Annotated in this window: 54 protein-coding genes and 2 pseudogenes (2 of these 56 running past the window's edge); 25 read left to right on the forward strand and 31 right to left on the reverse strand. The window is 65.9% G+C overall.

The window, feature by feature from the left end:
• The 4 genes from gatB to gatC all read right to left on the reverse strand — a co-directional run.
• Nucleotides 1–1391 carry the 5' portion of an Asp-tRNA(Asn)/Glu-tRNA(Gln) amidotransferase subunit GatB gene (gene gatB, locus ACM608_RS08735; RefSeq protein WP_419682835.1) on the reverse strand. 100 nt of this gene lie to the left of the window's left edge, so the window shows 1391 of its 1491 coding nt (coding positions 1–1391); its start codon is at nt 1389–1391; its stop codon lies beyond the left edge, outside the window.
• Between the two features lie 40 nt (nt 1392–1431).
• Nucleotides 1432–2268, reverse strand: a complete 837-nt coding sequence (locus ACM608_RS08740) for a 2OG-Fe(II) oxygenase (RefSeq protein WP_419682836.1) — start codon at nt 2266–2268, stop codon at nt 1432–1434.
• Nucleotides 2269–2353: 85 nt separating this feature from the next.
• Complete coding sequence (gatA, locus tag ACM608_RS08745; RefSeq protein WP_419682837.1) at nt 2354–3835, reverse strand: Asp-tRNA(Asn)/Glu-tRNA(Gln) amidotransferase subunit GatA; 1482 nt, start codon at nt 3833–3835, stop codon at nt 2354–2356.
• The gene (gene gatC, locus ACM608_RS08750) at nt 3832–4119 is read right to left on the reverse strand and encodes an Asp-tRNA(Asn)/Glu-tRNA(Gln) amidotransferase subunit GatC (protein WP_419682838.1); all 288 of its coding nucleotides are present in this window, start codon (nt 4117–4119) and stop codon (nt 3832–3834) included. The genes gatA and gatC overlap by 4 nt, the downstream gene beginning before the upstream one ends.
• An 81-nt stretch (nt 4120–4200) precedes the next feature.
• Here gatC and ACM608_RS08755 point away from each other — a divergent pair, with 81 nt between their 5' ends.
• From ACM608_RS08755 to ACM608_RS08775, 5 genes are read left to right on the forward strand one after another with little or no spacing between them, the layout of a single operon-like run.
• Complete coding sequence (locus ACM608_RS08755; RefSeq protein WP_419682839.1) at nt 4201–5310, forward strand: DUF3089 domain-containing protein; 1110 nt, start codon at nt 4201–4203, stop codon at nt 5308–5310.
• A complete protein-coding gene (gene ruvX, locus ACM608_RS08760; RefSeq protein WP_419682840.1) occupies nt 5307–5765 on the forward strand; it encodes a Holliday junction resolvase RuvX in 459 nt (152 codons plus the stop codon). The genes ACM608_RS08755 and ruvX overlap by 4 nt, the downstream gene beginning before the upstream one ends.
• 47 nt (nt 5766–5812) lie before the next feature.
• Nucleotides 5813–6796 (forward strand): aspartate carbamoyltransferase catalytic subunit, encoded by a 984-nt coding sequence (locus ACM608_RS08765; RefSeq protein ID WP_419682841.1) that lies wholly within the window; start codon nt 5813–5815, stop codon nt 6794–6796.
• Nucleotides 6793–8010: a dihydroorotase gene (locus ACM608_RS08770; RefSeq protein ID WP_419682842.1), complete on the forward strand. Its 1218-nt coding sequence runs from the start codon at nt 6793–6795 to the stop codon at nt 8008–8010. Before ACM608_RS08765 ends, ACM608_RS08770 begins: the two co-directional genes overlap by 4 nt.
• An 11-nt stretch (nt 8011–8021) precedes the next feature.
• Nucleotides 8022–8879: an SPOR domain-containing protein gene (locus ACM608_RS08775; RefSeq protein WP_419682843.1), complete on the forward strand. Its 858-nt coding sequence runs from the start codon at nt 8022–8024 to the stop codon at nt 8877–8879.
• Between the two features lie 3 nt (nt 8880–8882).
• Here ACM608_RS08775 and ACM608_RS08780 read toward each other — a convergent pair whose 3' ends face one another.
• The 4 genes from ACM608_RS08780 to eno form a co-directional block, all read right to left on the reverse strand.
• Nucleotides 8883–10340: a pyruvate dehydrogenase complex E1 component subunit beta gene (locus ACM608_RS08780; RefSeq protein WP_419682844.1), complete on the reverse strand. Its 1458-nt coding sequence runs from the start codon at nt 10338–10340 to the stop codon at nt 8883–8885.
• Between the two features lies 1 nt (nt 10341).
• Entirely contained in the window at nt 10342–11433 is a 1092-nt protein-coding gene (gene pdhA / locus ACM608_RS08785; RefSeq protein ID WP_419682845.1) for a pyruvate dehydrogenase (acetyl-transferring) E1 component subunit alpha, read from the reverse strand.
• 183 nt (nt 11434–11616) lie between these two features.
• Nucleotides 11617–11949 carry an FtsB family cell division protein gene (locus tag ACM608_RS08790; protein ID WP_419682846.1) on the reverse strand — a complete coding sequence of 111 codons (333 nt, stop codon included), beginning with the start codon at nt 11947–11949 and terminating at the stop codon, nt 11617–11619.
• Between the two features lie 91 nt (nt 11950–12040).
• Complete coding sequence (gene eno / locus ACM608_RS08795) at nt 12041–13324, reverse strand: phosphopyruvate hydratase (RefSeq protein WP_419682847.1); 1284 nt, start codon at nt 13322–13324, stop codon at nt 12041–12043.
• A 142-nt stretch (nt 13325–13466) separates the two neighbouring features.
• Here eno and ACM608_RS08800 point away from each other — a divergent pair, with 142 nt between their 5' ends.
• From ACM608_RS08800 to ACM608_RS08825, 6 genes are all read left to right on the forward strand, one after another.
• Nucleotides 13467–13952: a hypothetical protein gene (locus ACM608_RS08800; RefSeq protein WP_419682848.1), complete on the forward strand. Its 486-nt coding sequence runs from the start codon at nt 13467–13469 to the stop codon at nt 13950–13952.
• A 14-nt stretch (nt 13953–13966) separates the two neighbouring features.
• The gene (locus ACM608_RS08805) at nt 13967–14305 is read left to right on the forward strand and encodes a phage holin family protein (RefSeq protein WP_419682849.1); all 339 of its coding nucleotides are present in this window, start codon (nt 13967–13969) and stop codon (nt 14303–14305) included.
• Nucleotides 14306–14310: 5 nt separating this feature from the next.
• Nucleotides 14311–14646, forward strand: a complete 336-nt coding sequence (locus tag ACM608_RS08810; protein ID WP_419682850.1) for a DUF3618 domain-containing protein — start codon at nt 14311–14313, stop codon at nt 14644–14646.
• On the forward strand, nt 14643–15092 hold the full coding sequence (locus tag ACM608_RS08815) for a hypothetical protein (RefSeq protein ID WP_419682851.1): 450 nt from the start codon (nt 14643–14645) through the stop codon (nt 15090–15092). Before ACM608_RS08810 ends, ACM608_RS08815 begins: the two co-directional genes overlap by 4 nt.
• Nucleotides 15093–15187: 95 nt before the next feature.
• A complete protein-coding gene (locus ACM608_RS08820; protein ID WP_419682852.1) occupies nt 15188–15796 on the forward strand; it encodes an MlaC/ttg2D family ABC transporter substrate-binding protein in 609 nt (202 codons plus the stop codon).
• A gap of 56 nt (nt 15797–15852) precedes the next feature.
• The gene (locus tag ACM608_RS08825) at nt 15853–16074 is read left to right on the forward strand and encodes a DUF4170 domain-containing protein (RefSeq protein ID WP_419682853.1); all 222 of its coding nucleotides are present in this window, start codon (nt 15853–15855) and stop codon (nt 16072–16074) included.
• 28 nt (nt 16075–16102) lie between these two features.
• Here ACM608_RS08825 and ACM608_RS08830 read toward each other — a convergent pair whose 3' ends face one another.
• The 5 genes from ACM608_RS08830 to carA form a co-directional block, all read right to left on the reverse strand.
• Nucleotides 16103–16717: a rhomboid family intramembrane serine protease gene (locus tag ACM608_RS08830; protein WP_419682854.1), complete on the reverse strand. Its 615-nt coding sequence runs from the start codon at nt 16715–16717 to the stop codon at nt 16103–16105.
• Between the two features lie 12 nt (nt 16718–16729).
• Nucleotides 16730–17206, reverse strand: coding sequence for a transcription elongation factor GreA (gene greA / locus ACM608_RS08835; protein ID WP_419682855.1), 477 nt, complete (start codon nt 17204–17206; stop codon nt 16730–16732).
• Between the two features lie 80 nt (nt 17207–17286).
• A complete protein-coding gene (carB, locus tag ACM608_RS08840) occupies nt 17287–20622 on the reverse strand; it encodes a carbamoyl-phosphate synthase large subunit (RefSeq protein ID WP_419682856.1) in 3336 nt (1111 codons plus the stop codon).
• Nucleotides 20623–20719: 97 nt separating this feature from the next.
• Nucleotides 20720–20968, reverse strand: a complete 249-nt coding sequence (locus ACM608_RS08845; protein ID WP_419682857.1) for a hypothetical protein — start codon at nt 20966–20968, stop codon at nt 20720–20722.
• 105 nt (nt 20969–21073) lie between these two features.
• Nucleotides 21074–22240: a glutamine-hydrolyzing carbamoyl-phosphate synthase small subunit gene (gene carA, locus ACM608_RS08850; RefSeq protein WP_419682858.1), complete on the reverse strand. Its 1167-nt coding sequence runs from the start codon at nt 22238–22240 to the stop codon at nt 21074–21076.
• 133 nt (nt 22241–22373) lie between these two features.
• Here carA and ACM608_RS08855 point away from each other — a divergent pair, with 133 nt between their 5' ends.
• The 5 genes from ACM608_RS08855 to ACM608_RS08875 all read left to right on the forward strand — a co-directional run bounded on the left by ACM608_RS08855 (nt 22374) and on the right by ACM608_RS08875 (nt 28029).
• Entirely contained in the window at nt 22374–22826 is a 453-nt protein-coding gene (locus ACM608_RS08855) for a GatB/YqeY domain-containing protein (RefSeq protein ID WP_419682859.1), read from the forward strand.
• Between the two features lie 114 nt (nt 22827–22940).
• The gene (locus tag ACM608_RS08860) at nt 22941–23348 is read left to right on the forward strand and encodes a GIY-YIG nuclease family protein (protein ID WP_419682860.1); all 408 of its coding nucleotides are present in this window, start codon (nt 22941–22943) and stop codon (nt 23346–23348) included.
• Nucleotides 23345–25153 carry a DNA primase gene (gene dnaG, locus ACM608_RS08865; protein ID WP_419682861.1) on the forward strand — a complete coding sequence of 603 codons (1809 nt, stop codon included), beginning with the start codon at nt 23345–23347 and terminating at the stop codon, nt 25151–25153. The genes ACM608_RS08860 and dnaG overlap by 4 nt, the downstream gene beginning before the upstream one ends.
• A gap of 18 nt (nt 25154–25171) precedes the next feature.
• Nucleotides 25172–27220, forward strand: coding sequence for an RNA polymerase sigma factor RpoD (rpoD, locus tag ACM608_RS08870; protein ID WP_419682862.1), 2049 nt, complete (start codon nt 25172–25174; stop codon nt 27218–27220).
• 134 nt (nt 27221–27354) lie between these two features.
• On the forward strand, nt 27355–28029 hold the full coding sequence (locus ACM608_RS08875) for a DUF6975 family protein (protein ID WP_419682864.1): 675 nt from the start codon (nt 27355–27357) through the stop codon (nt 28027–28029).
• On the opposite strand, the gene ACM608_RS08880 is transcribed toward ACM608_RS08875, so the two are convergent.
• Complete coding sequence (locus ACM608_RS08880) at nt 28026–29123, reverse strand: anhydro-N-acetylmuramic acid kinase (protein WP_419682866.1); 1098 nt, start codon at nt 29121–29123, stop codon at nt 28026–28028. The genes ACM608_RS08875 and ACM608_RS08880 overlap by 4 nt on opposite strands.
• Before the next feature lie 55 nt (nt 29124–29178).
• On the opposite strand from ACM608_RS08880, the gene tyrS reads away from it, so the two are divergent.
• A complete protein-coding gene (tyrS, locus tag ACM608_RS08885; RefSeq protein ID WP_419682867.1) occupies nt 29179–30408 on the forward strand; it encodes a tyrosine--tRNA ligase in 1230 nt (409 codons plus the stop codon).
• Nucleotides 30409–30519: 111 nt separating this feature from the next.
• On the opposite strand, the gene ACM608_RS08890 is transcribed toward tyrS, so the two are convergent.
• Nucleotides 30520–31941: a glycosyltransferase family 2 protein gene (locus ACM608_RS08890; RefSeq protein ID WP_419685145.1), complete on the reverse strand. Its 1422-nt coding sequence runs from the start codon at nt 31939–31941 to the stop codon at nt 30520–30522.
• Nucleotides 31942–32003: 62 nt separating this feature from the next.
• On the opposite strand from ACM608_RS08890, the gene ACM608_RS08895 reads away from it, so the two are divergent.
• Nucleotides 32004–32567, forward strand: coding sequence for a cytochrome b (locus tag ACM608_RS08895; RefSeq protein WP_419682868.1), 564 nt, complete (start codon nt 32004–32006; stop codon nt 32565–32567).
• A gap of 168 nt (nt 32568–32735) precedes the next feature.
• Here the strand turns inward: ACM608_RS08895 and ACM608_RS08900 are convergent, their stop codons facing one another.
• The 7 genes from ACM608_RS08900 to ACM608_RS08930 form a co-directional block, all read right to left on the reverse strand.
• On the reverse strand, nt 32736–33170 hold the full coding sequence (locus tag ACM608_RS08900) for an Hpt domain-containing protein (protein ID WP_419682870.1): 435 nt from the start codon (nt 33168–33170) through the stop codon (nt 32736–32738).
• A 55-nt stretch (nt 33171–33225) separates the two neighbouring features.
• Nucleotides 33226–33438: a sulfurtransferase TusA family protein gene (locus ACM608_RS08905; protein WP_419685147.1), complete on the reverse strand. Its 213-nt coding sequence runs from the start codon at nt 33436–33438 to the stop codon at nt 33226–33228.
• Entirely contained in the window at nt 33438–34796 is a 1359-nt protein-coding gene (der, locus tag ACM608_RS08910) for a ribosome biogenesis GTPase Der (RefSeq protein ID WP_419682872.1), read from the reverse strand. The genes ACM608_RS08905 and der overlap by 1 nt, the downstream gene beginning before the upstream one ends.
• A 7-nt stretch (nt 34797–34803) precedes the next feature.
• Nucleotides 34804–36141: a PQQ-binding-like beta-propeller repeat protein gene (locus ACM608_RS08915; protein WP_419682873.1), complete on the reverse strand. Its 1338-nt coding sequence runs from the start codon at nt 36139–36141 to the stop codon at nt 34804–34806.
• Complete coding sequence (locus ACM608_RS08920; RefSeq protein WP_419682874.1) at nt 36141–36836, reverse strand: tetratricopeptide repeat protein; 696 nt, start codon at nt 36834–36836, stop codon at nt 36141–36143. Before ACM608_RS08920 ends, ACM608_RS08915 begins: the two co-directional genes overlap by 1 nt.
• A 70-nt stretch (nt 36837–36906) precedes the next feature.
• Nucleotides 36907–37767 (reverse strand): 3-methyl-2-oxobutanoate hydroxymethyltransferase, encoded by an 861-nt coding sequence (gene panB, locus ACM608_RS08925; protein WP_419682876.1) that lies wholly within the window; start codon nt 37765–37767, stop codon nt 36907–36909.
• An 80-nt stretch (nt 37768–37847) separates the two neighbouring features.
• Nucleotides 37848–38732: a quinone oxidoreductase family protein gene (locus ACM608_RS08930; RefSeq protein ID WP_419682878.1), complete on the reverse strand. Its 885-nt coding sequence runs from the start codon at nt 38730–38732 to the stop codon at nt 37848–37850.
• A 213-nt stretch (nt 38733–38945) separates the two neighbouring features.
• Between ACM608_RS08930 and ACM608_RS08935 the strand changes: the two genes are divergently transcribed.
• Nucleotides 38946–39770 carry a ferredoxin--NADP reductase gene (locus ACM608_RS08935; RefSeq protein ID WP_419682879.1) on the forward strand — a complete coding sequence of 275 codons (825 nt, stop codon included), beginning with the start codon at nt 38946–38948 and terminating at the stop codon, nt 39768–39770.
• A 30-nt stretch (nt 39771–39800) separates the two neighbouring features.
• On the opposite strand, the gene ACM608_RS08940 is transcribed toward ACM608_RS08935, so the two are convergent.
• Nucleotides 39801–40145: an ArsC family reductase gene (locus ACM608_RS08940; protein WP_419682881.1), complete on the reverse strand. Its 345-nt coding sequence runs from the start codon at nt 40143–40145 to the stop codon at nt 39801–39803.
• 45 nt (nt 40146–40190) lie between these two features.
• On the opposite strand from ACM608_RS08940, the gene ACM608_RS08945 reads away from it, so the two are divergent.
• From ACM608_RS08945 to paoC, 4 genes and pseudogenes are all read left to right on the forward strand, one after another.
• On the forward strand, nt 40191–40718 hold the full coding sequence (locus ACM608_RS08945) for a methylated-DNA--[protein]-cysteine S-methyltransferase (RefSeq protein WP_419682882.1): 528 nt from the start codon (nt 40191–40193) through the stop codon (nt 40716–40718).
• 38 nt (nt 40719–40756) lie between these two features.
• A complete protein-coding gene (gene paoA, locus ACM608_RS08950) occupies nt 40757–41395 on the forward strand; it encodes an aldehyde dehydrogenase iron-sulfur subunit PaoA (protein ID WP_419682883.1) in 639 nt (212 codons plus the stop codon).
• Nucleotides 41392–42342 carry an FAD binding domain-containing protein gene (locus ACM608_RS08955; protein ID WP_419682884.1) on the forward strand — a complete coding sequence of 317 codons (951 nt, stop codon included), beginning with the start codon at nt 41392–41394 and terminating at the stop codon, nt 42340–42342. The genes paoA and ACM608_RS08955 overlap by 4 nt, the downstream gene beginning before the upstream one ends.
• A 1-nt stretch (nt 42343) precedes the next feature.
• Nucleotides 42344–44549, forward strand: a pseudogene (gene paoC / locus ACM608_RS08960) (aldehyde oxidoreductase molybdenum-binding subunit PaoC).
• A gap of 93 nt (nt 44550–44642) precedes the next feature.
• On the opposite strand, the gene guaA reads toward paoC, so the two are convergent.
• Nucleotides 44643–46214 carry a glutamine-hydrolyzing GMP synthase gene (gene guaA, locus ACM608_RS08965; RefSeq protein WP_419682885.1) on the reverse strand — a complete coding sequence of 524 codons (1572 nt, stop codon included), beginning with the start codon at nt 46212–46214 and terminating at the stop codon, nt 44643–44645.
• A 53-nt stretch (nt 46215–46267) separates the two neighbouring features.
• On the reverse strand, nt 46268–46795 hold the full coding sequence (locus ACM608_RS08970) for a hypothetical protein (RefSeq protein WP_419682886.1): 528 nt from the start codon (nt 46793–46795) through the stop codon (nt 46268–46270).
• A gap of 239 nt (nt 46796–47034) precedes the next feature.
• Between ACM608_RS08970 and ACM608_RS08975 the strand changes: the two are divergent.
• Nucleotides 47035–47163, forward strand: a pseudogene (locus ACM608_RS08975) (methyl-accepting chemotaxis protein); the annotation flags it as partial.
• Nucleotides 47164–48085: 922 nt separating this feature from the next.
• Here ACM608_RS08975 and ACM608_RS08980 read toward each other — a convergent pair.
• The 6 genes from ACM608_RS08980 to ACM608_RS09005 form a co-directional block, all read right to left on the reverse strand.
• Complete coding sequence (locus ACM608_RS08980; RefSeq protein ID WP_419682887.1) at nt 48086–50209, reverse strand: prolyl oligopeptidase family serine peptidase; 2124 nt, start codon at nt 50207–50209, stop codon at nt 48086–48088.
• Between the two features lie 75 nt (nt 50210–50284).
• Nucleotides 50285–50707: a 50S ribosomal protein L17 gene (rplQ, locus tag ACM608_RS08985; protein ID WP_419682888.1), complete on the reverse strand. Its 423-nt coding sequence runs from the start codon at nt 50705–50707 to the stop codon at nt 50285–50287.
• 218 nt (nt 50708–50925) lie between these two features.
• Nucleotides 50926–51987 carry a DNA-directed RNA polymerase subunit alpha gene (locus ACM608_RS08990; protein WP_419682889.1) on the reverse strand — a complete coding sequence of 354 codons (1062 nt, stop codon included), beginning with the start codon at nt 51985–51987 and terminating at the stop codon, nt 50926–50928.
• A gap of 85 nt (nt 51988–52072) precedes the next feature.
• Entirely contained in the window at nt 52073–52462 is a 390-nt protein-coding gene (gene rpsK, locus ACM608_RS08995; RefSeq protein ID WP_136161901.1) for a 30S ribosomal protein S11, read from the reverse strand.
• Nucleotides 52463–52563: 101 nt separating this feature from the next.
• Nucleotides 52564–52932, reverse strand: coding sequence for a 30S ribosomal protein S13 (gene rpsM, locus ACM608_RS09000; protein ID WP_419682890.1), 369 nt, complete (start codon nt 52930–52932; stop codon nt 52564–52566).
• 296 nt (nt 52933–53228) lie between these two features.
• A complete protein-coding gene (locus tag ACM608_RS09005; protein ID WP_419682891.1) occupies nt 53229–54521 on the reverse strand; it encodes a hypothetical protein in 1293 nt (430 codons plus the stop codon).
• A 122-nt stretch (nt 54522–54643) separates the two neighbouring features.
• Between ACM608_RS09005 and ACM608_RS09010 the strand changes: the two genes are divergently transcribed.
• On the forward strand, nt 54644–55389 hold the 5' portion of the coding sequence (locus tag ACM608_RS09010) for an NAD(P)-dependent alcohol dehydrogenase (RefSeq protein ID WP_419682892.1). 313 nt of this gene lie beyond the right edge of the window; the window shows 746 of its 1059 coding nt (coding positions 1–746); its start codon is at nt 54644–54646; its stop codon lies beyond the right edge, outside the window.

Raw genomic sequence — 55389 nt, forward strand, 5'->3', positions numbered from 1 at the left:
TTGTCCTTGCCGCCGCGATACTCGGCCACCTTGTCGGCATTCGCGGCCATGACCTTGGCGATCTCCGCTTCGATCGCGCCGGTGTCGCTGGTCTGCCTGAGGCCGCGATCCTCAACGATCTTCAACGGGTCTTCGCCTGACTCCAGCATGATCTCGAAGACCTGCTTGGACAGCGACCCCGACAGCGTTCCGTCCGCGACGAGCCCAAGCAGTTCAGCACCCTGTCCGGGCGTGATCGGCGAGTCTTCAATCGTCCGCTCGGCGCGGTTCAGGCCCCCGAACAGGTCCGACACCAGCCAGTTCGACGCCGCCTTGGCGACCTCGGCCTCTGTCTTGCCCTGCCGCCTGGCCGCATCCGCCAGCAGCAATTCGAAGTAGCGGGTGTTCGCAACGTCGGCGGTGATGACGCCCGTGTTCCCCTCGGAAATGCCGAGCACGTCGCGATATCGCGCGATCTTCGTGTCGGGCAGTTCGGGCAGGCTCGCCGCGCACTCCGAAAGGAATGCGTCGTCCAGTTCCAACGGCAGCAGGTCCGGGTCAGGGAAGTAGCGGTAATCGTGCGCATCCTCCTTGGACCGCATCGATCGCGTCTCACCCCGATCCGGATCGAATAGGCGGGTCTCCTGCACGATCGTGCCGCCATCCTCGATAACCGCGATCTGCCGACGCGCCTCATGCTCCACGGTCTGCATGATGAAGCGGACGGAGTTGACGTTCTTGGTCTCGGTTCGCGTGCCGAACCCCGCCCCCGGCCGCCGCACCGACACGTTGACGTCGGCGCGCATAGACCCCTGTTCCATATTCCCGTCGCAGGAACCGACATAGCGCAGGATCGCGCGCAGCTTGCGGATATAGGCTCCCGCCTCGGCCGGTGAGCGCAGGTCCGGCTTGGACACGATCTCCATGAGGGCGATGCCGGAACGGTTGAGATCGACATAGGAGCGGGTCGGGTGCTGATCATGCATCAGCTTGCCCGCGTCCTGCTCGACATGGATGCGCTCGATCCCCACCGTCTTGGTGACGCCCTCTTCAGGCTCGATCTCGATCGCGCCTTCGCCCACGATGGGATGGTAGAGCTGGCTGATCTGATAACCCTGCGGCAGATCCGCGTAGAAGTAGTTCTTGCGATCGAAGCGCGAGTGGCGATTGATCTGGGCCTTCAGCGCCATGCCGGTGCGGACCGCCTGGCGGATGCATTCCCGGTTCGGCACGGGCAGCATGCCTGGCATCGCCGCATCCACAAGGCTCACCTGGCTGTTGGGCTCAGCCCCGAAGGCGGTGGAAGAGCCGGAGAAAAGCTTTGCATTGGTGCTGATCTGCGCGTGCACTTCGAGGCCGACGACGACCTCCCACGGCCCCGTTGCGCCCTCGATCGTATAGGTGCTGGTCATGGCGTTTCCTTGGCGCGCGGCGACGCACAAGGCAACGCCGTTATGGCTTGGGCCCGAGCTTGCGCGCAATCCCATGCAGCTTCTTCGGCACCCAGTCGTCGACGAAATGGTGGTATTTCACCACCACGTCGGTCTTGTCGCCTGTGTTCGGGCGGGTCTGGAAGGTCGTGGTCCGCTGCGGTAGGTTCGTCTCGATCGGCAGGGCCGTGTAGTAGTAGGTGGCGATCGAACGCCGCGAGCGATCGGACGGACAGGTCAGCGGATTGGGCTGTCCGTGATAGCTGTCGAGCGAGGTGTTGAACACGACGGCACGCGCCATGACAGGGGCGACCTCGACGGCAGCCTTGCGCATCTTCTTGTCCCAGAGCTCCAGATTGCCGCCGAAGCCCTCGTCCCAGTCCTCATTGAGGTAGACCAGGAGGTTCAGGCGGCGCTCCAGCTGCATGTCGCCATGGACGTTGAAGTCGGCATGGACGCTCAGGTGCCCGCCGGAAAGGGTCTCATGCAGCCCGCCGCCCGCATAGTACGGATCGGAGATCAGACCATCGATGCCGGTCATCGCCGACAGGAACTTCAGGAAAGGCTCGCCATTCAGCTCCGCCAGAAGGTTACGGACGATGCCACTTTCAACCGTATGCGGGTTGAACTGGTACTTGAAACGCTCCTGCGGGCGATCGAAGTAGTGGCGGCCTTCCCTGCTCGGGTATTCCTGGACGACGCGGCGAAGCACATCGACATCGAGGAAGTCCTCCATGACGATATGAGGAAAAGGCTGAGCCGATTGATACTGCGTCGCCCGCTTTTCCCCCTCGGCCGCGCACTGGTCGCCATCGAAGTGGAGGTAGCCGCCCGCATTCCTAAGATCGAGGATCGCCATTTCTCAGCCCCCTTTTCGCGCGGTTACTTACCACGTCTCGCCGCACCCCGACGCAGCCACATGCAGGACGCTTACAGGCGAGCTATTACCACCATCTTTCCGCCCGAGCCGTAAAGCCGGCCCGCTCCTCCACAGCCAGAGACGCGTTCAGCACACCCTGCTCGTCGAAGGGCTTGCCGATGACCTGCAGGCCGAGAGGGAGGCCCTGCTTGTCGAGGCCACCGGGCACCGACATCGCGGGCAGACCCGCGAGGCTTGATGGCACAGTGAAGACGTCGTTCAGGTACATGGCGATCGGGTCGGCGCTCTTCTCGCCGAGCGCGAACGCAGCGGACGGTGCTGTCGGGGTCAGCAGAACGTCGCACTTGTCCCATGCCAGCTCGAAGTCGCGAGCGATCAGCGCGCGGACCTTCTGCGCCTTGGTGTAATAGGCATCGTAGAAGCCGGCCGACAGAACGTAAGTTCCGATCATGATGCGCCGCTTCACCTCCGCGCCGAAGCCGGCGGCGCGGGTTGCCGCGTACATCTCCTGCAGGTTCGCTCCGTCGGGCAGCGCACGCTGGCCGTAGCGAACGCCGTCATAGCGCGCGAGGTTCGAGGAGGCTTCGGCAGGCGCGATGATGTAATAGGTCGGGAGCGCGTACTTGGTGTGCGGCAGGGAGACGTCGACCACCTCCGCCCCCGCGTCCTTCACCATCTCGATCCCGCGCTGCCACAGCGCCTCGATCTCCGGCGGCATGCCGTCGACGCGATACTCCTTGGGGATGCCGACGCGCTTGCCCGTCAGGTCGCCGGAAAGCGCCGCCTCCCAATTTGGAACGGCCATGTCGAGCGAGGTCGCATCCTTCGGGTCGAAGCCGCTCATCGCCTCAAGCATGATCGCGCAGTCCCGCACGTCCCGCGCCATCGGCCCGGCTTGATCGAGCGAGGAGGCGAAGGCGACCACGCCCCAGCGTGAGCAACGACCATAGGTTGGCTTGATCCCGGAGATGCCCGTGAAGGCAGCCGGCTGACGGATCGACCCGCCGGTGTCGGTTCCCGTGGCGCCTGGTACGAGCCGTGCGGCGACAGCAGCGGAGGATCCGCCCGAGGACCCGCCGGGTGAAAGCGCGGCGTTGCCGCCATCCTTCCGCTTCCAAGGGGAGATCACATTGCCGAACGCGCTCGTCTCGTTGGACGAACCCATGGCGAACTGGTCCATGTTCAGCTTGCCGAGCATTCCCGCACCTGCCGCGAACAGTTTGGCGGTGACGGTGGATTCGTATGTCGGCGTGAACCCCTCGAGAATGTGGCTGGCCGCCGTCGTCTGCACACCCGCAGTACAGAACAAGTCCTTGATCCCGAGGGGGACCCCGGCAAGCGGCAGAAAATCGCCCGACGCGCGTGCGCGATCGGCATTCTCGGCGGCGGCGATCGCGTGATCGGGCGTCTCGACCAGAAACGCGTTCAGCGACTTGCCCGCCGCAACTGCGCCATTGAAAGCGTCGGCGACTTCACGCGCGGAGAAATCGCCTGCGAGAAAGCCGTCGCGGATCGCGGCAATGGTGAGGTCGGTCAGAACGGTCACTCGATCACCTTCGGTACTGCGAAGAAGCCATGCTCCCCCTCCGGCGCGTTCTTCAGCACGTCATCGCGGATGCCACCGTCGGTGACAACGTCATCGCGCAGGCGCAGCGTGTTGGGGATTACCGCCGCCAGGGGCTCCACCCCATCGGTGTTCACCTCGCCCAGCTGCTCGACAAAGCCGAGGATGTTGTTGAGGTCGGGCACCAAAGCCTCGATCTCCGCATCGCTCAACGCGATCCGGGCGAGGCTGGCGATCTTGCGGACGGCAGCGTTATCGACGGACATAGCCGTGCCGCTACCAGCCACCCCCCTTGCCATCAAGCGCGGAACACTTTCGGCGATCGTCATGCGCGGCTAACAGGCGCCATGCTCGCGCGCCGCTTCCTGTACATCATCGCCGGTCTGGTCTTCCTGGTGCTCGTATCCGCGATCGTCTGGAGCATGTTCCAGGATCGTATCATCCGATACGCCATGATCCCGAGTGTGCCGTTCGAGGCAAGCGCGGCGGGCCCAGCCCCTGATTACACGCAGGACGCAGCATGGCTGGCCCGTCCAGGGCTCCGCGACAACCCCGCGCTTGTGACGCCGGCGAGTTTCACCGCGAACCCGAATGCGACGGCTGCGGTCTTCTACGTCACGCCCACCACCTACCTTCGCGGCGACCGCTGGAACGCGCCGCTCGATGATGGCGAGGCGCGCAAGTACCTTACCCTCTTCGCGCGTGGGCAGGCGAGTGCGTTCAACAGCGTCGGCCAGATCTGGGCGCCGCGCTACCGGCAGGCGAGCTTCGGCGTCTTCCTGACCGACGAGGCCAATGCGCGACGCGCGCTCGACTTCGCCTATGCCGATATCCTGCGTGCTTGGGAGACGTTCCTCGCCGCTCAGCCGGCCGACCGCCCGATCATTCTCGCCGGCCACAGTCAGGGAACAGTCCACCTGCTCCGGCTGATGAAGGAACGTGTCGCTGGGCAAGCGATCGCCCGGCGCATCGCCGCCGCGTACCTGGTGGGCTGGCCAATTTCGCTGACCGCTGACATCCCTGCTCTCGGGCTGCCCGCCTGCGCGCGGGCCGACCAGGCTAACTGCATCCTGTCCTGGCAGAGCTTCGCCGAACCGGCCGACGCCCACCAGATCGTCCAAATCTACGAAAGTCACAAAGGTGCAACGGGTAAACCGCTGAAGGGTACGGCGATGCTCTGCGTGAACCCGCTGACGGGCGTGCCGGGTACAAGTGCCCCTGCCTCAGCCAATCTCGGCGCGATTGTGCCGGAACGCGACCTTAGCGGCAGTCGTCTGGTGCCTGGCAAGGTCGGGGCGCGGTGCGATGCCTCGGGTTTCCTGCTGATCGGGGAACCACCGGAGGGCTATGACGGCTATGTCATGCCGGGCAACAACTACCACGTCTACGACTACAGCCTGTTCTGGGCGAATATTCGCCGGGATGCGGAACGACGCCTGGCGGCGTTCGTGCGGTGATCACCAGCGCAACCACCGAGTTTCTCGCTGCTCTCCCGACGGGCGGGCGCCTGGCTGGCCTCGACGTCGGCACGCGCACGATCGGTATCGCTTTCTGCGACGCAGGCTGGACTATTGCCAGCCCGGCCGAGCTTATCGAGCGGGTGAAGTTCAAGGTCGACTTCGCCCGCCTGCGGGAGATCGCCGCCAAACAGTCGATCAAGGGTTTTGTCATTGGGCTGCCGCTGAACCTGGACGGCACAGATTCACCGCGCACTCAGGCCATCCGGGCGTTCGCGCGCAACCTGTACCCCCTGGCGCTCCCCATCCTCCTCTGGGACGAGCGCTGGTCGACCGCCGCCGTGACCCGCACCCTTCTCGATGCGGACGCCAGCCGTGCGCGTCGCGCCGAACTCGTCGACAAGATGGCTGCGGCGTACATCCTCCAGGGCGCGATCGACGCGCTAACCCGGTGACGCTCAGACTTGAGTGGCCGTCACCGCCTCGCTACAGCCGGGCTTTGATGAACGCCTCCGCGCACAGCCACTGGCCCTACGGCGTCCACCCCTTCCCGCATCGTCATCTCACCGGAATCGCCGGGCTGAAGGCACATGAGATCACCTTCCTCCTCGACGAGGCGGAGCATTGGGTGGCGATCAATCGCGCGCAGACCAAGCATGACAATCGTCTTGCCAGCCTGACGCAGATCAACGCGTTCTTCGAGAACTCGACCCGTACCCTCCTGTCATTCGAGATCGCCGGCAAGCGGCTCGGCGCGGATGTGGTCAACATGATGGTCGCGCAGTCGAGCGTGAAGAAGGGCGAGACGCTGATCGATACCGCCGTGACTCTCAATGCGATGCGGGCGGACGTGATCGTAATCCGCCATGATGCTTCGGGGGCGGTGGGACTGATCGCCGACAAGGTTGACTGCCCAGTCCTCAACGCGGGCGACGGCCGCCACGAACATCCGACCCAGGCACTCCTCGACGCTCTGACGATCCGCCGCCGCAAGGGCGGGATCGCCGGGTTGAAGGTCGCCATCTGCGGCGATGTGCTACACAGCCGGGTCGCACGCTCCAACATCATATGCCTCGGCACGCTGGGAGCCGAGGTGCGCGTCGTCGCGCCGCCGACGCTCGTACCGCCGGCGATCGACCGGATGGGAGTAGCCTGCTTCACCGACCTCGACGCCGGGCTGGAGGGCGCGGACGTGGTGATGATGCTGCGGCTGCAGCGGGAGCGGATGGCCGGGGGCTTCGTGCCTTCGGAGCGCGAGTACCACGCCTTTTGGGGCCTCACGCATGAACGGCTTGCCCGCGCGCAGCCCGACGCGCTGGTGATGCACCCGGGTCCGATGAATCGCGGCGTGGAGATCACCTCAGCCGTCGCCGACGACATCGACCGCTCTGCGATTACGGAGCAGGTGGAGGTGGGCGTGGCGGTTCGCATGGCCTGCCTGGACGTGCTGACGCGAGCCAGGCGGGGTGTCGAGGGTTGGGCGTGACCTCGCTCGCGATCACGGGTGGTCGTCTCATCCTGGGCGATCGAGTCGAGTCCGCCTCGCTCCTGATCGAGGATGGCCGGATCGCGCGCATCGGGGGCGAAGTGCCGACCGGTGTCCGCATTATCGACGCGCGCGGAAAGCATGTCGCGCCTGGGATCGTCGATCTCGGCGTGTTCGCGATCGACCTTCCCGCCTTCACTGCGGGAGGCATCACCCGCGCCGCACTGATGCCGGATCAGTCGAGGCCTCTGGATGATGTCGGTCTGGTCCAGCGTGCGGCCGCGGCCGGAAAGCCGGCGGTGTGGATACACCCCATGGCGGCCGCGACCCGCAATCTTGAAGGGGCCGAGCTTGCCGAGGTCGCGTTGATGCAGCGGGGTGGAGCCTGCGCTATTGCCACCGGGCGCAGGCGGATTGCGGACTCAGGTGTGATGTACCGCCTCCTCGCCTATGCGGCCGCGTTCGACATGCTGGTGGTCAGCCATGCGGAGGACGAGGGTCTGACCGCCAATGCGGTCGCCACCGACGGCGAGACTGCGACCCGGTTGGGACTTGCTTCCGCACCGGCCTCTGCCGAGGCGATCGCCATCGGCCGTGACATCGCGCTGGCGGAGGAGACCGGCGCCCGTCTTCATTTTCGCCAGGTCACCACCGCCGCCGGCTTCCGCCTGATCCGTGCCGCGAAGAAGCGTGACGTACGCGTCACCTGCGGCGTCACCCCCGCCCATCTCCTCCTCAGCGAAACGGCGATCGGGCCGTTCAAGACCTTCGCCCGGCTCTCGCCACCACTCCGATCCGAGGACGACCGCAAGGCGACGCTTGATGCCGTGGCCGATGGCACCATCGACGTGATCTGCTCGGGACACGACCCGCGTGGGCCGGAGGCGAAGCGCCTGCCCTATGCAGACGCCGAGCCCGGCATGTCGGGTGCCGAAACGCTTGCCGCATTGGCGTTGACCTTGGTGCGCGACGGACTTGTGGACCTGCCCCGCCTCTTCACGCTTTTGTCGGCGAATCCTGCGCGTCTGCTCGGCCTTCCTGGAGGCACGATCGCCGAGGGGGCGGAGGCGGACCTGATCCTGCTCGACCCGGATGCCCCGTGGATCATCGACGGGGAGACGTTCGTATCCACCGCGGGCAATACACCCTTCGACGCTCTTCCCGTGCAGGGACGCGTGCTGACCACCATCAAGGGCGGACAGCCGCTCGGCTGAAGGTTACTCGGATGCGCCGCGCTCTTCTGACCCTCGCCTTCATCGTACCCCTCCCCGCCTCCGCCGACGTTGCTGCTGGAGTGCAGGCGTGGAAAACGGGCGACTTCGAGCGGGCGGTGAAGGAGTGGACCGCTCCAGCCGAGGCAGGTGATCCTGAGGCGCAGGTGCGGCTGGCCGACGCCTATCTTGCGGGCCGCGGTGTCTCCGCAGATCCGGTCAAGGCGCGCGCCTTGCTGGAGAAAGCGGCAACCAAGAACCAGCCGCTCGCTCAAGTTAATCTGGGCCTGCTCCTCTTTCGTGAGGGCGATGCGGCCCGCGCCTTTCCGCTCTTGGAGAAGGCGGCGGCGCGGAAGGAGCCAAGGGCGCAGTATTTGCTCGGCACCGCGCTCTTCAACGGCGACCGCATCAAGCAGGATCGTGTCCGGGGGCAGCAGATGATGGCGCTCGCCGCCGCCTCCGGCCTGCCGCAGGCGAAGACCAGCCTTGCGCGTATGAACACGATCCTTGCCGCCAAGACGCACGCCACGGCGCAAAAGCGCGCCGTGCCTGCGCTCCTGAGCCCTGGCCCGGCACAGCCGTCTACGTCAGCGGTGTCCGTGTCGGCAGCGCGTGAGGTCGCACCGCTTGCTCCACAAGCTAAGGCGGGTTGGCGTGTGCAGCTTGGTGCCTTCGGCTCACAGGCTGCCGCCGCCGCGCATTGGGCGCGTCTCTCGGCCCAACCGTCGCTGATGGCGGCGACACCAATCTACACGCCTGCGCGCAGCCTCTACCGTCTTCAGGCGGGACCATTTGGAACCGCAAGGGAGGCGATTTCCGTTTGCACCGCCCTACGCCGGCTCAGACAGGACTGCCTGCCGATCCGGCCCTGAGCCTCAACTGCGGTACGTGACCTTCTTCACCGCGGCGACGACGCTGTCCGCATGGACCAGCGCGGCTTTTTCAAGGTTAGCAGCATAAGGAAGCGGCACGTCCTCGTTGGTGACGCGCAGCACGGGGGCGTCGAGATCATCGAAACCCTTCTCCATCGCCACCGCCATGATCTCCGAAGAAATCGAGCAGGTCGGCCAGCCCTCTTCGACAACGACCATGCGGTTGGTCTTCTTCAGACTCTCCAGCACCGTCGCGGTGTCAAGCGGGCGGAGGGTGCGGAGATCGATAACCTCGGCCTCGATGCCTTGCTCCGCCAGCTTGTTCGCGGCATCGAGGCTAACGCCGACGCCGATCGAGTAGCTGACGAGGGTCACGTCCTTGCCTGGGCGCACCACTCTGGCCTTGCCGATCGGCAGGACGTAGTCGTCCTTGCACGGCACCTCAAAAGACTGGCCGTAGAGCAGCTCGTTTTCGAGGAACACGACAGGATCGTCGGTGCGGATCGCGGCTTTTAGCAGGCCCTTCGCATCGGCCGCCGAATAGGGCGCGATGACGATCAGGCCGGGAACGCTGGCGTACCAGGGGCCGTAGTTCTGGCTGTGCTGCGCACCGACGCGGGCCGCCGCGCCGTTCGGGCCACGGAACACCACCGGACAGCGCATCTGGCCGCCGGACATGTAGTTGGTCTTGGCGGCCGAGTTGATGATGTGATCGATCGCCTGCATGGCGAAGTTAAACGTCATGAACTCGACGATCGGCTTGAGGCCACCCATCGCCGCGCCCGTACCGATGCCGGCAAAGCCATATTCGGTAATCGGCGTGTCGATGACGCGCTTCTCGCCGAATTCGTCGAGCAAACCTTGGGTCACCTTGTACGCGCCTTGATACTGAGCGACCTCCTCGCCCATCACGAAGACGCGGTCGTCGGCCCGCATCTCCTCGGCCATGGCGTCGCGCAGCGCTTCGCGGACGGTCATCTTGGTCGTCTCGCCCGCGTCCTCCTCAGGCACTTCGGTCGCCGCAACCGAGGCTACGAGATCGCGCGCGCCGGTCTCCATCTGGTGCGGCGTGTCGCCACCCTCGGGAATTGGTGGCTGCCCTTCGTCCTTGCCCGGCTTCGGCTTCGCATTGGCGGCGTCGCCTGCGGTTTCATCCACCTTCGGCTTGGCATCAGACTGCTCGGCAGGCTTCGTCTGCTTGGCAGCACCAGGGTCCTCGCCCTCGGCGGCGATCATCGCGATCACCGCGCCGACCTTAACGCCTTCGCTGCCCTCCGGCACGACGATCTGGGCGATCGTGCCCTCATCGACTGCCTCGAACTCCATCGTCGCCTTGTCGGTCTCGATCTCGGCAAGGACGTCGCCCGATTTGACCACGTCGCCTTCCTTCACCAGCCACTTGGCGAGCGTGCCCTCCTCCATCGTCGGGGAGAGTGCGGGCATCTTCAGTTCAACGGCCATCTCAATACTGCTCCACCAGCACGTCGGTGTAGAGTTCCTTCGCCTCGGGCTCGGGCGACTGCTCGGCGAAGTCGGCGGCCTCGACCACCACCGCCTTGATCTCCTTGTCGATCGCCTTCAGCTCGTCCTCACGGACGCCCATCTCCTCCAGCTCGCGCTTGGCGTGCTCGATCGGGTCGGACTTGTCGCGGACCGCCTGCACTTCGTCTCGCGAGCGGTACTTGGCCGGATCGGACATTGAGTGGCCACGATAGCGGTAGGTCTTCATCTCCAGCAGGATCGGACCCTTGCCGCCCCGCACCCACTCCAGCGCGCGCTCGGTGGCACCCCGCACAGCCAGAACGTCCATGCCATCGACCTGAAGGCCGGGGATGCGGAAGCTCTCGCCACGGCGATAAAGCTGGTCCTCGGCGGAGGAGCGGTTGACGCTGGTCCCCATCGCGTACTGGTTGTTCTCGATCACGAAGATGATCGGGAGCTTCCAGAGCTCGGCCATGTTGAACAATTCGTAGACCTGGCCCTGATTGGCCGCGCCGTCGCCGAAATAGGCGACGCAGACGCCGCCATCGCCAGCATATTTGTGCTTGAAGGCCAGGCCCGTACCGAGGCTGACCTGCGCACCGACGATGCCGTGCCCGCCGTAGAAGCCATGCTCCACGGAGAACATGTGCATCGAACCGCCCTTGCCCTTGGAGATGCCGGCAGCCCGACCGGTCAGCTCGGCCATGATCACCTTGGGGTCGATGCCGTAGGCGAGCATGTGGCCGTGGTCGCGATAGCCGGTGATAACGCTGTCTTTTCCCACCTCAAGCGCGGACTGGATGCCGACGGCGACCGCCTCCTGGCCGATGTAGAGGTGGCAGAATCCGCCGATCAGGCCGAGGCCGTAGAGCTGCCCTGCCCGCTCCTCGAAGCGTCGGATCAGCAGCATCTGCTTGTAGAAGTCGAGCAGCTCCGCCTTCTCGGGCTGGTAGCGCTCGGGCTCGGCCGGACGCTCGCGATTGGGGGTAGCGGTCGCGGGCGGGGCCGCGTCGGCGGGCTTCTTTGTCGTCCGGCGGGTACGCGGCGCGGCGGTGTTCGGCGCTTTGGCCAAGCCAACTGCTCCTATGATACGGTGAGCGTGGAACTGTAAGCGGCCTGACTACAGAGCGGGCGCGCTCAAGACAATGGCGGGAACGCGGGAGACGAGCAGCGGTTCACCCGCAGGGGCTGAGTATGTCGCAACGCTGGCGCTGCACCTTCGACAAGCCACGGGCGAACGGCGGCAGGAGTCGAGCTAGTGAGTCGCGGGATCCTCATCGCCGGTTTCGAGAATTACTTCGTCGGGCCGCACGAGACCCAGTTGCCGGCGGACCATCTCGTCCGCCATATCCGGATCGACACGGCGCGGATCGACCAGCGCAGTGCGCCGGGCGAGATGATCCCGCTCGCTCTGCAACAGGGCGAGTTCGGCCCGCCGCTCCTTCAGCTGACGCTTGTAATCACCCCAGGCGAGCAACCCGTTGGAGCCGACGATCGCGTAACCCGCGAAATTCGCCACGACGAGCACCGCCAGCGCCGGAAAGAGCGCTGAACGGGCGAGCGACAAAGCTGATCGCGGGCGCGGCATATCCCCTTGAATCAATTATCAACGCGGGGATCAAGCGTTTTCGGCCGCGGCGGCTCAGATAACGCCTGAGCCGCACCGCATGTGTAGAGTATTACGCACCCACGTTAAACGCCGCCCGCCCGGCATAGATCGCCGTCGCACCCAGCTCTTCCTCGATACGAATGAGCTGGTTGTACTTGGCAAGCCGATCAGAGCGCGCCAGCGAACCGGTCTTGATCTGGCCGCAGTTGGTAGCAACCGCGAGATCGGCAATTGTCGCATCCTCGGTTTCGCCGGAGCGGTGCGACATCACGGCGGTGTAGCGGTTGCGCTGGGCCAGCGAGACTGCCTCCAACGTCTCCGAGAGCGTGCCGATCTGGTTGACCTTGACCAGCAGCGAATTCGCCAGACCCTTGCCGATCCCCATCGCCAGTCGCTTCGGATTGGTGACGAACAGATCGTCCCCGACCAACTGGACCTTGCCGCCGATCTTGTCGGTCAGGATCTTCCAGCCATCGAAATCGTCCTCGCTCATCCCGTCCTCGATCGAGATGATCGGATAGCGCGCGCAAAGGTCGGCTAGATAGTCCGCCATCTCTGCCGGCGAGCGCTTCACACCTTCGCCGTGGAAGTCGTAGACGCCGTCCTTGAAGAACTCGGTCGCGGCGCAATCGAGGGCCAGCACGACGTCCTCACCCGGCTTGTACCCCGCCGCCTCGATCGAGCCCATGATGAAGTCGAGCGCGTCGGGAGCGGAGGCGAGGTTCGGGGCGAAACCGCCTTCATCACCTACTGCCGTCGCAAGATTTTTGTCGTGCAGCTTCTTCTTCAGCGTGTGGAAGATCTCGGAGCCGCAGCGGACAGCTTCGAACAGGCTGTCCACGCCAACGGGCATGATCATGAATTCCTGAAAGTCGATCGGGTTGTCGGCATGCGCGCCGCCATTAATGATGTTCATCATCGGCACTGGCAGTGTGTTGGCCGACACGCCGCCGACGTAGCGATAGAGCGGCAGGCCGCGTGCATCCGCCGCCGCCTTCGCCACCGCCAGGCTGACGCCAAGAATTGCATTGGCGCCCAGCCGGCCCTTGTTTTCGGTGCCGTCCAGTTCGATCATCGCGGCATCAATGTCGCCCTGATCCTCCGCGTCCAAGCCTGCGACTTCACCGGCGATCTCTCCGTTCACCGCATCGACCGCCTTTTGCACGCTCTTGCCGAGGAATACGGACTTGTCTCCGTCGCGCAGCTCGACAGCCTCATAGGCGCCCGTCGAAGCGCCAGATGGCACGGCGGCACGGCCGAAGCTGCCATCCTCCAGCGTGACATCGACCTCGACAGTGGGGTTGCCCCGGCTGTCGATGATCTGGCGTGCGTGGACGTCGATGATCGCGGTCATGTCTGACTTGCCCCTCTTGCAGCTTTGACGTTGTATGCTGGGACGAGGCTCTAAAGAGGCTTCGTCATGCAGGCAACCGCAGGAACCCGTGACGTTTGCGGCTGTTGTGGCCTCACGAACACGCGACTTGCGGGAGATTGCGATGGTTGACGAGAACGAACTGCCGGAGGGCACCGACACGATCGTCGGGGACGATGCGACGGCAAGCACCGAGGAGACAGCCGGGGCGCAGCCCAAGTCGCAAGACGCGTTTCAGAAGGCGAAGGACGCCTTCAAGTCAGAGGCGGACGGACTGCGCGGCCAAGCCGGCGACACACTTCGGGCTTATGCGACGCAGGGCAAGGACAAGACGACCGAGGCGCTGGATAACATCGTCAAGATGGTCAGCGATGCCGCTGATAGCGTTGAGGAAAAGTTGGGAGGGCAGTACGCCGGCTTTGCGCGCAATGCCGCCAGCTCGATCTCCGGTGTTGCGGACACCCTGCGCGACAAGGAAGTCGATGACCTTGTCGAAGACGCACGCGCCTTCGTGGCGGCCAGTCCGGCGATCGCGATCGGTGCCGCCGCCGCTATCGGTTTTGTGCTGGCGCGTGTCCTCAAGGCTGCCCCGGAGCGTGAAGAGGCGTGATTCGTCCGGATACCTTGAATGAACCGACCGTCACCGAACTGATCGGCCAGCTGGTCGAGGACGGCAAGGCGGCCGCTCATGCCGAGATCGCGCTTTACAAGTCAGAGGCGAAGCTGCGCCTCGCCAAGGCTAAGGTCGGCCTGATCCTCGTGGTCGGCGCGATCGTGATCCTTCATCTGGCGCTGATCGCAGGTGCAGTCTCGCTGACAGCGGCGTTGGCTACCCTGGTCGGTCCGCTTGCGGCCGGCTTGATCACCTGGGTCATTGGCTTGGGAGGCGCGTATCTGCTCGTCAGGATTGGGTTCGCGAAGATCAAACCAGCTTTCGCGCCGAGGCCGGAGCTGAGATCGTGACGGCCGTGAGCGAATACGTACAGGCCAAGCGCGACGCCGAACGCGCGCGGGCACGTCTGACGACGACTCTGGCTGAGCTGAAAGCGCGCCTTAACCCGGCGGCCTTTGCCGAAGATCAGCTGGACATGGTCAAGACGAACGCCGTGAAAGCCGCCGGACAGGTTCGGGAAGCTGTTGCGGCGCGCCCGGCGGTTGCAGCGGCGGGTGCCGGCCTGCTGCTGGCGTTCCTGTTCCGCAAATCCATCGGGCGAGGCATCGCTGCCCTCCGCGGCAAAGACGAAGAGCCCGATCTGCCCCTTCCCCCGCCACCGCGCGCCACCAGTTCGAGGAGGACGACATGACCGCCAGCCAGACCAACGAAGACGAAACGGCCCAGGCACCGCAGAGCACCATCGACGCCGCGCGCGACCGCGTGAGTGTTGCGCTTGAGGCTGCCAAGGTGAAGACGGCTGAGGCCGCCAGGGCGACTTCCGATGGGATCGGAGCCAATCCGCTGACCGCAGTTGCTGGCGGGATTGCCGTCGGTGCCGTCATCGGCGCACTTCTTCCCCGTACCGCGCAGGAGAACAAGCTGCTGGGTGCGGTGAGCGACCAGATCAAGGCCAGCGCCAAAGACGCGCTGGTGGCAGCTAAGGCGGCCGGCGTCGCCAAGCTCACCGAGGCCGGCATCAGCGGCGTCGCTGCTCAAGACAAGGTTCAGGCCCTTATCGAAGGCGCGGCGTCGGCAGTCAGTTCGGCGGGTTCGGCGGCACATGATTCGGTGAAGTCCTCCCGCTCACCTGCGTGACGTTCAAACGGCGTTCACCGCCAACCAATTAGGAACAACTGAAATGGCGCCCGCGTTTGCGGGCGTCCTTTCTTATGTAGTCTGGGAGAATAGACATGCGCGACCTTCGCTCCGCCCTGCCCGCGGCCTTGCTCTCGATCGTCGCGGCTGGCGCAACCGTCCTTCCGGTGACGCCCGCTGCCGCGGCTGTCGACAACAGCGATCCGGGCAAGTTCGTCGACACGCTGACTGACGAGGCCTTTGGCGTCCTTCGCAAGGCCGGCGCGAACCGCAACGCGGCGCGGACGCAGTTCCGCAGCCTGCTCTCTCAGCACTTCGCCATCGATGCGATCGGCGATCGTCTCATCCGTCGCTGGCGTCCGACGATCACACCGGCGCAGTACACCGCGTACAAGGCCGCGTTGCCCAACTTCCTGATCGGTGCCTATGCGGATCGCCTTTACGATTATGCCAACGCCGACCTGAAGGTTATCCGCGCGGTGCCGCGCGGCACCAGCGCAGCGGTGCAGACCCAGGTGACAAAGCCTGGCGCCCAGCCGATCAACGCGGTGTGGACCGTCGACAAGGTCGGCGGCGGCTACAAGGTCAGCAACCTGACAGTGGCCGGCATCAACCTTGCCGTCACGCAGCAGGCCGATTTCGATGCCTTCGTTCAGCGCAAGGGGTTCGATGCGCTTGTGGCGTTCATGAAGTCGAAGGGTTGATGTAGGCTAACGCGATCTCGCGGCATCCGAGCCGCGCCCTCCATGGAGTTTACCGGATGAGCAAGCTGCACCTCGTCTTCGGCGGCCGGGTCAAGGACCCGACCACCCTCGATTTCGAGAACCTCAAGGAGATCGACTTCGTCGGTGTGTTTGAGGATTATGCCTCGGCCGAGAAGGCGTGGCGGGGTGCGGCGCAGCGAACGGTTGACGATGCCGAGATGAAGTATGTGCTCGTCCACCTGCACAAGCTTCTGCAGCCCGATCCTTCGATCGCCTGACCGCAGGCGCGTTGCACGGCCGGGTTCGCTATGCCCGCACGTGTCGCAACTTGAGCAGCGGCTTCAGCAGCACCAGCCCCGCGAGGAAGCCGCCGATATGAGCGGCCACCGCGACGGTGCCGTTGAATGCCAGCTGGGTCAGCAACTGAATTCCAATCCACGCGAGCGCCAGCCAAAGAATATGGAGCAAACCCGCTGACAGATAGCGCCCGTGGTCTGGACGCTCGCCGTACAGCAGGGCATGCGCGGCGAGCAGCGCCGATACCGCTCCGCTTGCCCCGATCATCGGCGTCATATCATGAGGGGACGGTATCAACTGGCCCAGTGCCGCGGCGTAGGCACCGGCGACGTAGAGTACCGCCAGCCCTATTCCGCCGATCACCGGTTCGACCGAGCGGCCACAATAGGCCAGCACGAGGACGTTGAAGAGAAGGTGGACGACGCTGCCGTGCAGGAGCGTGGCGCTGAGCGGAGTGATCCAGACCGGCAGCGCGCGGGCCATGTCGACCACGTCCGTCACCCGGCCTGGAATGAAACCGGCACGTACCGACAGGTCAGGCGCGCCGAACAGGAAGACGCCCAGCGAAACCGCGACCGTGGCGATCCCGATCGCCACGCTGACGCGCGGCGGCGCCATCTGCATCGACCAGCGACCCTAGATGAAGTCGATCTTGTCGACGACGTAGTAGCGGTCGCCCGACGGCACGGTCACCTCCACCTCGTCCTCGACCTTGCGCCCGATGAGCGCGCGACCAAGCGGTGAGTTGTAGGAGATGCGACCAAGCTTCGCATCCGCTTCGGTCTGACCGACGATCTGGTACTTCACCGGCTTATCGTCCTCGTCGAGGAGCGTGACGGTCGCACCGAAAACGATCTTGTCGCCCGACAGCATCTTTGGATCGATGATCTGAGCGCGGGACATCCGGTCCTCGATATCGGCGATCATCGCCTCGATCTGGCCCTGGCGCTCCTTGGCGGCGTGATATTCCGCGTTCTCCGAAAGGTCGCCATGGGCGCGGGCTTCCTCGATCGCATCGATGACCTGCGGCCGCTCGGCTTTCAGAGCCGCAACCTGCTCGGTCAGCATCTGATAGCCCTCTGCCAGCATCGGCATCTTCTCGACGGTCGCCATCGGCAACACCCTTTCGTCAAAAATCCCTGCCCCAGACGGCCCGTCACCGGGTCCGCCCGCACCGCCTCAAAATGTGGGGATCACGCGTGCGAGGCGGGATAATATGACTGGAGCGGCCGGACTTCAAGCGCCCGCGCCCGGAGGGCGGCAATCGCCTGGGCTGCGGCGACGCTTGCGGCCGCGGTGGTGAACGACGGGATACGCTGCGCCAGTGCCGATTTGCGGATCGAAGACGAGTCCTTCAGCGACTGCCAGCCCTCCGTCGTGTTGAAGACGAGGTCGACCGCGCCGTCAGTGATGCGATCGACGATGTTGGGCCGGCCTTGCGCCACCTTGTTCACCCGTTCCACCGAGACGCCGTTCGACTCCAGGAAGTCGGCGGTACCGGCGGTGGCGATGACCTTGAAGCCCTGCCGCACCAATTCCTCGACACCCGCCAGGACCACCTCCTTGTCGCCGGCCTTTACCGACACGAATACGGTCCCAGTCAGCGGGAGCTTGGTGCCGGCACCGAGCTGCGACTTGGCGAAGGCGGTTCCGAAATCGCTATCGATCCCCATGACTTCGCCCGTGGATTTCATCTCCGGCGAGAGGATCGGATCGACGCCCGGGAAGCGCGCCCAGGGGAACACAGCCTCTTTGACCGCGACGTGATCGATCGCACGGTCGATCTTCGGGAGCGCAGATAGCTTTTCGCCCGCCATTACGCGCGCCGCGATCTTGGCGATCGGCTGGCCGATAGCCTTTGCGACGAAGGGGACGGTGCGGCTGGCGCGCGGATTGACCTCGATCAGGTAGACGAGGCCGTCCTTCACCGCGAACTGGATGTTCATCAGGCCCTTGACCGAGAGGGCATGGGCGAGCGCCTCTGTCTGCCGCTCGATCTCGGCGACGATCTCGCCCGGCAGGTTGTAGGGCGGTAGCGAACAGGCGCTGTCACCCGAATGGACACCCGCCTCTTCGATGTGCTGCATCACGCCCGCGACGACGACCTCATCGCCATCGCAGATCGCATCGACATCGACCTCGATCGCGTCACGCAGGTACTGGTCGATCAGAACCGGGCTGTCGCCAGACACTTGGACGGCGGTGTTGATGTAGTTTTCGAGCTGCCCCTGCCCGTCCACGATCTCCATCGCGCGGCCACCCAGCACGTAGGACGGGCGCATCAGCACGGGATAGCCGATCCGCTCGGCGACGACGATCGCCTCTTCGCGACTGCGCGCGATGCCGTTCGCGGGCTGACGCAGGCCGAGCTTGTTGACGAGGGCGGCGAAGCGCTCGCGGTCCTCGGCGAGGTCGATCGCGTCAGGGCTGGTGCCGAGGATGGGGATGCCGGCGTCGGCCAGTTCCTGCGCCAGCTTCAGCGGGGTCTGTCCGCCGAACTGGACGATCACGCCGACCAGTTCGCCCCTGGACTGCTCGACATGCAGGATTTCCAGCACGTCCTCCGCGGTCAGAGGCTCGAAATAGAGCCGGTCGGAGGTGTCGTAGTCGGTCGAGACCGTTTCCGGGTTGCAGTTGACCATGATCGTCTCGAACCCGGCATCGCTGAGCGCAAAGCAGGCGTGACAGCAGCAATAGTCGAACTCGATGCCCTGCCCGATCCGGTTCGGGCCACCGCCCAGGATGACGATCTTGCGGCGATCGCTGGGTTGCGCCTCGTTCTCCGGCTCACCGAACGCCGGGGCTTCGTAGGTCGAGTACATGTAAGGCGTCTTGGCCTCGAATTCGGCGGCGCAGGTGTCGATGCGCTTGAACACCGGGCGAACGTTCAGGCGGTGACGCAGGTCGCGCACCTCCTTTTCAGTCACGCCGCCAGCGAGTGCCTTCATAGCGTCATGGACGATGCCGGAGCCACGCGCCTGCGACCGGCCCATCCCGCCCGCGACGTTGACCGAGTTCATCGCGAGCCATGCGAGCCGCTTGTCGGAGAAGCCCATCGCCTTCAGGCGACGCAGGCCCTCGCCATCCTGCGGCAGTCCTTCAGCGCATACCGCCGCCTCCGCCTCGATGATCTCCTTCAAACGCTCAAGGAACCACGGTTCATACTTGGCGATGGCGTGGATCTCGGCGACGGTGAAGCCCTCGCGCAGAGCTTGTGCCGCGACCAACAGGCGATCAGGCGTCGGGCGCGCCAGTTCGGCTTCGATCTCGGCGCGCGGTGCGCCCCGGAGGCTTTCGACCATGTTCAGGCCAGACAGGCCGATCTCCAGACCACGCAGGGCCTTCTGCATGGACTCGTGAATATTCCGGCCGATCGCCATGACTTCGCCGACTGACTTCATGGCTGTCGAGAGCAGCGGCTCCGCGCCCTTGAACTTCTCGAAGGCGAAGCGCGGGATCTTGGTGACGACATAGTCGATCGTCGGCTCGAATGACGCGGGCGTCGCGCCGGTGATGTCGTTATCGATCTCGTCCAGCGTGTAGCCAACCGCCAGCTTGGCGGCGACTTTGGCGATCGGAAAGCCGGTCGCCTTGGACGCGAGCGCGGAGGAGCGCGACACGCGCGGGTTCATCTCGATGACGACGAGGCGGCCATCCTTCGGATTGACCGCGAACTGGACGTTTGAGCCCCCTGTTTCGACACCGATTTCTCGGAGCACCGCGATCGATGCGTTGCGCATGATCTGGTATTCCTTGTCGGTCAGCGTCAGCGCCGGGGCGACGGTGATGCTGTCGCCGGTGTGGACGCCCATCGGATCGACGTTCTCGATCGAGCAGATGATGATGGCGTTGTCGTTGCGATCGCGCACGACCTCCATCTCGTACTCTTTCCAGCCGAGGACCGATTCCTCGACCAGGACCTCGGTGGTGGGCGAGAGATCGAGGCCGTTTGTAACGATCTGGATGAACTCGGCGCGATTGTAGGCGATGCCGCCGCCCTGCCCGCCCATGGTGAAGCTCGGCCGGATGATCGAGGGCAGCTGGACGAAGTCCAGCGCCTCCAGCGCCTCCTCCAGCGTATGCGCGATGCGGCTGCGGGGGCTTTCGAGGCCGATCTTGTCCATCGCGTTGCGGAACTTCAGCCGGTCCTCGGCCTTGTCGATCGCCTCGGCATCGGCGCCGATCATCTGGACGCCGAACTTCTCCAGCGTGCCGTCGTTGTAGAGCGCGAGCGCGGTGTTGAGCGCGGTCTGACCGCCCATCGTCGGCAGCACGGCATCGGGCCGCTCCCGCTCGATGATCCGCGCGACGACTTCCGGCGTGATCGGCTCGACATAGGTCGCGTCCGCCATCTCCGGGTCGGTCATGATCGTCGCCGGATTCGAGTTGACGAGGATGATGCGGTACCCCTCCTCGCGGAGCGCCTTGCATGCCTGCGTTCCCGAGTAGTCGAACTCGCACGCCTGCCCGATGATGATCGGACCCGCGCCGATGATCAGGATGGAGGAAATGTCAGTGCGTTTGGGCATCAGATCGCGTGCGCCTTCTGGCCCTCTCCGGCGGGGAGAAGGCTTGGTTGTAAGCAGAGGATTTGAGAAGCTTGGCGGAGGAAGTACCGGCTCGAACTTAGTCGGCCCAGCTTGCTCGCGCTTCGATCGAGGCGGCTGCGGCTTTCACGCAGAGGACCTTCGCGTCTGACTTCGGCCCGACTGCGAACTTCAAGCTGCCGACGCCTCGCGAGACATCGCGGATCCCGCAGGCCTTCAGCGCTTCGACGTCCACACCCGTCGCCGTATACATCACCCCGTCGTGCGCCAGATGCGGCGGCACCTCGCCCGAAAAGGAGATGGAGGTGGCAAGCATCAGCGTGGGCACGAACAACGATCGGCTCCGGAACATTTTGGCGGTGGAACGATCCGCCGCTTGGCTCCGACATCATAAACCAAGTGCTGCCGTACGTGGTGAATGTTTCGCTAACGATCATTTCCTCAGGGCCGACACGAACTGGTCGAAGAGGTAGTGGCTGTCCTGTGGACCGGGGCTGGCCTCCGGGTGGTACTGCACCGAGAACGCGGGCTTGTCCTTCAGGCGGAGACCGGCGAGGCTGCCGTCGAAGAGGGAGAAGTGGGTCGGCTCGACATTGTCGGGAAGCGTCGCCGTCTCCACCGCGAAACCGTGGTTCATGCTGGTGATCTCGACCCGGCCGTCGTCGCTCCGCTTGACCGGGTGGTTCGCGCCGCGATGGCCCTGGTGCATCTTCGAGGTCTTGGCACCGACCGCGAGGCCGAGGAGCTGGTGGCCGAGGCAGATGCCGAAGATCGGTGTTCCGATCTCCAGAAGCTGCTTGATCACCGGCACCGCGTACTCACCGGTCGCCGCCGGATCGCCGGGGCCATTCGACAGGAACACGCCGTCCGGCTGATGCGCCATCACCTCGTCGAAGGTGGTGGTCGCGGGCACGACCGTCACCCGCGCGCCCGCGCTGACGAGATTGCGCAGGATGTTGCGTTTCAGACCATAGTCGATGGCCACGACATGAGGGCCGTCAGGGTTCGCGCTGTGAGTGGCATAGCCCTCGCCGAGCGACCAAAGGCCGTCTTCCCATTTGTAAGTCTGAAGGGTGGAGACTTCCTTGGCGAGATCCATGCCCTCCAGCCCCGGCCATTCGATCGCCATCTTGTGGAGTGCCGGGATGTCGAACTCGCCTTTGGCGTTATGTGCGATGGCGCCGTTCGGCGCACCCTGCACACGGATGGCGCGGGTCAGCGCGCGCGTGTCCACACCGGCGAGGCCGATCCGACCATTGTTGCGGAGCCAGGTGTCGAAGCCCTGGGTCGCGCGGAAGTTGGCCTGTTCGGTCACGTCCTCGCGCACGATGCAGCCGAGTGCGATCGGATTCCCACTCTCCTCATCCTCTGAGTTCGCGCCGACATTGCCGATATGCGGGAAGGTGAAGTTGACGATCTGTCCCGCATAGGACGGATCGGTCATCACCTCCTGATAACCGGTCATCGCGGTGTTGAAGCACACCTCTCCGACGGCGGCACCCTCAGCGCCGAAGCCACGACCCCAGACGATCTGGCCATTCGCCAATACCAATACGCCGGTCGCTCCGTTCGGTGGGCGCGTGGCATCGGGTTCGGCCATTCTCGGGCGCTCCTCATGGGTTGACTGGCGGGTAAACGGCCGGCGCTTTAGGAGGGTCCGGGGGGCTGGTCAACGCCTACCCAAAACCGATGGATGGCGCTATGCGTCCGCCTTTCCACAGAGCCGGGCTCCCATGATCAGAGACGACATCAAGGCGGCGCTCGTCACCGCCATGAAGGCGCGCCACGCCGCTACCACCTCCGCCATCCGGCTGATCCAGGCCGCAATCAAGAACCGCGACATCGAGGCGCGCACCGGCAAGGCGCCCGCGGATGACGACGCACTGGTGGCCGAAGTCCTGCAGAAAATGGTGAAGCAGCGCCGCGAATCGATTGAGATGTACGCCAAGGGCAGTCGGCAGGAGCTGGCCGATGCAGAGGCCGCTGAGCTTGCCGTGATCGAGGGTTTCCTGCCGCAGCAGATGAGCGAGGACGAGACCAACGCCGCCATCGACGAGATCAAGGCGGAGGTTGGGGCTACGTCTGTGAAGGACATGGGTAAGGTCATGGCGCTGCTGAAGGAACGGCACGGGCCGCAGCTGGACATGAGCAAGGCGAGCGGGCTGGTGAAGGCTCGGTTGGGGTAGTTTCGCGCTGCCCCTGCTTCGACTTCGCTCAGCACAAATAGTTTCCTTGCAAGCCGTCTTGACGTAATCACGTTCGTCCTGAGCGTAGTCGAAGGACGGGCAGCAAGGACTACGATGAGCTTCTGGGTCTACATCCTCGAATGCTCAGACGGGCGGTTCTACACCGGCCACACGGATGATCTGGAGGCGAGGGTCTCTCAGCATCAGGCAGGCAGGGGTGCCGATTTCACAGTCCGCCGCTTGCCGGTCCGGTTGGTCTGGGCCGATCATGCCGGAACTCGGGAGGAGGCTCTTGCCTTTGAACGTCAGCTTAAAGGCTGGTCTCGCGCCAAGAAGGCGGCCTGGATAGCGCAGGACTGGAAACTGCTGAACTGGCTTTCTCGCGCTCCATCTGAACGGACTGCATATGTGACCCGTGCTTCGACTTCGCTCAGCACGAACGGAGTTAATGGCAGCGAGGGAGCTCCGTTCGTCCTGAGCGAAGGCGAAGGACTGGTAGCACACACCCACCCCACCCCATGACCCTCTCCCCCGCCTTCCTCGACGAGATCCGCGCCCGTACCCTTTTGTCGGCTGTGATCGGCCGCACCACCAAGCTGCAGAAGGCAGGGCGCGAGTATCGGGCACCCTGCCCTTTCCACAACGAGAAGACCCCGTCCTTCTACGTCAATGACGAGAAGGGGTTCTATCATTGCTTCGGCTGTTCGGCACATGGCGATGCGATCCGCTGGCTGACCGATCAGCGCGGGCTGCCCTTTATCGACGCGGTGAAGGAGTTGGCGCAGGCCGCCGGAATGGAGATGCCAGCCGCCGACCCGCGTGATCGCGAGCGGGCCGAGCGTGCCGTGGGCCTGCATGACGCGACCGGGCGCGCCGCCGCCTGGTTCACCGAGCAACTTGAGGGGATCGAGGGGGCTGAGGCGCGGGGCTATCTTCAGCAGCGCGGCATCACGCCTGCGACAGCCCGCAAGTTCGGCTTCGGCTATGCTCCCGATTCGCGCGGCAAGCTGAAGACGGCGCTCGCATCCTTCGGTGACGACATGCTTGTCGAGGCGGGCCTGCTGATCCGTCCGGAGGGTGGCAAGGACCCGTACGACCGCTTTCGCGGCCGACTGATGATCCCGATCGCCGACCAGCGGGGTCGGCCGATCGCTTTCGGCGGCCGCATCATCGGCGCGGGAGAGCCGAAATACCTAAACTCGCCGGAGACCCCGCTCTTCGACAAGGGGCGAACCCTCTACAATCTCGACCGCGCCGGCCCGGCAAGCCGCACCGCCGGGCGGGTGATCGTGGTCGAAGGCTATCTCGATGTCGTCGCCCTCGATCAGGCGGGCATAGCGGAGGTGGTGGCCCCGCTCGGCACCGCACTGACCGAGGCGCAAATGGAACGGCTGTGGCGGCTTTCGGACGTGCCGATCCTCTGCTTCGATGGCGACAGCGCGGGGCAGAAGGCGGCGGTTCGTGCCGCGCTACGCGCGCTCGGCACCGTGCAGCCGGGGAAGAGCCTTTCTTTCGCGCTCATGCCCAAGGGTCAGGATCCCGACGACCTGATCAGATCGGGCGGCGCGCCCGCCTTCGAGAAGGTGCTGGCTGAGGCGATCCCGCTGGTTGATCTGGTCTGGCGGCATGAGGAGAGCGCCCAGCCGCTCGTCACTCCCGAGGCGCGGGCCGGGCTTCGCCAAAGGCTGGAGGAAATCGCGTCGGGCAACCCGAACAAGCTCGTTTCGGAGGAGTACCGCCGCTACTTCCGCGACCTGTTCTACCAGCATTACGGCTGGCGGCCGCGTGAGAAGGTCGAGCTTCGCGACATCGTCGCGCGCGAACGGTCCATCGACGATCGCACGCAGATGCGGCTCTTCCTGCGCTCCGCCCTGCTAGGATTGCTACGCCGCCCGAGTCTGATCGGTGAACTTGCCGAACGGCTGCTGTCGATCCGCGTGGACGATCCGGGCCTTAGGCGCTGGCGCGAACTACTCGTCAATGCGGCGATCACCCGGCCGCATCTTGATGCCGACGGTCTTGAGACCATATTGGCCGAGGATGGTGTGGTCGACACGGGATTGCGTGCCTGGACCGAGGAGCTGCGCTTTGCGTTCCTGGTCGAAGGAGAAGACGACGATCTGGCCGCCCGGCAGCTTCTCGCCCTTGTCGAGACGCTGAGCGACCAGCAGGCGATCGACGACGAAATGGCGCGACTCGATGCGAGCGCAGTTGAACAGGGCACCTCGGATGGTTACGAGGCGGTAGAATCGCGGAGACAATCGGTCCGGAAGGAACGAGCCGATCTCTTCGATCGCAGCTTCGATCTTGGCGCGGGCCCGAACTGACCGGTGGACAGGACGAGCATGGCGAAGACGAATACGGCTGAAGCAGCAGCTGGCGGCAACGGTGGCGAAGGCGGCGATGCGCCCCTGATCGACCTTAACGAAGCCTCGCTGAAGAAGCTGATCGCGCGGGCGAAGAAGCGCGGATACATCACCTACGACCAGCTGAACGAGGCCCTGCCGCAGGACCAGATGTCTTCCGAGCAGATCGAGGACGTGATGTCGGCCCTCAACGAGATGGGCGTCAATGTCGTCGAGAACGAGGACGCCGGCGAGGATACCGAGCAGCAACAGCAGGACGAGCAGGAGGAAGAGGCAGGCCTTGAGGACGATGCCGGCCCGCAGCTGATCGTCGAGAAGAAGAAGGAGACGGTCGATCGCACCGACGATCCCGTTCGCATGTACCTGCGCGAGATGGGAGCGGTCGAGCTTCTGTCGCGCGAGGGCGAGATCGCCATCGCCAAGCGGATCGAGGCCGGCCGGGACACGATGATCCTAGGGCTCTGCGAGTCGCCGATCACCTTCAACGCGATCATCGACTGGTCGACCCAGCTGAACGAAGGCACGATGCAGCTGCGCGAGATCCTGGATCTCGACGCCATGCTCAACAAGGACCCGGCGCCCGAGGCGATGTCCGAGGATGGCGAGGACGACGACAGCGGCGAGATCAGCGAGAAGACCGCCGGCCCTTCCTTCAAGGAAGAGGCGGAACCGGAGGAAGCTCCCGCCGACTCCGATGAAGACGAGGAGTCGATGACGGAGCGGCGTGCGCCCCGCCCGGCGGACGACGACGATGAGGACAACACCCTCTCCCTCGCGCAAATGGAAGAGGCGCTGAAGCCGCAGGCGCTGGAACGGTTCGCCGCGATTACCGCGCTCTATAAGAAGTTCGCCAAGGTGCAGGAGGCTCGCGTTGCCGCCTTGGGTGTCGGCGACGACTTCCCGGCTGCGGAAGAGCGCAAGTACCAGAAGTTGCGCGAAGACCTCACCGCCGAGGTCGAGAGCGTCAAGTTCCACGCGCAGAAGATCGAGTTCCTGGTCGATCAGCTCTATGCCTTTAACCGGCGGCTGATGGCGCTGGGCGGTCAGATGCTGCGTCTGGCCGAGCGCCACAAGGTGCCGCGCAAGGATTTCCTCGACCGCTATTCGGGTCACGAGCTGGATGAGAACTGGCTGGCGTCGGTCAACGGTATTGACAAGAAGTGGACCAATTTCGTCGCCGCCGAGGCCGTGCCGGTCGAGCGCATCCGCAACGAGGTGAGCGAGATTGCGGCTGCGACCGGCATGTCGCTCGGCGAGTTCCGCCGCATCGTGAACATGGTGCAGAAGGCGGAGCGCGAGGCGCGCATCGCCAAGAAGGAGATGGTCGAGGCGAACCTGCGTCTCGTGATCTCCATCGCCAAGAAGTACACCAATCGCGGGCTGCAGTTCCTGGACCTCATCCAGGAGGGCAATATCGGCCTGATGAAGGCGGTGGATAAGTTCGAGTACCGCCGCGGCTACAAGTTCTCGACCTACGCGACCTGGTGGATCAGGCAGGCGATCACGCGGTCGATCGCCGATCAAGCGCGGACCATCCGCATCCCGGTCCACATGATCGAGACGATCAACAAGCTCGTCCGGACCGGTCGCCAGTTCCTCCACGAACATGGCCGTGAGGCGACGCCGGAGGATCTCGCCGAGCGGCTGTCCATGCCGCTGGAGAAGGTCCGCAAGGTGATGAAGATCGCCAAGGAGCCGATTTCCCTCGAGACGCCGATCGGCGATGAGGAGGACAGCCATCTGGGCGATTTCATCGAGGACAAGAACGCGATCATCCCCGTGGATGCCGCGATCCAGGCAAACCTCAAGGAGACCGTCACCCGCGTCCTCGCCAGCCTCACCCCGCGTGAGGAGCGCGTGCTGCGCATGCGGTTCGGCATCGGCATGAACACCGACCACACGCTTGAGGAGGTCGGCCAGCAGTTCTCGGTGACCCGCGAGCGCATCCGTCAGATCGAGGCCAAGGCGCTGAGGAAGCTCAAGCACCCCAGCCGCAGCCGCAAGATGCGGTCGTTTCTCGATCAGTAGGTGTCGGATCGGGTAAACGCCGGATTATCCATTACGTGCAATTGGTTAATCCGGCGGACACCTCGTTTTTACGCCCTTCGGTATATCTCTCCCCGCATAGCAATCAGCGTATCGGATTGTGTGAGGAGACTCCCATGACGCCCAGCGTCGTTCCCATGGCAACCGTCGGCGGTCTCGCCGAGCGCCTGCCGTCGCTTGCCGCGGCGGAGGGTACCGCGGCGCATGACTATCCGGCGGAACTCGTCGAATCGCGGCGGCCGGAGTCGATGGGCGACCTTGCCGATGCGGCGCACTATCTTTGCGTGGTCCACGGGCGGAACCCCGGGGTCGTCGATTTCGCGCGAGACCGGACGATCCATCCCGGGGCCGGGCCTTGGCTGGACGATGCGGCCGCGGCGTTTGCGGCGGAGCGCACCTATCTGGCGCAGATCGTCGTGGCGGCTGGGCCTCTGCCGAGCACGCCAGGACAGGCGGAGACCGAGGCTGCGGTGCTGGGGCAGCGCCATGCGCTGGAGATGCTCGCCAAGTCGGATCGGGATGGATGTGCGCTGGGCGCGGCGATGGCGCTGACGCTCGACTGGTGGGCGGTGCGGCGGGTGCTCGACGCGGCGGCCGGTCGCCTCGACATTCCGGTGCCGCTCTGCCGCCTGCCGAGCGCCGGCTATACCCGCGACCTTGCCCGCGAACTGGGGACGATGCGGGCAGTGGAGCGCGCCGTGGCTTTCGGCGCGCAGCAGATCCTGCTCCAGCATCATGGGCTGTGGGACCTGCTTGAGGCGCGTCACCTCGCCCGGCTTCGCACCAACTAGGGTCGGTTGATGCGGCCGCCCTCCAGGGGGTGAGGTGCGCCGGTAGTGCCGGGGAAGCTGATCGGGAGGCCGCGGAGGGTGCGCGCCGCCATATAGGCGAAACCCTCCGCCTCGGTCGCGTCACCGTTCCGGCCGAGCAGGTCGATCGGATCGACCGGAAGCCCGCAAGCGTCGGCCAGCATCGACATGAGAACAGGGTTGTGGCGCCCTCCCCCCGCCACCAGCATCTGCTTGGGGAGCGTGGGCACATGCGCGAGACCCCGGGCGACCGAGCGCGCTGCGAAGGCCGTGAGCGTCGCCGCACCATTCTCTACGCTGAGCCCTTGCACCCGATCCGAAGTGAAGTCGGCGCGGTCGAGCGACTTGGGGGGCGCGATGTCGAAGAACGGGTGTGAGAGCATCTGGGTCAGCAGGACTTCGTCAGGCTGACCGGCTCCGGCGATCCTGCCGCCCTTGTCGAACCGCTCTCCTGTATGCGCCAGCACCCAGTCGTCGATAGGGGCGTTAGCGGGGCCGGTGTCGAAGGCGACGATGTCCTCGCCTTCGCCGATCCAGGTGAGGTTGCCCACGCCACCGAGGTTGAGGACGGCGAGTGGGCGTGGGAGTTCTGCCGTCATGGCGCGATGGTACACGGGCAGAAGCGGCGCACCCTGCCCTCCCGCACCGACATCGGCGGAGCGGAAATCATCCACGACCGTGATGCCGAGGGCGGCGGCCATGCGGGCGCCATCACCGATCTGCCAGGTCCAGCCGCGATCCGGACGGTGAGCGACGGTTTGGCCGTGGAAGCCGATCACGCCGACGCCGGAGCATGGCAGGTCGGCCTGTTCGAGCAAGCGGCGGACTGCGGCGATGTGCAGGTCGGTCAGGCGGCCGGCTGCCGCGTCGATCTCCGGATCCGGCGCGGGCCGGTCCAAGGTGAGCGCTCGTGCCGCCGCGGACCGCAAGACAGCCCGGTCTTCATCGGTGTACGCTTCGCTCACGAACGCGACCGGCTGGGCGATCTCGTCGCCGTCCGTCTCGATCAGCGCGGCGTCGATGCCGTCGAGCGAGGTGCCGGACATCAGGCCCAAGGCAAGCATCGTTTCCGCCATTCGATCGCCGCTCCTGTTTGCAAGCCCGCATCCGGTGACTAGAGGAGGTCGCGCCATGACGACAACCTACAAGTCCGACCTCCTCCGCACGCTCGGTGAGCGTGGCTACATTCACCAGGTGACCGATGCGACGGCGCTTGATGCGCTGGCGTCCACGGCGGTGGTGCCGGGGTATATCGGCTTCGATCCGACGGCGCCTTCGCTCCATGTCGGGCATCTGGTGTCCATCATGATGCTGCGCCAGCTGCAGCGCGCCGGGCACAAGCCGATCGTGGTCATGGGCGGCGGCACCGGCAAGATCGGCGATCCGAGCTTCAAGGACGAGGCGCGAAAGCTGCTGACGGTGGATACGATCGCCGACAATATCGCGTCTATCCGGCGTGTTTTCGAGCGGTTCCTGACCTTCGGCGATGGCACGACCGACGCGATCATGGTCGACAATGCCGATTGGCTCGACAAGCTGGAATATATTCCTTTCCTCAGGGACATCGGGCAGCATTTCTCGGTCAACCGGATGCTGAGCTTCGACAGCGTGAAGATGCGGCTCGATCGGGAGCAGTCGCTGAGCTTCCTCGAATTCAACTACATGATCCTGCAAGCCTACGACTTCCTGGAGCTGAGCCGCCGCGCCGGATGCCGCTTGCAGATGGGCGGATCGGATCAGTGGGGCAACATCGTCAACGGGGTGGAACTCGCCCGACGGGTCGACGGGACCCATGTCTTCGGGCTGACGACGCCTCTCCTCACCAATGCCGACGGGACGAAGATGGGCAAGACGGTGGGTGGTGCGGTCTGGCTGAACGAGGATCAGTTGGCCGCCTATGACTATTGGCAGTTCTGGCGGAACACGCAGGATGCGGATGTGCCGAGCCGCTTGCGGCTGTTCACCGATCTGCCACTGGACGAGATCGCCCGGCTGGAGGCGCTGGGCGGATCGGAGATCAACGAGGCGAAGAAGGTGCTGGCCAATGCCGCCACCGCGCTGTGCCGGGGGGTTGAGGCGTCGGAGGGCGCGGCGGAGACGGCACGGCGGCTGTTCGAGGAAGGTGCGGCCGGGGGCAACCTGCCGCGCCTGACGGTCGAGGGCGGGTCGATCGCGCTGGTCGACGCGCTGGTGGGGATCGGCTTTGCCGCGTCCAAGGGCGAGGCGCGGCGCAAGATCGCCGAGGGTGCGGTGCGGGTCGGCGATGTCGCGCTGTCTGACGACAAGGCCGAGGTGACGGTCGCCGGTGAGGTGAAGATCAGCCTGGGCAAGAAGAAGCATGGGGTGTTGACGCAAGCCTAGGCGTCCAAGATCCACGCTGTTCGTCCTGAGCGAAGTCGAAGGACGGGTTCCAGGGACAGTGCTCTTTGCCCGTGCTTCGACTTCGCTCAGCACGAACGGATCTCCTTGAAGTTAAACCCCCACTGCCGTCCGCTTCTGCTTCACCCAGGTCTCCCGGCCGCGAAGGAAGGCGAGCCAGCCCCAGGCGGCGCCGGCGTGGCGGAGGAGCTGGAAGGTGAAGGGTTCGAGGATCGACGCCACGAGCGCGGGGCCGAGTTCCAGACCCTTCTTCTGACCCGTCCAGCGCTTGTAGATGCCGATCGACCAGAGGTGGAAGGCGAGGTCGACGGCGACCTTTGCCGCCATGACCGCGACGACCGTCCAGACTAGAGCCAGCCGCCCAGTCGCCAACAGCCAGATCAGGATGGCGAAGGCGGTGAGGCCGTAGATCGGCTGGTAACGGTCCATCGCCTTGACCGGCAGCATCGCGGTGCCGAGCCGGCCGAAATGGCGGTTGCCGACCATATCGCGGTTCCAGTGCTGTGTCTGGAGGAATCCGCCGAACCAGCGGCGGCGCTGGCGGAGGAAGCCGATGGGACTTGCAGGCGCGTCGGTGGTGGCGAGCGCAGCGCCGATGACGCGGACGGTCCAGTCCTGCCCGGTATCGGCGGCATGGCGGTGGAGCCGGTGGATCAGCTCGTAATCCTCGACCATGCAATCGGGATCGAAGCCGCCGACCTCCATCACCGCGTCGCGGCGGAAGGCGGCGAAGGCGCCGGAGATGAGGAGCAGGCCGTTCACCTGTTCCCAGGCGTAGCGAGACAGGAAGTTGCGGACATATTCATAGGCCTGGAACCACTCAAACAAGCGCCCCATCAGATGCGGGCCGCAGACAGGGGCGATGACGCCGGTCGCGGCGACAAGCTGCGGTTCGGCGGCGAAGGCGTCGCGCATCGCCTTCAGCGCGCCGGGCGCGAGCAGGGTGTCGGCATCGACGGTCAGGACCATCTCGTTATCGACATGGATCAGGGCGGCGTTGAGCGCGCGCGCCTTTCCAGCATGGGGCAGGCGCAGCCAGCGGAGCGACGGCAGGACCGGCGACGGCCCGCTCATCGTGCCGACCTCCGGCGGTTCGAGGCCGTAGAGGTCGGCGAGGACGGCGGCGCTCCCGTCGGTCGATCCATCGTCGGCGAGGAGGATCAGTTCGGGTGGGTCCGCCTGCCCCGCCAGCGTGTCGATGGTGATGCCGAGCGCCTGCGCCTCGTTATAGGCGGCGATGATGACGCCGAGTGTCGGCCGCGCCGCGCCTTTGAGCGGGGGGACGGGCGATCCGTGGCGGAGCGGGCGGATCTGGCGGGCGGTGAAGACGAGGAGCGCGGTGTCGTAGAGGATGTAGGCGATGCCGACCGCCCAGGCGGCGGCATTGTGCCGGTAGAAGGTCATGGCGGTGAGCGTCAGGAAGAGGACGGGCGCGAACGCCCCGATGACATGGCTGCGCCAGCCGACCGGACGTGCGGTCAGGCGCGGTGACTGCCGCTCGAAGGCGTGCATCATCTGGGTCACTGGCGGAGCGTGATCCTTGGCGTATGAATGCGGCATTGCGGAGGTGAAACGATATGGTGCGCTATACCCGAACGGCGATGCTGTTTCATTGGCTGATCGCGGTGCTGATCGTCGCGAATGTGGGGCTTGCCTGGGTGTGGCCGACTTTGGACGACGGGGTGCGGCCGTTGATCGACACGCATAAGTCGATCGGCATCACGGTGCTGGGCCTCACCATTATGCGGGTGCTGTGGCGGTTGACGCACAGGCCGCCGCCCTTGCCGCACGGGTACAAGAGGTGGGAGACATATGCGTCGGGGGCGACGCATTTCCTGTTGTACCTGATCATGTTCGGCCTGCCGCTCACCGGGTGGATCATGGATTCGGCTTGGAAGAGTGCGGGCGAGAACCCGATGTCCCTGTTCGGCCTGTTCGAATGGCCCCGCATCGGCGCGGTCATGTCGCTCGATCCCGCCACGAAGGAGAGCGTGCATGACGGGTTCGGCATGGCGCATGGCAATCTGGCGGTGATCCTCTACGCCTTGTTCGCGCTTCATGTGCTCGGCGCGCTGAAGCATCAGTTCTGGGATGGCGAGCGTGAGCTGCAGCGGATGTTGCCGGGGCGCCAAGCCGGATAAGTTGTGTAAGTTGCGGCTCGGAAAAGGGGTGAAGTTGCGGTTCGCGCGGGTGGGCGGCGCGAGGGTGAACTTTCGGCGTGAGTGAGTCGGCAGTGCATCACGCAGGTGAAGCAGAAAGTGGCTGTGTAGGACAGCCGAAGCGATCCTTCCCGGAAGGGGAGGATGGATTTAGGCTCGGCCGAAGCTGGGGGTGGTGACGGCGCGGCGGCCGAAGGTTGGGCGGGCGGTGGGGAGCGGTGCCGGCGTGGCCTCCCCTTCGAGGGCGGTCAATGTCGCTTCGAAGGCGGGACGGAGGGCGACGACTTCGCTGACCAGTTCGTCGGGGGTGCGGCGTTGTTCGACGAGGCGGCGGGCGGTCATCTCGATCTTTTCGGCGATCAGCGCCAGACCCTCGGCCCCGAACTGGCGGGCCTCGCCCTTCAGCGTGTGGGCGGGGAGGACGAGAGCGGCGGAGTCGGAGGTGCGCATCGCCGCTTCGATCCGTTCGACCGAGATCGCACCGTCGTCGCGGAAGTAGTTGAGGATGCGAGCAAAGCCGCCGCCCAGTTCAGCCTTGAACTGGCGCAGCGTGGGCCAATCGACAAGATCCGAACCATCCCTCACCCGTACCGGCCTCCCTTGCCGCCCATTGTTGAGGGGCCGGAATAGTCTTTCGACGTTAACGGTTGGTAAGCGGCGCCAGTTCGTAAGTGTCGCCTTCCGCCGAAACGGACCAGCCCTGTTGCGCGGCGAAGGCGGCGACTTCGGCGGCGGCGCGGGGATCGTCGGCGAGGAGGCGGACGCTGTCCGGCATCTCCTGCCGGATCGCGCGGGCGAGGCGGAGGACCGGCCAGGGGCAACGCATTCCGCGCGCATCGACGGTCAGCACGATCAGTCCTTCTTGTCGAACGGGTTCTTGCTGGGGCGGAGCATCAGGCGGACGGGGACCGAGCCGAAGCCGAGTTCGCGCCGCATGCCGTTGACGAGGTAGCGGACGTAGCTGTCGGGGAGCAGGTCGACGCGGGTGCCGAACAAAGCGAAGGTCGGGGGGCGGACGTTGACCTGGGTGACGTAGCGGGCCTTGATGCGCTTGCCGCCGGGTGCGGGCGGCGGGTTCTTTTCGATCGCATCCTCGAACCAGCGGTTGAGCTGGCCCGTGGTGACGCGCTTCGACCAGGCGTCGCGGGTCTCGAAGGCGGCGGCCATCATCTGGTCGAGGCCCTTGCCGGTCATTGCGGAGACGGCGAGGAGCGGCAGGCCCTTTACCTGGGAAAGACCATCCTCCAGCGCGGCCTTGACGCCGTTGAACAGGCTGGAGGCGTTTTCCGCCACGTCCCATTTGTTGAGCGCGATCATCAGCGCGCGGCCTTCCTGCAGCACCTTGTCGGCGATGCGGAGATCCTGCGCCTCAAGGCCGAGCGTGGCGTCGAGGAGCAGGATGACGACCTCCGCGAAGTCGACGGCGTGGAGGGCGTCGGCGACGGAAAGCTTTTCCAGCTTGTCCTGCACCTTGGCGCGCTTGCGCATGCCGGCGGTGTCGATCAGGCGGACGGGGCGACCCTGCCATTGCCATTCGATCGCGATGGAGTCGCGGGTGATCCCCGCCTCCGGCCCGGTGATCATCCGGTCCTCGCCGAGGAGCCGGTTGACGAGGGTGGACTTGCCGGCATTGGGGCGGCCGACAATGGCGAGCTTCAGCGGAGCATCGGGGCGGTCGGGATCTTCCTCTTCCTCCGCCTCGGGCTCGTCCTTCTCGATTAGCGGACGGAGCGCCTCGAACAGCTCGACCACACCCTCGCCATGTTCGGCGGAGAGCTGGACGGGTTCGCCGAAGCCGAGCGCGTAGGATTCGAGAATGCCCTGCTCGCCCGCCTTGCCCTCGGCCTTGTTGGCGACGAGGACGACGGGGGTGGTCGATCCCCGCAGCCAGCGGGCGATCTCCTCGTCGAGGGGCACGACTCCTGCCCGCGCGTCGACCATGAAGAGGGCGACGTCGGCGATCTCGACCGCAGCCTGGGTCTGCGCCCGCATCCGGCCGGGCAAGGTCTCGGGATCGTCTTCCTCGAACCCCGCCGTGTCGATGACGCGGAAGTCCATGCCGATCAGGGTGGCGTCACCCTCGCGCCGGTCCCGCGTGACGCCGGGGCGATCGTCCACCAGCGCCAGCTTCTTGCCGACGAGGCGGTTGAACAGGGTCGACTTGCCGACATTCGGCCGGCCGACGATCGCGACGATGGGAAGGCGCGCCATAAGGGAATCAGCGCCAGGCGCTGAGGCGCCCGTCGTCGGTCAGGATGAAGAGCGTGTCGTTGGCGACGACGGGCGAGAGGCTGACGCTGCCCTTGACCTTGACTTCGTTCTGGATGCTGCCGGTCTCCGGATCGATATTCGCCATCCGTCCGTCGGAACTGGCCAGGATCAGGCGGCCTCCGGCGAGAACCGGAGCGGTCCAGCCGATATACCCCTTCTTCTTCTTTTCGTTGTCCCAGCGCGGCAGGATGCTGATCCAGCGCACCTTGCCGGTGGCGCGGGCGATGCACATCAGGCGGGCGTCGTCGGTGATGACGAACAGCCAGTCGCCCGCGACCCAGGGCGTGCGGATGCCGGCAAGGTTGATCTCCCACTGACGCTGTCCGGTGGTGAGTTCGAGCGCGACCATGCGACCGCCCTGCCCCACCGCATAGACGACGCCATTATCGATCACCGGATCGGCATCCACGTCGGCGAGGGCGGCGACGGCGGTCGAGATGCTGGTGCGCGACAGGCTGTCCTGCCAGAGGCTACGGCCGTTTTCGTAGCGATAGGCGTTGAGTTCGCCCGAGGAGAAGCCGGCGACGATCGTCCCCTGCCCCGCAGCGGGCGCCGCCACGCCGAAGACGCCGGCGGTGGCGCCGGCGGCGGACGCGTTCCAGACCTGGCTGCCATCGGCAGCGGAGAGGGCAAAGAGCTGATTGTCCTGCGTCACCACGAAGACGTTGCCGAAGGCGAGGGTCGGCGCGCCGCGCAACGGGCCTGCCGGGCGGACCTTCCAAAGGACCTTGCCGGTCGATGCCTCAAGTGCCGCGACCTGGCCGACGCCGTTGGTGGCGAAGACCTTGCCGTCCTCATAGGCGACGCCACCGCCGAAGAGCGAGGGATTGTCCTTCGTCTTGCCGTCGGCGAGCTGGGTTTCCCAGACAGTGCTGCCGTTCGCGACGGTAAAGGCGCGGACGGTGGCCGTCGTGTCGATGGTGTAGACGCGGTTCTCCGCGACGACAGGTCCGGCGGCGAGGCGCGCGCGGTTGTTCCCGCCCTTGCCGATCGACACGCTCCACGCCTGACCGAGCGGGAGGCCGAGATTGGGATGACCCATCGACTTCGCGGCGTTGCCGCCCGACTGCGCCCAGGCATCGTTGGTGGCGGGCGGCGGCACGACGACCTGCGTCCCCTCCAGCGCCTTGTCCACCTCGGCTGCGGATTCACCGCTCAGGATCGGCACGCGCTTGCCGATGACGGGCGTCTTGGGACGCTTGTCCTCCTTGCCGCCGAACAGGCCACAGCCGCCGAGCGCCAGGACGATGGCGAGGCTGACCCCCACCCGCTTCATCGGCCGCATCAGTTATTCCCCTCCTTGGGCTGGGCGACGCTGACCCCCAGCGCCCCCGCCATCTGCGTCGCCCGGCTGCGCAGGCTGTCCGCCACGTTACGATCCTGCGCGATTGACGCGAACAACGGCCCGGCGAGATCGGGGCGATTGTTGCGGAGATGCGCCATCGCGGTCAGTTCGCCCGCGCTGCCGAACCAGGCGTTGCCGGAGACGGCGAGCGGCTTGAGACGCTCGATGACCTTGGCGGCGGGCAGCTTGTCGTATTCGAGCGCGGTCGCGCGCAGCAGCGCCAGCTGGCGATAAGGCTGGGCCAGGCTCTGGTCGCCGGCGACCTTGTTATAGAGGGCCACGGCCGCAGGGATGTCATTCTTCTGCAAGGCGAGCGCGGCGAGCGTCAGGTCGGTGGCGGCGCGGTAGCCGGGCCGGCCGGATTCCTTCACCTCGGCCAGCTTCTTCCTCGCGCCGGCGGCGTTGCCGCGCTCGGCCGTTTCCAGCGCGGCGACCAGCGCCTCGCCATCCTTCGCCGCCGCCTGGGTGCGGCTATGCTGCCAGAAGAGGTAGCCGCCGAACGCGATCAGAGCGACCGCAACCGCAACGGCGACGATGATTCCCCAACGCTTCCAGAACCGGCCGATCTGTTCGCGGCGGACCTCTTCATCGACCTCGCGAAAGAACGCGTCGTTATTCTGCGGTGTTAAGGCCAAGCAAACTTCTCCGAACGGCCCGGACGGGGCGGCCCTCCTTAGCGGCGCGCATCAGGGAACGAAAGTCGTGTCAGTCCTTTGGCGCGTAGGTCTGATCGGGCGTCGGGAAGGCGCGCGAACGAACATCGGCGGCATAGGTCTTCACCGCCGCCTCGATCTCTCCGCTGATCGCGCCGAAACGCTTCACGAAGCGGGGGACGCGATCGAACAGGCCGAGCATGTCCTCCGTCACCAGCACCTGACCGTCGCACTCAGCCGAGGCGCCGATCCCGATGGTGATGGCGGAAACGGATTTGGTGATCTCGATGGCGATCGGCTCGACCACCCCCTCAATGACGATGGCGAAGGCGCCGGCCGCGTCGATCGCCTTCGCGTCGTCCACGATCCGCTGCCGCTCGGCCGCGCTGCGTCCGCGCGCGCCGTAGCCGCCCAATGCGTTCACCGCCTGCGGGGTAAGGCCGACATGGCCGATCACGGGGATGCCGCGCCGCGACAGGAACTCGACCGTGGGGGCCATCGCCTCCCCGCCCTCCAGCTTCACCGCCGCGCAGCCGGTTTCCTTCAGGATGCGCGAGGCGCTGAGGAAGGCCTGCTCGGGCGAAGCCTCGTAGCTGCCGAAGGGCATGTCGACGGCGACGAGCGCATGATAGCTGCCGCGCACCACCGCCGCGCCATGCGCGCACATCATGTCGAGGCTGACCGGCACGGTGGACGGCAAGCCGTAGACCACCTGCCCCAGCGAGTCGCCGACCAGCAGCACGTCGCAATGCGGATCGAGGATCTGGGCGGTTCGGACGGTGTACGCGGTCAGCATCACCACCGGCTCCCCACCCTTTCGCGCGCGGACGGCGGGAACGGTGACGCGCTTCATCGGCGCGGGCGTGGGTGTCGCGCGGCTGGTGGCGCTATCGACGGTGTAGGTCGTGGACATGGGCGGGGTCTACTACAGTCATCCTCCCCCGCAAGGGGGACGTGGCAGGCGCAGCCTGACGGAGAGAGGGATGATGTGGGTTACGGGAGCAGCACGGTGGAGCCGGTGGTCTGCCGTCCTTCCAGTGCGCGATGGGCGTCGGCTGCGGCGGAGAGCGGGAAGGCCTGGCCGATCTCGATCCTGATCGCGCCGTTCGCGATCAGCGTGAAGAGGCGGTCGGCGAGGGAGACGAGTTCCTGCCGCTCGCCGACATAATCGAACAGCGTCGGGCGGGTGAGGAAGAGCGAGCCGGCGCGCGACAGGTCGAGCGGGGGAACGGGCGGGACCGGGCCGCTGGCATTGCCGTAGGAGGCGATGAGGCCGCGCTTGGCCGTGGACGCGAGCGAGGCGGCCCAGCTGTCCTTGCCAACCCCGTCGAACACCGCATCGACGCCGCGCCCGCCGGTGAGATCGCGCACCCTGGCCGCCAGCGCCTCATAGGGGAGATCGAGCGCGTGGTCGGCCCCGAGCGCCTTGGCCTTGGCCGCCTTCTCCGCCGATCCGGCATGGGCGATGACCGTCACGCCGATCGCCTTCAGCCATTGCACGAGGATGGAGCCGACGCCCCCTGCGGCCGAGTGGACCAGCGCCGTCTGCCCGGCCGTCATCCTGGCGCAGCGTTCGGCGAGGAACCCTGCGGTCATGCCCTTCAGCACGGCGGCTGCGGCGATCTCGTCCGCCACGGCGTCAGGCACATGCAGCAGGACGTCGGCGGCGATGTTGCGGCGATCGGCATAGGCCCCCACCGCCCCGGTCGCGTAGGCGACGCGGTCACCCACAGTGAAGCCGGTGACGCCGGGGCCGACCGCCTCGACCACGCCCGCCGCCTCAATGCCCAAGCCGGCGGGAAGATCGACCGGGTAGAGGCCGCTGCGCCGATAGGTGTCGATGAAGTTGAGGCCAATGGCAGTGTGGCGGACGCGCACTTCGCCCGAACTCGGGATCGGGCAGATCAGCGGTCTCCGCCTCGATCACCTCGGGCCCGCCGGTGCGGCGCATGGTCATGCGGGTGGCTGTTGTCATGCTGGCTCCGTCTTCAGTTCAGCTTCGGTTGCGCCAAGGACATTTGGGGTTGTGACAGCCGCGTTGCACGTCCATTTGCGAGCCGGTTGCAGATATCACCCCGGAACGACCAAGCGATGACCGAACAGACGTCCATCTCCCCCGCGCTCGAACCCACGGGCGCCTTCGGCGTCGAGACGGTTCTGTCGGTGCATCACTGGAACGAGCATCTGTTCAGCTTCAAGATCACCCGTCCGGCCAGCTTCCGCTTCCGTTCGGGCGAGTTCGTGATGATCGGCCTTCAGGGCGACAACGGCAAGCCGCTGGTGCGCGCCTATTCGATCGCAAGCCCCGCCTATGCCGAGGAGCTGGAGTTCCTGTCGATCAAGGTCGAGGACGGCCCCCTCACCTCCAAGCTGCAGAAGATCGAGCCGGGTGACCAGGTCTATCTCGGCCGCAAGCCGACCGGAACGCTCGTCACCGACGCGCTGTTGCCGGGCAAGCGGCTGTTCATGCTTTCGACCGGCACCGGACTCGCCCCGTTCCTAAGCCTGATGCGCGATCCCGACGTGTACGACATGTATTCGGAGGTGATCGTCGTCCATTCGGTGCGGCGGGTCAGCGACCTCGCCTTCCGCGAGCTGATGGAGAGCCGGCTCGCGGGGGACCCGCTGGTCGAGGAGGCGGCGGCCGAACAGTTCAGCTATATCCCAACCGTGACGCGCGAGCCGTTCCCGACATCCGACCGGATCGACAAGCTGATCGACGACGGCCGCATCTTCCGCACCCAGACGCAGGCGAGCGGACCGCATCATTTCGAGCCCGAGCACGACCGCATCATGATGTGCGGCAGCATGGACATGATCAAGGACCTCGCCGCCAAGTTCGAGGGGATGGGGTTCGTCGAGGGATCGAACGCCGCACCGGGCGGGTTCGTGATCGAGCGGGCGTTCGTGGGGTAGCCTGATCCTTCCCCCGGCGGGGGAGGATGATCAGGCGAACGCCGCCCCATACTCCGCAGGCTTGAAGCCGACGATCAGCTTGCCGTCGCCTTCCAGCACCGGACGCTTGATCATCGACGGCTGGGCCAGCATCAGCGCGACGGCCTTGTCGCGGTCGATGTCGGCGCGTTCGGCGTCGGACAGCTTCCTGAACGTCGTGCCGGCGCGGTTGAGGAGCGTCTCCCAACCGAGTGCGTCCACCCAGCGCCCGAGGGCGGCGGCGTCCACGCCGGCCTTCTTGTAGTCGTGAAAGGTGTAGGCGACGCCCTCGCCCTCCAGCCAAATGCGCGCCTTCTTGATCGTGTCGCAGTTCGGGATGCCGTACATCGTGAGCATGGATAGAGCCTTTGAGCGCAAGCGGCGGGATGCGGTGCCGAAGGGATGGCAATAGACGGTGATCGGGAGATGATCGAGATGCTGAGCGCCGTCCAAATGCCCTCGCCGGTCGGAGAACTGACCCTTGTCGCCGGAGATGCCGGGCTGGTTGCGATCCTGTGGGAGAGCGACGACGGCAGCCGAGTGCGGCTGGGCGAGACGATGGAAGCAGCGGATCATCCGGTTCTGGGGGAGACGCGGCGACAGTTGGACGAGTATTTCGCGGGCGGGCGGAGGACGTTCGACCTGCCGCTCGATTTCCGCGGGACCGACTTTCAGAAAGCGGTGTGGACCGCCCTCCTCCGCATCCCATTCGGCAAGACGCGGAGCTATGCGGAGATTGCCCAAGCGATCGAGCGGCCGGCGGCGGTGCGGGCGGTGGGTGCGGCGAACGGGCGCAATCCGATCTCGATCGTGGCGCCGTGCCACCGGGTGATCGGATCGGCGGGCGCGCTGACCGGCTTCGCAGGGGGATTAGTGGCGAAGCGGTATCTTTTGGAACTTGAACAACCCCAGGCTCGTCTGTCACTCTGACGTCCAAGCGCCGGGCGGCGCCAACTGGCTGGAGGCCTATGGACAGGACCGATTTCGACGTCTCGCGACGCGCCGTTCTGGCGGGCGGCGCGAGCACCGCTGCGTTCGCGGCGGTCTCCGTTCCTGCGGCAGCACGAGAGGACACCCGTAGCTTGACCCCGCCCCCCAAAGCCCATGTTTCGATGAAGGTGAACGGCGAGGCGCAGTCGCTTGAACTCGACACCCGCACCACCCTGCTCGACACCTTGCGCGAGCATCTGAAACTGACCGGCACCAAGAAGGGCTGCGATCACGGCCAATGCGGGGCGTGCACGGTGCTGGTAAACGGGGAGCGGATCAATTCCTGCCTGACCCTCGCTTTGCAGCACGAGGGCGACGAGATCACCACGATCGAGGGGCTGGGCATGCCCGGCAAGCTGCACCCGATGCAGGCGGCCTTCATCGAGCATGACGGTTATCAGTGCGGCTACTGCACGCCGGGGCAGATCTGCTCGGCCGTGGCGGTGCTGGACGAAATCAAGCGCGGCATCCCCAGCCATGTGCAGGAGGATGTCGCCGCCAAGCCGCAGCTCTCCAACTTCGAACTGCGCGAGCGGATGAGCGGGAATATCTGCCGCTGCGGCGCCTATTCCAACATCCTTGAGGCGATGGAACAGGTCGCCGGGAGCGACGCATGAAGGCGTTCACCTACCAGCGCGCGAAGACTGCGGCGGAGGCGGCCAAGGCCGTCGCGAGCACCCCGGGCGCGAAGTTCCTGGGCGGGGGCACCAACCTGCTCGACCTGATGAAGCTGCAGATCGAGACGCCGACGCATCTGGTCGACGTTCAGGACCTGAAGCTCGACCGGATCGAGGCAACATCCGAGGGCGGGCTGCGGATCGGCGCGCTTGTCACCAACACCGCGCTCGCGGCCGACGCGCGGGTGCGCAAGGATTACGGCGTGCTGACCCGCGCGATCGTGGCGGGTGCCTCCGGGCAGCTGCGCAACAAGGCGACGACCGCGGGCAATCTGCTGCAGCGGACGCGGTGCCCGTATTTCTACGACACCAATCAGCCGTGCAACAAGCGGCAGCCCGGCTCCGGATGCGCGGCGATCGGCGGGTTCTCGCGCCAGCTGGGGGTGATCGGCACCTCCGACGCCTGCATCGCGACCAATCCCAGCGACATGGCGGTCGCGATGCGCGTGCTGGACGCGGTGGTGGAGACGGTCGGCGCGGATGGGCGCGAGCGGAAGATCCCGATCGCCGAGTTCCACAGGCTCTGGGGCGACACGCCGCATATCGAGACGGTGCTGGAGAAGGGCGAACTGATCACGGCCGTCACCCTGCCGAAGCCGATCGGCGGGCAGCACTTCTACCATAAGGTGCGCGACCGGGCCTCCTACGCCTTCGCGCTCGTCTCGGTCGCGGCGGTACTACAGAAGGACGGCAGCGGCCGAGTGGCGTTCGGCGGGGTCGCGCCGAAGCCCTGGCGGGTGGAGGCGGCGGAGGCCGCGCTGCCGAACGGCGCGAAAGCGGTGGCGGCGCGAGCCTTTGCCGGCGCGCGGCCGACCCATGACAATGCGATGAAGCTGACCCTGGCGGAGCGCACCCTTGCCTCCATCATGGCCGAAGCGAGGGCCTGACATGAAGTTCGACACGCCCGCCGGCACGAACCCGATCGACCAGCAGAAGGTCGTCGGCCGCCCCACGAACCGCATCGAACGGACCGCTGAAGACCAGCGGCACCGCGCCTTATGCCTATGAGCGGCACGATGTCGCGGCGAACCAGGCCTATGGCGTGGTCGTCCACGCCGGCGTCGCGAAGGGACGGATCAAGGCGATCAACCTGACCGACGCGCGCGCCGCCCCTGGCGTGGTGACGATCGTCACCTACGAGACCGCAGGCAAGCTGACCAAGGGCGACTTCAACACCGCCCAGCTGCTCGCCGGGCCTGAGGTGCAGCATTATCATCAGGCGGTGGCGCTGGTCGTCGCCGAGACCTTCGAACAGGCGCGCGCGGCGGCGGGCTTGGTCCGTGTCGATTACGAGCGGGCGAAGGGTGCCTATGATCTCGCGGCGGCGAAGGACGGCGCGCCGCTGGCCGAGGAGAAATCCGGCAAGGCGCTGGCGCGGGTCGGCGATTTCGAGGCGGCGTTCGCGAGGGCGGCGGTGACGCTGGACGCTACCTACACAACGCCGGACGAGACCCATGCGATGATGGAGCCGTTCGCGTCGATCGCCAGTTGGCAGGGCGATGCGGTGACGATCTGGACCTCCAACCAGATGATCGCCTGGGGCAGGGGCGATATCGCCAAGACCTTGGGCATCCCCAAGGAGAAGGTGCGGCTGGACTCGCCCTTCATCGGCGGCGGGTTCGGCGGAAAGCTGTTCCCCCGCGCCGATGCGATCCTGGCGGCATTGGGCGCGAAGCAGGCGGGCCGCCCGGTCAAGGTCACGATCGCGCGGCCGATGATGATCAACAACTCGACCCACCGACCGGCGACCATCCAGCGCATCCGCTTCGGCGCGGGCAAGGACGGCAAGCTGACCGCGGTCGCGCATGAGAGCTGGTCAGGCGACCTGCCGGGCGGCGGGCCGGAGACGGCAGCGGACCAGACCAAGCTGATCTACGCCGGCGCAAACCGCATGATCGCCACGCACCTCGCCGTGCTGGACCTGCCCGAGGGCAACGCGATGCGCGCGCCGGGCGAAGCGCCGGGGATGATGGCGCTGGAGGTGGCGGTCGACGAGTTCGCCGAGAAGCTGGGCATCGATCCCGTCGAGTTCCGGATCATCAACGATACGCAAGTCGATCCCAACAAGCCGGATCGCCCGTTTTCCCAACGTCATCTGGTCGAGTGCCTGCGGACGGGCGCGGAGAAGTTCGGCTGGTCGAAGCGGCAGGCCAAGCCGGCATCGGTGCGCGAGGGACGCTGGCTGGTCGGTATGGGCGTGGCGGCGGGCTTCCGCAACAGCCTGGCAACCAAGTCGGCGGCGCGCATCCGACTGGAGCGTGATGGGCGGCTGACCGTCGAGACCGACATGACCGACATCGGCACCGGCACCTACACGATCCTCGCGCAGACGGCGGCCGAGATGATGGGTGTGCCGATCGACCATGTGAAGGTCGTGCTCGGCGATTCCGACCATCCCGCTTCGGCCGGATCTGGCGGGCAATGGGGTGCTGCGAACTCCACCTCCGGGCTGTACGCGGCCTGCGTGAAGTTGCGGGATCAGGTGGCGCAGCGGCTCGGTTTCAACACCGCCGACGTCCGGTTCGCGGACGGCAAGGTGGTGTCGGGCAACCGCTCCGCCGCTCTGGCCGATGCGGCCAAGGACGGTCCGCTTACCGCCGAGGACGGGATCGAATATGGCGATCTCGACAAGAAGTATCAGCTGACCACGTTCGCCGCGCATTTCGTGGAGGTGGGCGTCGACAGCTTTACCGGCGAGACGCGGATCAGGCGGATGCTGGCGGTGTGCGACGCGGGGCGCATCCTCAATCCGAAAGCGGCGCGGAGCCAGGTGATCGGCGCGATGACGATGGGCACGGGTGCCGCGCTGATGGAGGAACTGGCAGTCGACAAGCGCTTCGGCTTCTTCGTCAACCACGACCTTGCCGGGTACGAGGTGCCGGTCCACGCTGACATCCCGCATCAGGAGGTGATCTTCCTCGACTACCCGGACGACAAGGCGTCGCCAATGAAGGCGAAGGGTGTCGGCGAACTGGGGCTGTGCGGGGTTGGCGCGGCGATCGCCAACGCGATGTACAATGCGACGGGTGTGCGGGTGCGCGACTATCCGATCACGCTGGACAAGCATCTAGATAAGTTGCCTCAGCTGGTTTGATCGTCTGGGTTGCCGCCCTCTACCGATAAGGCGAAAGACGTTGAAGATGGCGTGACCAGCGACAGGTCCTGTATGACCCGGGCGTCGTTTAGCTCACTCCCACTCGATCGTGCCGGGGGGTTTGCTGGTGTAATCGTAGGTGACGCGGTTGATGCCCTGGACCTCGTTTACGATGCGCGTCGCCACGCGACTGAGGAAGGCGGCGTCGAAGGGGTAGATGTCGGCGGTCATGCCGTCGGTCGAGGTGACGGCGCGGAGGGCGCAGACGCTGTCGTAGGTGCGGTGGTCGCCCATCACGCCGACGGTGCGTACGGGGAGCAGGACGGCGAAGGCCTGCCAGATCGCGTCGTATAGGCCCGCTGTGCGGATCTCGTCGAGGTAGACGGCGTCCGCCTTGCGGAGGATGTCGCAGCGCTCCTTGGTGACCTCTCCGGGAATACGGATGGCGAGGCCGGGGCCGGGGAACGGGTGCCGGCCGACGAATATCTCCGGCAGGCCCAGTTCGCGGCCGAGCAGGCGGACCTCGTCCTTGAACAGCTCACGCAACGGCTCGACCAGCTGCATGTTCATGCGCTCGGGCAGGCCACCCACGTTATGGTGGCTCTTGATCGTGACGCTCGGCCCGCCCGTAAAGCTGATGCTCTCGATCACGTCGGGGTAGAGGGTGCCCTGCGCCAGGAAGTCGGCACCGCCGATCTTCTTGGCCTCCTCCTCGAACACGGCGATGAACTCGCCGCCGATGAACTTGCGCTTCTTTTCCGGGTCGGTGACGCCGGCGAGGCCGTTCAGGAACCGCTCCTCCGCTTTCACATGGACGAGCTTGATGCCGTAATGCTCGCGGAACAGGGTGACGACCTGTTCGGCTTCACCCAGCCGCATCAGGCCGTGATCGACGAAGACGCAGGTCAGCTGGTCGCCGATCGCCTCATGGATCAGGACGGCGGCGACCGCGCTGTCGACACCGCCGGAGAGGCCGCAGATGACCCGGCCCTCGCCGATCTGTGCGCGGATGTCGGCGATCTTGGTCGCCCGGAACTCAGCCATCGTCCAGTCGCCCGCGAGGCCGCAGACATGGCGGACGAAATTGGCGAGCAGTTTCGCGCCATCGGGCGTGTGAACGACCTCCGGGTGGAACTGCATGCCGTAATAGCGGCGCGCCTCATCGGCGATCACCGCGAAGGGCGCACCGTCGGAGGTGGCGACGATCTTGAAGCCGGGGGCGAATTGCGTGACCTTGTCGCCGTGGCTCATCCAGACCTGATGGCGCTCGCCGACCGCCCAGAGACCGTCGAAAAGGGCGCAGGGCTCGGTGACGGTCAGGAAGGCGCGGCCGAACTCGCCCCCCTCCCCCGTCTCGTGCCCCGGCCGAACTTCCCCGCCGAGTTGGTGCGACATGACCTGCTGTCCGTAGCAGATGCCGAGGATGGGAAGGCCGCTGTCGAACAGGACCTGCGGCGCGCGGGGGCTGCCCTCGGCCGGCACGCTGGCGGGTGAGCCGGAGAGGATGATGCCCTTCGGCTTCAGCCGGTGGAACGCCGCCTCGGCCGCGTTGAAGGGTGCGATCTCGGAATAGACCCCCGCCTCACGGACACGACGAGCGATGAGCTGGGTTACCTGGCTGCCGAAATCGACGATCAGGATCGAATCTTGGGGCTGGACGGACATGGCGTCCGATAGCGGCGCGGGTGGGGAAATGTCCACCCGCGCCGCCCAAGAGGTTAGCCGCGCGGACCGTCGCCGAAGCGGAGATCGCGGACTTCGCCATATTCGACCGAACAGGTGAAGTTGCCGAGGTCGCGATAGCCGTCCATGCGGGTGCGGCCGGTGTCGACCACGCCCTCGACCCGCCAGCCGGAGCCTTCACGCGTCACCCGCGTGATGTCGTTGACGCGTGCGTTCGGCGAGCTGTCATCCTCGGCAGCGGCGATGCAGCGATCGACGGCCTGACCCTGGGTGTCCTCCGCGCGGGCGATCGGCGCGGGCGGTGGCGGCGGCGGGGCTGGCGGCGCGGTGTAGTAGCCGTCGTAGCGATCGTTGCGGCGATTGACCGAGTTGGCGATGGCGACCGCCGCGCCGCCGATGATCAGGCCACCGATCAGCGCGCCCGCGACATCGCCGCCACCGCGATGATAATGATGGTGGCGATAGCCGCCGCCCCAGTAACGCGGCCGCGCCGCCGCCGGGCTGGCCGCACTGGCAATCATCGCGGCGAGCACCGCGCCGGTAACGAACTGACGCATGGCCATCCTGGCATCCTTGATTCGTGGAGCGGGAAATCCGCTTTTCATAGAGGCATATAGCAGAAAATCGCTGTCGCGGCGATGAACCGGCGAGGCGCGGAACATCACCAACCGAACGTTAACCACTGTGTCTGTACAAGGTCGGCGAACCGTACGGATTATTGCAGATCATGCCGCGTCGCCTGCGCTCCCTGCTCTCCACCCTCCGCGAGGAGGTTCAGCATTACGCGACCGAGAGCGAGATGATCGCCGGCCGCACCAACCTCCTGGCGCTGAACGCGACGATCGAGGCGGCGCGATCCGGCGAGGCCGGGCGCGGCTTTTCGGTCGTGGCGCAGGAGGTGAAGGCGCTGGCCGGACAGGCCCGTACGACGTCGAGCGCGTTCAAGGCGGAGGTCATCGACCGCCTCGATCTTGGTGCGGCGATCGCCGAGGAGTTGGTTTTCGACATCGAGGGCGCGCGGCTGACCGAACTCGCCCGCACGCTCGTCCAGAACCTCGTCCGCAACCTCTATTCCCGCAGCATCGACCTTCGGATGATGGCCACCGATCCGGCGGTCGTCACGGCGATGGAGCAGCGCACGGCAGAAGCCTATGCCAAGGCGCGCGAGCGGATGTGCACGCTGACGCGCTATTCGCCGTTCTATCTCAACGCATTCATCGCCGACGACGCGGGAAGCGTGGTAGCGCTTTCCGACGAGGCGGCGCAGGTCCGCAACGCGAAGCTCGGCAACGAGCCGCAATATCGCAAGGTGCTGTCGAGCCGGTCGCCGGACGAGTGGTTCACCGACGAGGTCTGGGCCAACCCCTGGTCAGGCAATCGCAAGGTCCTGATCCTGTGCACGGGCATCTGGCCGGCGGATGCGCGTCAACCGGCGGGGGTGATGTACCTTGAATATGACTGGGAAACCCATGCCGGGACGATCATCAGCGCGGGCGACCAGCGCAGCGTGGCGGCGCGCGATCGGGTGTCGATCATCGACGCGGGCAACCGGCTGGTGGCGTCGAACTGGGGCGGGCAGTTCGGCGACATCATGATGCTGGGCGCGCGCAGCCGGGCGGGCATCGAGGTGGTCGGCAACCGCATCATCGCCCATGCCGCCGCGCAGCCATTCCAGAATTTCGACGGCCTCGGCCTGCGCTGCGTGATCGAGCACGAGACGCTGACCGAGGATCAGGTGCAGGCGGCGCTGAGCGAGCGGCGGCTGCGAGCCCGGGCGGCCTAGGGCCTTCCCGGCCCTCCCCCCTTCACCAGCCTGCGGCTGGTCCCCCTCCCCCTGGCGGGGGAGGATGAGGTTACGGCCGTGATGGCGGGGTTGGTGCGGGGACGGCGAGGTCGGTCCATTTGGCGGCGAACGCCCAGAGGTCGGCGGCCTCCTCGATCTTCTTCGACGTGGGCTTGCCCGCACCGTGGCCCGCGCGGGTTTCGATGCGTATGAGATGGGGCTTGTCGCCGATGTCCGCTGCCTGGAGTGCCGCCGTGTACTTGAAGCTGTGGCCGGGGACGACGCGATCGTCGGTGTCGGCGGTGCTGACCAGGATCGCCGGATAGTCCGCGCCCGAGCGGATGTTGTGATAGGGCGAGTACTTGCGAAGCACCGCCCAGTCCGCTGCCCGCTCCGGATAGCCGTAATCGTCTACCCAGTAGCGGCCGGCGGTGAAGCGGTCGAAGCGGAGCATGTCCATGACGCCGACCGCGGGGAGAGCGGCGGCGAACAGATCAGGGCGCTGGTTGGTCGTGGCGCCGACGAGCAGGCCGCCGTTCGAGCGGCCGGAGATGGCGATCTTGGACGCGATACCCTGCCCTTTCAGATGCTCGGCGGCGGCGGCAAAGTCGTCGAAGACGTTCTGCTTGTTGGCGAGGCGGCCGGCATCGTGCCAACCCTTGCCGTACTCGCCGCCTCCCCGCAGATTGGCCATCGCATAGACGCCGCCCATGTCGACCCAGTCGAGGATCGCGGGCGAGAAGTCGGGCGTCAGCGAGATGTTGAAGCCGCCATAGCCGTAGAGGATCGTCGGGCGCGGCCCGGTCACGCCCTTCTTCCGGACAAGAAACAGCGGGATCTTGGTGCCGTCCTTCGACGGGTAAAAGGTCTGCGTCACCTCGAAGGCGGCGGGGTCGAAGGCGACCTTGGGCTGCGCGAAGACGGAGACTGCGTTGGTCGCCGCATCGTAGCGGTAGATGGCGCCCGGCTGGTTGAAGCTGCCGAAGGAGAAGAAGGTCTCCGGGTTGTCCGGGTCGCCCTCGAAGCCGTCGGCAGTGCCGATGCCGGGGAGCGTGACCTTGCCCTCCGCCTTGCCGTCGGGCGCGAAACGGCGGACCTCGCTCTTGGCGTCAACCAGATAGAGGGCGAGGAGCTTGCCACCGACGAGGTGGGCGTTGTCCAGCATGGACTTGTCCTCGCCGATCACCTCGACCGGCGCGGCGCCGGGGTTGGCGGCGTCGATGCGGACGATGCGCTGGAGCGGCGCGCCCTTATTGGTGATGAAGAAGAGCGTGTCTCCTTCCCCGCCCGCCAGCTTCCAATTGTGTTCGAGGCCCTTGATCAGCGTGACCGGTTTCGCGCCGGGCTGGCGAAGGTCGATCAGGGTGATCTCTAAGCGCTCGTCGGTGCCCTCGGACGAGGTGATGACGAGCCATGCGCCGTCGTCGGTGACCTCCGCCGAGTTGTTGAGCTTGGGCCGATCGGGAGTGGCGTAGACCAGGCGGTCGGCGCTCTGCGGGGTGCCGAGCTTGTGGAAGTAGACGGCCTGGCGTTCGTTGAGCGCCTGGAAGGTCTGACCGCCCGCCGGCTCGGGAAAGCGCGAGTAGAAGACGCCGGAGCCGTCCCTCGCCCAGGCGATCTCCGAGAACTTCACCCATTTGAGTTCGTCGGGAAGGACGGTCGCGTCGGCGACATCCAGGAAGCGGACGGTGCGCCAATCGGAGCCGCCGTCCTGGATCTGATAGGCGAGGTGCGCGCCGTCCTCGGCAACCTTCCAGCTGTCGAGCGCGGTGGCGCCGTCCTTCGCCCAGGTGTTGGGATCGATGAGCAGGCGGGGCGTGCCGTTCAGGCCGTCGCGGACGTAGAGCGCGGACTGGTTCTGCAGGCCGTCATTGCGGGTGTAGAAGTAGCGGCCGCCCGCCCGCTTGGGGATGCCCAAACGTTCGTAGTTCCACAGTTCGGTAAGGCGCGCCTTGATCGCGTCGCGGCCGGGAAGCGTGGCGAGGTAGTCCTGCGTGACCTTGTTCTGCGCGGCGACCCAGGCGGCGACCTTGGGGTTGTTGCGTGCGTCGTCCTCCAGCCAACGATAGGGGTCCGGCAGCTTCTGACCGAAGGCGCTTTCGACGACCGGGCCTTTCTCGGTCGAAGGGTAGGAGATCTGGGCGGTGGCGGTGGTGGACATCAGGAGGGCGCATACAACGGCGAGAGGCTTCATGGAGGCTCCGGGCAAATAGAAAGGCCGGAGACTAACGCCCCCGGCCCTTCCTTCAACCCGTATCGGAGAGGCGGATCAGGCCGCCTCGTCCAAATCCTCGTTGATCTCGACCGGACCGGAGTCCTGGCCCTTGGCCGAAACGTCGCGGTCGACGAACTCGATCACCGCCATCGCCGCCGCGTCCGAGGCGCGGAAGCCGGCCTTGATGACGCGGGTGTAGCCGCCGGCGCGGTCGGCGTAGCGGGGCGCGAGGGTGTCGAACAGCTTCACGAGCTGCGCATCGTCCAGCAGGCGGGCATGGGCGAGACGACGGTTGGAGAGGCCGCCCTTCTTCGCCAGCGTCACCAGCTTCTCGGTATAGGGGCGCAGTTCCTTCGCCTTGGCGAGGGTGGTGATGATCTGCTCATGCTTGATAAGGGCCGCCGCCATGTTGCGGAACAGGGCCGCGCGATGGGCGGAGGTACGCTGGAGCTTACGGCCCCCGACGCGATGACGCATTGTCTTCTTCCTTCAGTTCGTCCCGCAGCCGTCTGAGGTACTGCGGGCCGGGCGGTGAAAAGGGCCACCGCCCAAAGCCCAAGATCAGGCGGAAACTTCTGCCTGATCGTCGCCCCAGCGAAGGCTGGGGCCCATGTCTCTCAACTCCGCACGCCATCGTTTCTGGCGATAGACATGGATCCCAGCCTTCGCTGGGATGACGCTTGTTTGGTAGAGCCTTAAAACTCCTGTTCGAGCTTCTTGGCCATTTCCTCGATGTTCTCCGGCGGCCAGCCGGGGATCTCCATGCCGAGGCGCAGGCCCATCGACGACAGGACTTCCTTGATCTCGTTCAACGACTTGCGGCCGAAGTTCGGAGTGCGCAGCATCTCCGCCTCGGTCTTCTGAACCAGATCGCCGATGTAGATGATGTTGTCGTTCTTGAGGCAGTTGGCCGAACGGACCGAAAGCTCCAGCTCGTCCACCTTCTTGAGGAGGTAGCGGTTGAGCTGGTTGGCGTCCTGCTCCGGCTCGGCACCGGCCGCGACCGGCACGCCGCTCGTGGCGGGGGCGGCGGAGAGGACCATGCCCTCGTCGAAGTGGACGAAGAGCTGCAGCTGATCCTGCAGGATGCGCGCGGCATAAGCGAGCGCGTCGTCCGGCGAGACGGTGCCGTCGGTCTCCACCGTCAGCGTCAGCTTGTCATAGTCCAGTTCCTGACCGACGCGGGTATTCTCGACCTTGTAGGCCACCTGCCGGACCGGCGAGTAGAGCGCGTCGACCGGGATCAGGCCGATCGGCGCATCGGCCGGACGGTTGTTCGCGGCCGGGACATAGCCCTTACCGATGTCGGCGGTCAGCTCCATGTTGAGCGTCGCGCCCTCGTCGAGATGGCAGATCACCAGTTCCGGATTCGCGACCTCGATGTCGCCGGTGACGGCGATCATGCCCGCAGTCACCTCGGCCGGGCCGGTCGCCGTGAGCTGAAGGCGCTTCGGCCCTTCGCCCTGCATGCGGAGCGCGACCTGCTTGATGTTCAGGACGATATCGGTCACGTCCTCACGCACGCCGGCGAGCGACGAGAATTCGTGCAGCACGTTCTCGATCTTGATCGAGGTGACGGCGGCGCCCTGCAGCGACGAGAGCAGCACCCGGCGCAGCGCGTTGCCGAGCGTCAGACCAAAGCCGCGCTCCAGCGGTTCCGCGACGAAGGTGGCCTTGCGGCGCTGATCGCCACCCGCCTTCTTCTCGAGACCGTTGGGCTTCTTCATTTCCTGCCAGTTCTTGGCGTTGACGGCCATGTTTTTCCCTCAGGGTTGGGCCAGGACGCGTCCGCCCCGGCCGGAATATGTCAGTGGAGGACGGACATGCCGCCCCCCGGCAGGATCAGACGCGGCGGCGCTTGGACGGGCGAACGCCGTTATGCGGGATCGGCGTCACGTCGCGGATGGACGTGATCTGGAAGCCGACCGCCTGCAGCGCGCGGAGCGCGGATTCACGGCCCGAACCGGGGCCCTTCACCTCGACCTCAAGGGTGCGGACGCCGTGGTCCGCCGCCTTCTTGCCGGCGTCCTCCGCCGCGACCTGCGCGGCATACGGCGTCGACTTACGGCTGCCCTTGAAGCCCATCATGCCGGCCGAGGACCAGCTGATCGCATTGCCCTGGGCATCGGTGATGGTGATCATGGTGTTGTTGAAGCTGGCGTTCACATGGGCGACGCCGGCGGTGATGTTCTTGCGCTCGCGCCGCTTGATGCGCTGGGGTTCGCGTGCCATCGGATCTGTCTTCCTGACCTAAATCTTTGGTGTGAGAGGCTCGAAAAGTCTCGAAAGTCGTACCTCAACGCGTACGCGCGCGAGGGAACGGACGATTTCGATTACTTCTTCTTGCCCGCGATCGGCTTCGCCTTGCCCTTGCGGGTGCGCGCATTCGTGTGCGTGCGCTGGCCGCGGACCGGCAGGCCCTTGCGGTGGCGCAGGCCACGATAGCAGGCGAGGTCCATCAGACGCTTGATGTTGACGGCGACGGTGCGGCGAAGGTCGCCTTCCACCTGATAGCCGGCGTCGATCGTCTCACGGATCTGCAGCACTTCCTGATCGGACAGGTCCTGCACGCGGCGCTGCGGCTCAATGCCCAGCTTGCCGGTGATTTCCTTAGCCTTGGCCGGGCCGATACCGTGGATGTAGGTCAGCGCGATTTCGACGCGCTTGTTGGTCGGGATGTTGACACCCGCAATACGTGCCATGTGTTACGTTCTCCTGCTCCACAGAGCGGCTGGCAACCGCCCCATCTCGTCGCGTGTGCCCCAACGGCATGATCGCGACGCGCGCCGAGAAGCGCCGCCGTGACGGTCGTTTGGGATGAGCGGGCGATACGCCTGAGGAACGGGGGAGTCAAGCGGGGGTTCCATGCCCTGCGGCAGGACCTCTCACGCCGTTTGCCTGCAGTCGCTCTTACGCCGTTCGCGCTGAGCCTGTCGAAGGGCCGGTGAGACGGTAGCGCTGGCGCTTCGACAGGCTCAGCGCGAACGGCCGCTTGAGATTACCCCGTCACCCGAATCCGGGCGAAGAGCATGAAGCTGGTCGGGTCGGAGCCGTAGGCCGGTTTGATCGCGTCCGGCATGTCGTACTTGCTGACGAGGCCGCCGAAGTCGAGCGCGACCTGCCCGACCGGCACGCTGTGATAGCCGCCGAGACTGACCTTGGTGATGTTGAAGTTGCGGCCGGCGAGCGGATTGTGATGGTCGTCGCCGAACAGTTCCGCCTTGTCGACGTTCTCGGCCCGGGCAAAGACGGTGTTGCGATCGATCTGCACGCCGCTTTCGAGGACGAAGGCGTCGCTGGTGCGGGCGTGATCGCCGCCCTTGCCGTCGTTGCGGCCCCAGGCGAAGGTCGACTGCCAGAAGCGGTCCGGGCCGATCGGGAGATGCCAGGTCACGGAGGCGGTGGTGCGGCGGACGTCTGTTTCGGGGTGCAGCCCCTCGGGACTGTTGAGCACGCCGTAGCTGACCTGACCGGAGAGGTTCGCGGTGGGGTTCCAAGTGGCGCGGACGGACCAGCTGTCCATGCGCGGCCGCTCGATATTCCAGCGGTGTTCGTCGGGTTCGCGGCCGGTGAAGACGGAGCCTTCAAGCTTCACGGTCTTGAACGCCACACCGGCGGTGGCGACGCCGAAGGTGATGTGTGTGGAATCGAGCCAGTGATGGGCGATCGGCGCCTCCGGATTCGCGAGGCCGGAGAAGCGGTGCATGAAGGTCGCGGGGCCAAGCGCGGGCTCGCCGGGGAGGGCGAGGTAGAGGAAGCCGGAGACGCCGTCGGCCAGCGGATGGCTGTAGGTTGCGGATAACTCCATGAAGAGGTCGTGCGGGTGCTGGCGATCGACCAGTTCGGTCACGCCGTCCGCCGTCTCGCCGGTGGCGAAGAGGAGAGGATAGCCGCGCTTGCCCATGAGGGGATCGAGGCTGCCCATCGCCTTGAGGGTCAGCGTCCCCTCGCCCACCGGCCGCTGCGCCATGCCCATCAGCATGGAGGCGGCGAAGGTCTTGCTGCCCCCGCGCGGCCCGCCCTGATCGTCATAGGTGAGCGTGGCGAAGCCGTGTATCATGGTGGACCAGTCGCCGGCCTGACCCATGATCGCCATCATCGGCGCGCTATCCGGCTGCCAGGCGGTGCCGGATGCGTCGCGGGTCATGCCGTAGCGCCCGAGCGCACCGGTCATGCTCGATCCGCCCACATCGTGCCCGGCGTGCGACGCGGACATGTCATGGCCGTCGTGCATCTGGGCCGAGGCGAGGCCCGGCGTGGCGATCAGCGCCAAGGTCAATAGGATACGCATGGCGCGCGATTACAGCCGGAACGCGGTGTCGCCCAGCCCCAACAAAAAAGAGGGCCCCCGGCCATTGCGGATCGGGCTAGCCGATTTATCTACCGACCGGTCCAGAAGGAGGTCCCCCTGACATGAAAGCCAATGCCTACGCTGCGCAATCGGCGACGACCCCGCTTGCCCCCCTCGCCATCCAACGCCGGGAGCCCGGACCGGGCGATGTCGCGATCGACATCCTCCATTGCGGCGTCTGCCATTCCGATCTCCATCAAGTCCGCGCGGAATGGGAGGGGACGTTGTTCCCCTGCGTTCCCGGCCATGAGATCGTCGGGCGGGTGACCGCGGTCGGCGCGAACGTCACCAAGTTCAAGGCGGGCGATCTGGTCGGCGTCGGCTGCATGGTCGACAGCTGCCAGCATTGCTCCGCCTGCGACGAGGGGCTGGAGCAGTATTGCGAAAACGGGTTCACCGGCACCTATAACGGCGAGACGCCGGACGCGCCGGGGCACACGCTGGGCGGCTATTCCGACAAGATCACCGTGCGGGAGGAGTTCGTCCTGCGCATCGGCCATGACGAGAAGGATCTCGCCGGGGTGGCGCCGCTGCTCTGCGCCGGGATCACCACCTGGTCGCCGCTGCGCCACTGGAACGCCGGGCCGGGCAAGAAGGTCGGCATCGTCGGGATCGGCGGGCTCGGCCATATGGGCATCAAGCTCGCCCATGCGCTCGGCGCGCATGTCGTCGCGTTCACGACCTCGGAGTCGAAGCGGCAGGATGCGCTGGATCTCGGCGCGGACGAGGTCGTGGTGTCGCGCAACGAAGAGGATATGGCGGCGCAGGCCGGCACGTTCGACTTCATCCTGAACACGGTGGCGGCGAG

This window comes from Sphingomonas sp. ID0503 (assembly GCF_048565625.1).
Taxonomy (GTDB): Bacteria; Pseudomonadota; Alphaproteobacteria; order Sphingomonadales; family Sphingomonadaceae; genus JBLZUR01.

Bases quoted from the DNA above. Each gene is read 5' to 3' on its own strand.
- ACM608_RS08740 (WP_419682836.1), bottom strand. From the start codon at position 2,268: ATGGCGATCCTCGATCTTAGGAATGCGGGCGGCTACCTCCACTTCGAT.
- gatC (WP_419682838.1), bottom strand. From the start codon at position 4,119: ATGTCCGTCGATAACGCTGCCGTCCGCAAGATCGCCAGCCTCGCCCGG.
- ACM608_RS08755 (WP_419682839.1), top strand. From the start codon at position 4,201: ATGCTCGCGCGCCGCTTCCTGTACATCATCGCCGGTCTGGTCTTCCTG.
- ACM608_RS08765 (WP_419682841.1), top strand. From the start codon at position 5,813: ATGAACGCCTCCGCGCACAGCCACTGGCCCTACGGCGTCCACCCCTTC.
- ACM608_RS08775 (WP_419682843.1), top strand. From the start codon at position 8,022: ATGCGCCGCGCTCTTCTGACCCTCGCCTTCATCGTACCCCTCCCCGCC.
- ACM608_RS08780 (WP_419682844.1), bottom strand. From the start codon at position 10,340: ATGGCCGTTGAACTGAAGATGCCCGCACTCTCCCCGACGATGGAGGAG.
- ACM608_RS08790 (WP_419682846.1), bottom strand. From the start codon at position 11,949: ATGCCGCGCCCGCGATCAGCTTTGTCGCTCGCCCGTTCAGCGCTCTTT.
- eno (WP_419682847.1), bottom strand. From the start codon at position 13,324: ATGACCGCGATCATCGACGTCCACGCACGCCAGATCATCGACAGCCGG.
- ACM608_RS08800 (WP_419682848.1), top strand. From the start codon at position 13,467: ATGGTTGACGAGAACGAACTGCCGGAGGGCACCGACACGATCGTCGGG.
- ACM608_RS08815 (WP_419682851.1), top strand. From the start codon at position 14,643: ATGACCGCCAGCCAGACCAACGAAGACGAAACGGCCCAGGCACCGCAG.
- ACM608_RS08820 (WP_419682852.1), top strand. From the start codon at position 15,188: ATGCGCGACCTTCGCTCCGCCCTGCCCGCGGCCTTGCTCTCGATCGTC.
- ACM608_RS08825 (WP_419682853.1), top strand. From the start codon at position 15,853: ATGAGCAAGCTGCACCTCGTCTTCGGCGGCCGGGTCAAGGACCCGACC.
- ACM608_RS08830 (WP_419682854.1), bottom strand. From the start codon at position 16,717: ATGCAGATGGCGCCGCCGCGCGTCAGCGTGGCGATCGGGATCGCCACG.
- greA (WP_419682855.1), bottom strand. From the start codon at position 17,206: ATGGCGACCGTCGAGAAGATGCCGATGCTGGCAGAGGGCTATCAGATG.
- carB (WP_419682856.1), bottom strand. From the start codon at position 20,622: ATGCCCAAACGCACTGACATTTCCTCCATCCTGATCATCGGCGCGGGT.
- carA (WP_419682858.1), bottom strand. From the start codon at position 22,240: ATGGCCGAACCCGATGCCACGCGCCCACCGAACGGAGCGACCGGCGTA.
- ACM608_RS08855 (WP_419682859.1), top strand. From the start codon at position 22,374: ATGATCAGAGACGACATCAAGGCGGCGCTCGTCACCGCCATGAAGGCG.
- ACM608_RS08860 (WP_419682860.1), top strand. From the start codon at position 22,941: ATGAGCTTCTGGGTCTACATCCTCGAATGCTCAGACGGGCGGTTCTAC.
- dnaG (WP_419682861.1), top strand. From the start codon at position 23,345: ATGACCCTCTCCCCCGCCTTCCTCGACGAGATCCGCGCCCGTACCCTT.
- rpoD (WP_419682862.1), top strand. From the start codon at position 25,172: ATGGCGAAGACGAATACGGCTGAAGCAGCAGCTGGCGGCAACGGTGGC.
- ACM608_RS08875 (WP_419682864.1), top strand. From the start codon at position 27,355: ATGACGCCCAGCGTCGTTCCCATGGCAACCGTCGGCGGTCTCGCCGAG.
- ACM608_RS08880 (WP_419682866.1), bottom strand. From the start codon at position 29,123: ATGGCGGAAACGATGCTTGCCTTGGGCCTGATGTCCGGCACCTCGCTC.
- tyrS (WP_419682867.1), top strand. From the start codon at position 29,179: ATGACGACAACCTACAAGTCCGACCTCCTCCGCACGCTCGGTGAGCGT.
- ACM608_RS08890 (WP_419685145.1), bottom strand. From the start codon at position 31,941: ATGATGCACGCCTTCGAGCGGCAGTCACCGCGCCTGACCGCACGTCCG.
- ACM608_RS08895 (WP_419682868.1), top strand. From the start codon at position 32,004: ATGGTGCGCTATACCCGAACGGCGATGCTGTTTCATTGGCTGATCGCG.
- der (WP_419682872.1), bottom strand. From the start codon at position 34,796: ATGGCGCGCCTTCCCATCGTCGCGATCGTCGGCCGGCCGAATGTCGGC.
- ACM608_RS08915 (WP_419682873.1), bottom strand. From the start codon at position 36,141: ATGCGGCCGATGAAGCGGGTGGGGGTCAGCCTCGCCATCGTCCTGGCG.
- panB (WP_419682876.1), bottom strand. From the start codon at position 37,767: ATGTCCACGACCTACACCGTCGATAGCGCCACCAGCCGCGCGACACCC.
- ACM608_RS08935 (WP_419682879.1), top strand. From the start codon at position 38,946: ATGACCGAACAGACGTCCATCTCCCCCGCGCTCGAACCCACGGGCGCC.
- ACM608_RS08940 (WP_419682881.1), bottom strand. From the start codon at position 40,145: ATGCTCACGATGTACGGCATCCCGAACTGCGACACGATCAAGAAGGCG.
- ACM608_RS08945 (WP_419682882.1), top strand. From the start codon at position 40,191: ATGGCAATAGACGGTGATCGGGAGATGATCGAGATGCTGAGCGCCGTC.
- paoA (WP_419682883.1), top strand. From the start codon at position 40,757: ATGGACAGGACCGATTTCGACGTCTCGCGACGCGCCGTTCTGGCGGGC.
- ACM608_RS08955 (WP_419682884.1), top strand. From the start codon at position 41,392: ATGAAGGCGTTCACCTACCAGCGCGCGAAGACTGCGGCGGAGGCGGCC.
- guaA (WP_419682885.1), bottom strand. From the start codon at position 46,214: ATGTCCGTCCAGCCCCAAGATTCGATCCTGATCGTCGATTTCGGCAGC.
- ACM608_RS08970 (WP_419682886.1), bottom strand. From the start codon at position 46,795: ATGGCCATGCGTCAGTTCGTTACCGGCGCGGTGCTCGCCGCGATGATT.
- ACM608_RS08980 (WP_419682887.1), bottom strand. From the start codon at position 50,209: ATGAAGCCTCTCGCCGTTGTATGCGCCCTCCTGATGTCCACCACCGCC.
- rplQ (WP_419682888.1), bottom strand. From the start codon at position 50,707: ATGCGTCATCGCGTCGGGGGCCGTAAGCTCCAGCGTACCTCCGCCCAT.
- ACM608_RS08990 (WP_419682889.1), bottom strand. From the start codon at position 51,987: ATGGCCGTCAACGCCAAGAACTGGCAGGAAATGAAGAAGCCCAACGGT.
- rpsK (WP_136161901.1), bottom strand. From the start codon at position 52,462: ATGGCACGCGAACCCCAGCGCATCAAGCGGCGCGAGCGCAAGAACATC.
- rpsM (WP_419682890.1), bottom strand. From the start codon at position 52,932: ATGGCACGTATTGCGGGTGTCAACATCCCGACCAACAAGCGCGTCGAA.
- ACM608_RS09005 (WP_419682891.1), bottom strand. From the start codon at position 54,521: ATGCGTATCCTATTGACCTTGGCGCTGATCGCCACGCCGGGCCTCGCC.